Genomic DNA, 56,286 nt, shown 5'->3' with positions numbered 1-56,286 from the left:
CGCCGCCGCGTTCTACGAGCTGGACACCGCCCAGCGCGATCTGCGGATCTCCATCGAGACGATCACAGCCGTCGACGCCACCCCCGCCGCCCGGCGCTCGGTCGCCGACTTCGAGGCGATCGGCGGCCGGATCGACGAGGCCAGCCGCCAGTACATCGACGCCGTCGACGCGCACGACCTCGACCGCGACGACCTGGAGGCGGCCGCCGCCGGCCGCGCCCGCACCGACTTCACCCGGGCCAAGGACGAACTCGACCGTGTCAAGCGGGAGCTGGACCGGTTCACGGACGGCCTCGGGCCGCTGCTGGGCAAGGCCGAGACCCAGCTGGCCCGGCTCGCGCCCGCCGTGGAGCGGGCCCGGCAGGGGCTGCTGGGCGCGTCGAACGCCCTGGACGGCGCCCGGGAGGCCGGACTGCGGGCGGACGACCTGGCCGCCCGGCTCGCCGCCCTCGGCCCGGAGCTGACCCGGCTGAACCAGGGGGCCGGACAGCACGGCGTCCCGCAGACGCTGGAGCGGGCCGAGCGGGTGTCCCGGGAGGCCGAGGCGATCCGCGCGGAGGCCGGGCGACTGCCGGAGAAGGCAGCCGAGATCGACCACCGGCTGGTGTCGCTGCGCACCCGGGCCCAGGCGCTCACCACCCGGGCCGGGCAGGTCGACCCGGTGCTCAGCGAGCTGCGGCGGCGGTTCTCGGCCGCGTGCTGGCAGGACCTCCAGCAGGTGCCGGAGCAGGCCGGGGAGAACGTACGGCAAGCCGAGCTGAAGCTGGCCCAGGCGCAGACCGCGCGGGACGCGCAGCGCTGGCCGGACGCCACCGCGCTGCTGTCGACGGCGCGGGCGCTGCTCAACACCACCGACGAGGCGGTGTCGGCCGCCGGTGACCGGCTGACCCGGCTGAACGCCGTGCAGAAGGACCCGCGGCAGGAGATCGACCGGACCCGGTTCGCGATCCGGGACGCGCAGCGGCTGGCCATGGCGGGGCGTTCGACGCCGGACCCGCGGCAGGCACGGCCGCTGGACGAGTCGGTGGCCCGACTGGAGCGCGCGATCGGCACGCTGGAGAGCCGCCACCCCGACTACTGGCACTTCCTGACGGAGACGGAAGCGGTACGGCGGACGGTGGCAGGGGTGGTCTCGCAGATCCGCGAGGAGCGCGGCGCGGGGAACTGAACACCCCGGACCGCCCGTGCGACAGGGTCCACGCGACCCTGCCGCAGGGCGGTCCGTACCGATCAGGTGCGGTAGGCGTAGTACGCCGCGTTCGGGTACGACGCGACGAGGCTCGCCACCGAGCGACGGTAGGTGTTGTTGGAGTGGTACGTCACGTACGGCACGCCCTGCGGGCTCTTGTACGTGACGATCATCGTGTGGTCCTTGGACCCGTCCTTGTCGAAGTCCATCTGGAGGACGTCGCCGACCTCCAGCTGGTAGACGTTGGCGAGGCTCGTGGTCCGCTTGGAGTTCTGCGCGAACCAGGACCACTCGTTGACGCCGACGAACGAGTCCGACTGGATGTCCGCGGTGCCGAACCACTTGGTGTAGTCGTACACGTAGCCGGGGACGTGCTTCCAGCCGCCGGCCTTCAGGGACTGGCTGACGAAGTTGGTGCAGTCGCCGCCGGCACCGTGCCCGTTGTAGTCCGGGTAGGCGGTGTTGTACTTGTTCCAGTACTTCTCCGCGTACGTGGCCATGGCCTTGTAGTCCAGGGCCCCGCCGGTGAGGGTCTTGGGCTTCGCAGCGGCGGGGTACGTGGTCGCCGCACGGGGGGCCGACGGCATGGTGTCGTCGGCCTTGGCGGCCTTGACGGAGGGCTTGGCCACCGTGTTGACCGCGAGGCCCGCGTCGGTGTCCTTGATGTCGGTCAGCCGCCAGGTGCCCTGCTGGTCGGCGGTGAACGTCAGCTCGTGGTGGGCCTGGAAACCGGTGGTCCTCGGCTCGTCGCCGCGGACCTTGGCGTAGGTCAGGGTCGTCGTCTCGGTGACCGCGACCTTGGCCTTGCGGCCCTTCACGTTCGTGGCGTCCAGCGTGACCGTGGTACCGGCCTCGCTGTACTTCTCGCCGGCCTTCGCGAGCCGGCCCTTGCGCTGGTCCAGCGTGGACAGCGCGGTGTCCTCACTGCGGGACACGCCCGAGGACACCTGGACGTCCCCGGAGAAGCCCTGCGTCAGCGGCTTCGCGCGGTTGCTCTGACCGCCGGTGACCAGGGCGTCGGTGCGGTCGGTGAAGACCGCGTCCGCCAGCCGCTGGAAGGTGGCCTTCGTCTTGGCGTCCACCGTGGGGTCGTCGACGACGGCGGCGCCCGCGCTCCAGTTGGGCAGCAGTGCCACACCGGCGACGACCGATGCGGCGGCCGCCCCGAGTATGGTCGCGCGGCGGCGCGTACGGCTCAATTTCCTTGACTTCACTGATGTTTCCCCTCTACCCCGGCACTGGGGACGCCGGGAACGGAATCTTCGCACGCCGTGTGTGTGTCGTGTGAAGGGGGATGCGGTAGAGGTTTGGTTACTTCACCGGTCGCCCGGTCACTTCACCACCGTCGACCAGTCCGGTGACTGGGCAGGGTCCAGACTGCGCAGCCGCTCCAGGGTCTCGGGCTTCTGCACGTCCATCCAGGCGGCCAACTCCTTGAAGGACACGCACTTGACGCCCTTCTTGGTGCACACGTTCTTGATGACCTGGTCGATGGACTTCATGTAGATGCCCCCGTTCCAGTCCTCGAAGTGGTTGCCGATGAACAGCGGTGCCCGGCTGCCGTAGTACACGCGGTTGAAGCCGGCCATGTAGGAGCCGACGGTCTCCTCCTCCCACTCGGGGAACTTGGCCGCGTCGCCCTGGGTCTCGCCCTCGGACTGGTTGTAGAGGAAGTTGAAGTCCATGGACAGGCCCTGGTACTTGCCGCCCTCGTACGGGAGCATCTGGAGCGGGAAGTCCCAGATGCCCTTCTTCTTCGTGGGCCATATCTGGAAGTCGCCGGCGGAGCTGGCGTCGTACTTCCAGCCGTAGCCCTTGATGGCCTTCAGCAGGTTCGCCTGGCCCTCCAGGCAGGGGGCGCGGCCGCCGGTGACCTCCTTCTTGAAGTCGAAGGGCAGCGGCGCGATGTCGGTGTAGCCGGTGTTGGTCTTCCAGTTCTCCACGAAGTCGAAGAACTGGTCGATCTCGCTCTTCCACTCGTCGACGCTCCACTCGCCGCCGCCCTTGGCCTCGCAGAAGTGGCCGTTGAAGTGGGTGCCGATCTCGTTCCCGTCCTCCCAGGCCTTGCCGAGCTGTTCCAGCGTGGTGCGGATGTGCTCGTCGGTGGGGAAACTGATCGCGGCCGAACCCCGGGGGTGCTGCGGGGGGTTGTAGAGGTCCTTCTTGCTCTTGGGCAGCAGGTAGATGCCCGTGAGGAAGAAGGTCATGTGGGCGTCGTACTCCTTGGCCAGCTCCCGGTAGTGCGAGAAGAGCTCGTCGTCGCCCTGGAGGGCGCCGTCCCAGGAGAACACGACGAACTGGGGCGGCTTCTCACCCGGTTTGAGCGGGACCGCCTTCAACTCGCCGCTCTGCGGGCCGGTGTAGGAGGTGGAGCCGTCCCCGAGCACCTTGGTCCTGCCGTCCCACGGGGACTCGCTCGACTTGGGCGTGGCCCCCTTGCCCCCGGAGGACGCCGTCGGGGCGGTGCTGTCCGAGCGGGTCAGGACCAGGTAGCCCGCGACCAGGGACGCCGCGACCAGGAGGACCGCCAGGGTCAGGAACCCCGGACGTGGGGTGCGGCGCGGTGCGCGGCCTGCGCGCCGGCGGCCGGACGGTGACTTCATGTGCGGCTCATTCTCCGTGGGGTGGGGTGCGGGTGCCCGGTGCGGGGGTCAGCCGAGTGGGCTCATGGCGCCCGACCAGATGTCGTACGGGACGCTGTCGTCGGCCGTGCCCGCGATTCCCTTCAGGGGCAGTGGTTGGAGACTCTTGGCCAGATCTATGCGGTAGACCACGACCGCGGTCGACACGGACCTGGCCGTGCCGACGAACCAGAGGGCGGTGTCGTCCTGGGTGGTGCCGATCTTTCCGGCCACCTGGTCGGAGGCGGTGGCCGCGGGTGTGCCGGCCGTGGTGCCCGCCGCCGTCGGATGGGCCGTGCGGAAGGCGTCCGCCAGTGCGGAGTGGACCTCCTCGGCCACCTTCGCCGTCACCGCGCGCCGGGACGCGGGCTTCTTCAGCGGGACCTTGGAGCCGTTGCGGGTGATCCGGCTCACCGAGTACGGCTCGACGTGTCTGCCCTCGGCGGCGAAGGTGCCGTACGCGCTCGCCATGCGGATCGCGCTGGGCGTGGAGTTGCCCAGGGACAGCGCGGGCACCTGTGCGCCGAAGCTGGAGGACAGCAGTCCGGCCGCCTCGGCGGTGCCGCGCACGGTGTCGAGGCCGGTGTCCATGCCGAGTTGCATGAACGGGGTGTTGACGGAGTTGGCGAGCGCCTGGTGCAGGCTGATCTGCCCGTAGGACTTCTGGCCGTCGTTGTGGGCGGCGACCTTCTTGCCGCTGCGGTCCCAGTAGGGCCCCTCCGGCGTGGAGACGGGCACGCCGTCGTCGCCGTCGTAGAGCGACTCCCCGGTCACCGTGCTCACGGCGCCGTCACGGGTCTTGCGGACGCCGTGTTCGAGACCGGCGGCGTAGACGAAGGGCGTGAAGGCCGAACCGGCCGGGACCGTGGTGGCGTTGGACTCGTTGTAGCCCTGCGTACGGTGGTCGGGGCCGCCGTAGACGGCGAGGATCCGGCCGTCGGAGGCGATCGAGGACGCGCCGTAGTGTGCGGTCCTCGCGGCGCCGGGGTCGTCCTCCTTGGCCTCCTTGCGGGCCTTGACGACGGCGTCCGTGAGCGAGGTCTCCCGCTTGCGGTCGAAGGTGGTGTAGATCTGGTAGCCGCCGAGGTCGAAGTCCTTGTCCGAGATGCCGGCGGCCTTCTTGGCGTACTGCTGGGCCAGCTCCACCAGGTAGTCGCTCTGCTTGCCGGTGTCGAAGGACGGGGACCGCTTCAGCGGCTCGGGGAACTTCTTGTACGAGGCCCGCTCGGTGGGCGACAGCTTGCCGATGTCCACCATGCGGTCGAGGATCCAGTTCCAGCGCTCCACGGCGCGCGCGTGGTTGGCCTGGCTGAGCGTCGGGTCGTACAGGCCCGCGCCCTTGAGCAGGGAGGCCAGGAAGGCGGCTTCGCTGACGTCGAGATCGCCGACCTCCTTGCCGTAGTAGGCCTGGGCGGCGCGCTGGATGCCGTAGGTGCCGCGGCCGAACCAGCTGGTGTTGAGGTAGCCCTCGAGGATCTTGTCCTTGCTCATCCGGTTGTCGAGCTTGAGGGAGATCATCGCTTCGGTGAACTTGCGGCTGACCGTCTGGTTCTGGTTCAGGTAGACGTTCTTGACGTACTGCTGCGTGATGGTGGAGCCGCCCTGGGTGTCTCCGGAGCCGACCGTGCGCCACAGGGCGCGGCCGAGGCCGGAGACGGATATGCCCGGGTCGGAGTAGAAGCTGGCGTTCTCCGCCGCCACCACGGCCCAGCGCACGTCCTGGGGTATGTCCTTCAGGGGCATGTCCTGCCGCTGCACCCAGCCGGTCCGGGCCATGGGCGTCCCGTCGGACCAGAAGAAGACGTTGTCCTGCTGGGTGGCGTAGCTGTTCAGGTTCTGCGGGATGTCGGTGGCGGCGTAGGCGACGACGAGGAAGGCGCCGGACAGTCCCACGGCGGACAGCACCGCGCCCGCCGACTGCCGCCAGGTGGGTATCCAGCGGCGCCAGTCGGTGCGGCCGGGGCGCGGGTACTGCGGCCTGAGCTTGCGGGCGTAGGGCGCCAGCCGGTGGACGTACGGGGCCAGGCGGTCGGCGTAGGGCGCCAGTCGGCGGGTGACGGGGGCCAGGAACCGGGCCAGTGCGGCCAGAACGGGCGCCGCCGCGGCGACGAGGGGGCCGAGACGGCCGGGACGGGTGGCGGACGCGGCGGCCGGCTGGTCCTCGTCGGCGACGGACCGGTCGGGCAGCTCGGACAGCTGGACGACCCGCAGTTCCATGGTGGCGTCCGCCGGTGGCGGCGGCTCGAACCTGAGCTGCATGGTCTCGTCCGACGGCGGCTCGAACCGGAGCTGCATGGTCTCGTCCGACGGTGGCGGCTCCTGGGCCGGAGCCTCCTCCTCCGCGCGGTGACGGGAACGTTTCGGCACGGCACGGCGACCGTGACGCCGACCGTCCCCCTGGGCCTCGGCGCCCTGCCCCTCCTCGGTCACGACTGCGTCTCCCTCCGCACTCCATGGTGCTCGCGCGGGCCGACACAGCTGCCGCGTACGCGGCTGAGATCCCCCTGTGTCGCTGTTGCCGGACCAGGGCCGGGGCCCCGCGGCTCATCGCGGCTCTGCCAAATTACCAGCGATCTTTGCAATTTCTCCGCACAAGAAACCGACAGAAGCGATCGCATAGCAAAATTTAGAGCTCACGTTATCGGTCGCGGCCGTTAGCCTGAGCACATGCCTCGCTACGAATACCGCTGCCGGACCTGCGGCGACACGTTCGAACTCAGTCGTCCGATGGCCGAGTCCTCCGCGCCGGCAAGCTGCCCGGCCGGACACGACGACACAGTGAAGTTGCTCTCAACGGTCGCGGTGGGCGGCTCGGCCACCGCGTCCGCCCCCGCGCCCGGGACGGGCGGCGGGGGCGGCGGCGGGTGCTGCGGCGGCGGCTGCTGCGGCTGACGGCCGCGGGAGGGCCCTCGGGGTGCCGCGCGGCTGCCGGCCGCCGGAGGGCCCTCGCGGGCAGGCACCTAGGGGTGCTGCTGGGGGCGTGACACGCGCAGGAACTCGCGCAGGATGCGCTCGCCCGCCAGCACGCCCCGTTCGGGCAGCGCGGTGATGCCGGGTGCCGTCCAGTCGGCGTCGGCCAGCTCACCGTGCCCCGGCCGCCAGCCCTGGTCCGCGGCCAGCAGCAGGTCCGCGTCCAGCAGCGAGTCGCCGGCCGCGAGGGTCAGGTCGGCGCCGGTGCGGCGGGCGACCTCCCGCACGGCCGCGCCCTTGGTGAGCGGCTTCGGCACGGCGTAGATCTTGCGGCCCTGGAGCGACACCGTCCAGCCGAGGTTCTCCGCCCAGGCCGCGAGCTCCTTCACCCACTCCTCGGGCAGGAGCTCACGTTCCACGACCAGATAGACGAACAGGTCCTCGGCGATGCGCTGCTTGCGCAGCCAGGCCGGGTCCGCCGTGCGGGTCAGATGCTCCTCCACCTCGGCCAGCGGCGCGCACTCGTCGGCCAGCCGCGCGGTCACCCGCGCGTGCCAGTCCTCGTCGGTCACGCCGTCCACCAGCAGATGGCCGCCGTTGGCGCAGATCGCGTAAGTGGGCGCCGGGCCCGGCAGGTTGATGCGCAGGTACTGCTTGCGGGTGCGGGTCGTGGTCGGCACGAAGACCGCCGCGTCGCCGAGTTCCGTGAGCAGCCCGGCCGCCGTCTCCGTCAGGTACGACAGCGGCCTGCTCTCGTGCACCTCCACGCACAGCAGCCGCGGGGCCCGCGCGTCGGGCATAGTCAGCGCCAGGGCCCCCGCGGAGTAGATGAGCGTACGGTCGAGGTCGCTCGCCACCAGCACCGGCATCAGACCGTCACCGCCTTGCCGTCGGCGCCGGTCGCCCCGCGCGTGAACTTCGGGTGGATCAGGCCCACGCAGGTGTAGGGCAGTTCACCGACCTCCTCGACGGGCACCCCGCGCTGCTCGGCCAGCAGGCGGACGTGGTCGAGGTCGGCACCCGCGCCGGCCCGGGCGAGGATCTTCCACGGCACCCGGCGCAGCAGCACCCGAGTGGTCTCGCCGACACCGGGCTTGACCAGGTTCACGTCGTGGATGCCGTACTCCTCGCTGATCCGCTCGACGGCCGCCCAGCCCTCCCAGGTCGGGGTGCGGTCGGCGGCCAGCAGTTCCTTGACGGCCGCGTCCACCGTGTCCACGACCTCGCCGAAGCGCGCGGCGATCGCGTCGAGGAAGTCCACCGACACGTCCGTACCGGCGAGTTCGCGGTAGAACTTCGCGCCGTGGAAGTCGTGCGGGCCCACCAGGTCCGCGCGCAGCACGGTCCGCGAGATGAGCCCCGACACGGTCGAGTTGAGGCACGCGGAGGGGATGAGGAAGTCCTCCCGGGTGCCGTACGTCCGCACGCACGAGCCCGGGTCGGCCAGGACCGCGATCTCCGGGTCGAAGCCCGAGACGCCCTCGGCCTCCTCGAACTCCCGCAGGGCGTCGGCGAGTTCCCGGGTGATGGCGCCCTTGCCGGTCCAGCCGTCGACGAAGACCACGTCGGACGGGTCGTGGTGGGCGGCCAGCCAGCGCAGCGCGTTGACGTCGATGCCCCGGCCGCGCACGATCGACACGGCGTAGTGCGGCAGGTCGAGGCCGTGCCGGTACTGGGCCCAGCGGCGCATCAGCACGCCGACCGGTGTGCCCGCGCGGGCGAGCGAGACCAGCACCGGGCGCGGCGAGCGCTCCGCGATCACGGTCTCGGTGACCACGCCGACGGCGTGGGCGATGCGGTCGGCCGAGATGCCGAGGGCCGTGTGGAACAGCTCCTGGTACTGCTCGCTCGGCTGGTACTCCACCGGCAGCGACTCGGCGTAGTGCGCGCCGCCGCTCTGGATGGCCTCCTCGCGCTCCTCGGTCGGCGCCTCCAGCGTCACGTCCGAGAGGTCCTGGAGCAGCCAGCCGACCTCCTCCGGCGCGTACGAGGAGAAGGCGGGGCCGCGGAGGGGCTCGGGCAGCATGGCGGGTCTCTCTTCCGGCAAGGCGGCTGCGTACAGCGGTTCGGGGACGTACGAGGGCACGACCGCGAGCAGGACGTGCGGGGCGTGCTCGGCGAGCCGGGCCAGGAGGCCGTCGGGGGCGTGCAGCGCGGCCGTGTCGGCGACCGAGTCCACGACCGCCACGACCGCGTCGAAACCGGCTCCGGCGACGTTGTAGGCGTAGCGCTCGCCGGGGCCGTCGGCCGGGTCGTCGTGGGCGGGGAAGACCAGCCGGCTGCGTATCGCGTAGCCGGGGTCGTCGACGGCGAGGACCGGCGAGCGGGTGGTGGTGGAGTAGCGCACCTCGGCGGCCACGACCTGTTCGAGCTCGCGGGCCAGCCGCAGCGGTGCGTACATCAGCTCCTCGAAGCCGAGGACGAGGACGCGCCGGGCGTCGTCGGGTATCGCCTCGGCGAGCCGGGCCGCCATGGCGGGCAGCGCGGACTCCAGGCGCATGCGGTGCCGGGCCGTGAAGCCGTGCCGGCCGCCGTCGGGCAGACCGCGCGGCCAGCACAGCTCGACGCGTTCGACACGGCCCTGCGGGCGCTGGGCGGGGAGGGCGGCGGACTCGTACCGCGCGACCAGTTCCTGGCCCTTCTCCAGCACGCCCTCCGGCAGCCGGACGGTCCCGGAGGCGGCCGCCACCAGGTCCACCCGGGCGCCGAGCTCCCGCGCGAGTTCCGCCAGGCGGCCCGCGTCGGCCGCCGAGCGCATGTCGACGAGCGCGACGACGACGTACCGCTCGCGCGGATAACGCTCGTGCAGGTCCCTGATGGTGTTGAGGATCGTGTTGCCGGTGGAGAACTCGTCGTCGACGAGCACCAGCGGGCCGCCGCCGACCAGCAGGGCCGGGTCCTCGGGCAGCAGCAGGTGGGAGGTGGCGTGCGAGTGGGACTCCTCGAAGCCGCCCGCGGTGGCTACGCCGGCGACCGGGCGGCGGGTGGAGTGCAGACAGGGAGCGGCGCCCAGTCCGTCGGCGACGGAGTGGCCGAGGCCGGTGGCGGTCTCCGCGTAGCCGAGGACGATCGCCTCGGCCGCCTCCTCGGCGCCGAGCAGGTCGCGTACCCGGCGGCCGAGGGCGTAGCCGTAGCCGTAGACCACGGACGGCGACTGCGGCACGTGCTTGCCCAGCACGTTCGACACGAGCAGATGGGCCCGCTTGGGGTTGCGGCGCAGCGCCAGCCCCACCAGGTCGGTCAGTTTGCCGTCGCCCACGAGTTCGATCCCGAGCCGCTGCGCGACCCAGGCACCGGACCAGACCCCGTCGTTCACTGCCTTGTTCATACGTCCCTTGTGTGTAGCCGGATCTAGCCGGTTCCCTCGGGAGCGGCCGGTTCGGCCGGCTCCCCTGAGCGCGGCCGCTGCGGCCGGTACGGCGGTTCAGCCCGGGATGCCGGCGGCCAGCAGGTCGACGAAGCTGACGTCCTCGTGCGCGACGCCGAAGACCTGCGCGCGCAGCATGGTCCGCTCGGCCCAGGCGCGGTGCGGCTTCACCTCGTTCATCTTGTTCGTGTACGCCGACCTCAGAACTCCCCCGCCGCCGCGCTCGGGCCGCAGGATGTCCGCCGCGTCGCTGAACTCCTCGTGGCTGACGACGGACAGCGCGTGCACGGCCGGCACGTGGGAGGGGTGGATGCAGGTCTTGCCGAGCAGGCCGTTGGCATGGTCCAGGGAGATCTCCCGCAGCAGTCCGTCCATGGCGTGCTCTATCAGTATCTCGCGCAGCTCGACGACCTGTCCTTCCATGAAGGGGCTGTGCCGCAGCATCGGCTTGAACATGCGCTCGGGGACACGGAAGTACTCCCACACCGGGCCGGTCACCGTGAAGCCGGTGCCGTCGGCGCGGCCCAGCATGTTCACCACGTCGGAGATCACGGAGGCGACGATCTGGACGTCGTACGCCGTCATGTCGGGGGCCCGGCGCAGGCCGTAGGAGGAGCAGAAGTCGGTCACGCCGAGACGCAGCGCGAGCACCCGGTCGCGGTACTTGTCGACCGCGCGGGCGATGCCTTCCAGGGTCTCGACCCGCGACTCGCGGTACAGCAGCTCGGGCGACTCCAGCACCGGCATCGCGAACAGGCGCCGGCCGCTCGCCGTCTCCGCGGTGGAGAGGGCCTCCAGGAACGGCATGCCGCGTTCCTCGGTGAACTTCGGCATGACGAAGCCGGACAGCCGCCGGACGGTGGGGCCGAGCCGGCGGACCAGGTCGGGGATCTGCTCGGGGGTGCGGACCCGGATGAACAGCAGCGGGAGACCGGTGCCGGCGCGGGCGTCCAGGTCGGCGAACTGGCGGACCAGGTTCTCCTCGCCGTGCTCGACGTCCGCGTCGTCGATCGAGTCCTCCAGGCACAGCACCATCGAGACCACGCCGCGACCGGCCTGCTTGACGATGTCGTCGGCGAGCTGGGGCCGGGTGGCCGGGCTGTAGAGGGTGGCGCCGAGCGCCGCGGAGAGCAGCCGGGCCGGGGAGTCCGCGGTGAACTCGCACGGCTCCTGGTGGAAGAGGCGCTGCCGTACCTCAGGGGCGATGTGCCCGAAATGACGCATTGAGCTCCCCCGTGGTGACGGAACGTGGCGAATAAGCCGGTGGCGTGTGTCTATGGGTGGCCGGTAATAGTACGTAAGGATCCATGTCAGAGGTTCCCGCCGGGCATGAAGTTCAGGTAACGCAGGCAAACACAGTGGGTCACCGTGTCCGGGTTCGCCCCCGCATTGTCGTGATCAGGACCGAGAGGGCAGGATGACCGTATGACGCACGCGATGCTGAAGGGGTCGAACGTCCCGGTCGAGGCCACGACGGTGCGCGCCGTGCTGCGCTGGACGACCGGGCAGGGGGTCCCGGACGTCGACGCCTCCGCGCTGCTCCTCGGCCTCGACGGCCGGGTGCGCTCCGACGAGGACTTCGTTTTCTACAACCAGCCCCGGCACCCCTCCGGGAAGGTCTGGCGGCTCGGCAAGAAGCGGGTCGCCGAGGGCCTCACCGATACGATCCAGACAGATCTCGTCGGTGTCGAGCCCGGGGTCGGCCAGATTCTGCTGGTCGCTTCGGCGGACGGCGTCACGTTCGATCGCGTACGGTCGCTGCGCATCCTGCTGTACGACGCCTCGGTCACCGAGAGCGAACCGCTGGCGTACTTCGACATCAAGCCGGAGACGGGCGAGGAGACCGCGCTGATCTGCGGCGAGCTCTACCGGCGCGGGGACGGCTGGAAGTTCCGGGCGCTCGGCGAGGGCTACTCGAACGGGCTGAAGGGTCTCGCGACCGACTTCGGCATCTCGGTGGACGAGGCGGAGGCGGCGCAGGAGGCGCAGGCCGCCCAGCCCCCGCCGCCCACCACGGCCCAGCCGCTGCCCCCCGAGCGGCAGCCGAACGCCGTGCCCGCCCAGCCCGCGTACGGCTATCCGCAGCCGCCGGTGGCGACCCAGCCCGCCTACGGGTACCCGCAGCCGGCCGGCCAGCCCGCGTACGGCTATCCGCAGCCGGTGCCCGCGGCCCCGGCCTCGGAGTTCCGGCTGCCGCCGCAGGGCCCGCAGTTCGTCGGCCGCTGACCACCGCCCCGGAGCCGACGGGTCGGGGGCGTCAGCCCTCGACCTTCGTCTTGTAGCCCCGGCCCCACTGCAGCCCCCACCCGTACAGCCGGTCGAGTTCCGCTTGGAAGCCGTACACGAACTTCACCTCACGGCGGACGATGAGCTCGTCCTTGACGTTCTCTATCATCACGACCGCGCAGGAACGGGCCTGGGGATGGCGTTCGTCCAGGCCTATCTCGATGCGCGGGCCGTTGCTCGGGTACAGGGTGACGATGGCATGGGTGCGGTCGAAGGCGGGCGTCTGGTCGTAGATGTACACGAACACCAGGAGGCGTTTGATGTCGTCCCGGTGGTCGAGGTTGACGTAGACCGTCTCGCCGGACGCCGAGCCGAAGCGGTCGTCACCGCTGAGTTTCACGTACGGCGGCGCGTTGACGTCGCCGAGATAGCCGCCGAGCGGCTGGACGACGCCCTTGGTGCCGTCCTTGAGCTCGTAGAGGCAGCCCAGGTCGAGGTCGACGTTGACCATGCTCTGGCTGTGGCCGATGACCTCCGGGGGCCTGAGCGCCTTGAAGGGGTGCCGCAGCAGGCTCTCGCGCTGGGTGCCGCCGATGTCGGAGGTCCGCATCCGCCAGGTCAGGTTGATGCGCAGGTTGCCGGTGGCCGCGCCCTGTTTGGTGAGGGAGACCTGGTGGTGCCGTTTGGTCAGCTCGATGGCGTTGCTCGCCGCGCTGCCCGAGTCGAAGTCGAGCTCCCGCCCGCGCCACAGCCCGTCGAAGAGCCCCATACCCGCCCCACCCCCACCTTCACGCGCACTGGACAGACCGGCGGGACGGCCGGAGGACTCGTCCTCGTCGGCCGCCCCGCACAGAGCGTTCCTCGCTCAGCTGGTGATCACACCCCGGACGAGACTTCAGCCTTCTCGTCCGAGCCCGCTTTTCCCTCGGCCGCCGCCAGTGCCCGGTTGCGGCGCACGGAGGACCAGAAGGACCAGCCGATCAGGACGACGCCGACGAGACCGGTGATGACCTCGTTGATCTGGTACTGGATGGTGATCATGAGGATCACGGCGAGCGCGCCGATCGCGTAGTGGGCGCCGTGCTCCAGGTAGACGTAGTCGTCGAGGGTGCCCTGGCGGACCAGGTAGACCGTGAGCGACCGGACGTACATCGCGCCGATACCGAGGCCGAGAGCCATCAGGACGATGTCGTTGGTGATGGCGAAGGCGCCGATCACGCCGTCGAAGGAGAAGGACGCGTCCAGGACCTCGAGGTAGAGGAACATGAAGAACGCGGCCTGGCCCGCGAGGACGATGGGCGGCTTCTTCTTGCCGGTCCGCTCGGCTTCCTCCTCCGCCTCGTGCTCACGCTCCTCCTCCTCTTCGAGTTTGTCCTCGAAGTAGCCGGAGAGTCCGCCGACGACCATGTAGGTGATCAGGCCGGCGATACCGGCGATCAGTACCGTCTGGGCCTTGTCGACATGCGCGCCGCCGTGCTGGTGGGCGTGGGTCGCGAAGGTGAAGGCGGTGACCAGCAGGACGACCAGCGCGATGCAGACCGACAGCATGTCGACCTTGCCGAGCTTGGCCAGCGGCCGCTCGATCCAGCGCAGCCACTGGATGTCACGGTCCTCGAAGATGAAGTCGAGGAAGATCATGAGAAGGAACATCCCGCCGAAGGCGGCGATCGCCGGGTGGGCGTCGGTGACCAGTTCCTGGTAGCGGTCCTTGTTGTTGAGCGCGAGGTCGACGGCGTCGATGGGGCCGATCTTGGCGCTGATCGCGACGATGACGACGGGGAAGACCAGTCGCATGCCGAAGACGGCGATGAGCACACCGACCGTGAGGAAGATCTTCTGCCAGAAGGCACTCATCTTCTTCAGGATCCCGGCGTTGACCACCGCGTTGTCGAACGACAGCGAGATCTCGAGAACGGAGAGGATCGCGACGATGCCGAAGGCCTCCCACCCCCCGTAGAAGACCGCTGCGACCAAGCCGAGCGCGGTGACCGCGAACGACCAGCCGAAGGTTTTCAGAAGCACTGGCTACCCAATCCTGTGTGTACGGGGCTCCCCCGCGCCGCACTCGGCTTTACGAAGTATTGACCCCGAAGTCTAGAGGCACGGCGCTCCGGGCGACATGGGCGGGCCCACGTGCCCGGAGAGCCGCAGGTCCAGAGCCTCATTCCCTGGTCACGGCCCGCACGGGGTACTACGAGACGTTGACGCCGAAGTCCATGGCGATGCCCCGCAGACCCGACGCGTACCCCTGGCCCACGGCTCGGAACTTCCACTCGCCCTGGTACCGGTACAGCTCGCCGAAGATCATCGCGGTCTCCGTGGACGCGTCCTCACTGAGGTCGTAGCGGGCGAGTTCCTGACCGTCCGCCTGGTTGACGACGCGGATGAAGGCGTTGCTGACCTGGCCGAAGGTCTGGCCGCGATCGTCGGCCAGGTGGATGGAGACGGGAAAGACGATCTTGTCGCAGTGGGCCGGCACCTTGGAGAGATCCACGAGGATCGACTCGTCGTCGCCGTCGCCCTCACCCGTCAGGTTGTCGCCGGTGTGCTCCACCGAGCCGTCCGGGCTCTTGAGCTGGTTGTAGAACACGAACCACTCGTCGCCCAGTACCCGTCCGTCCCGGCACAGGAGCGCGCTGGCGTCGAGGTCGAAGGGGGCTCCGGTGGTGGAGCGTGCGTCCCAGCCGAGCCCGACCATCACCTGCGTGAGGTTCGGCGCGGCCTTGGACAGGGAGACGTTGCCTCCCTTGGCGAGCGTGACGCCCATGATGCTGGTCCTCCCCTAGGTCGTGCTTCTTCGGTTGTCCTGCACGTCCGGCGCCGCCCGTAAACGGTGCGGCGCCGGTTCGAGACGTCACTCCTCGAAACTCCTCGGAGCTCCCCCGTACCCCGGAGCCCCTCGGACCACGCTCACGGCTCAGACGTTGACGCCGAAGTCCTGCGCGATGCCGCGCAGGCCCGAGGCGTAGCCCTGGCCGATGGCGCGGAACTTCCACTCCGCGCCGTTGCGGTACAGCTCGCCGAAGACCATGGCGGTCTCCGTCGAGGCGTCCTCGGACAGGTCGTACCGGGCGATCTCGGCGCCGCCGGCCTGGTTCACCACGCGGATGAACGCGTTGCGCACCTGCCCGAAGGACTGCTGGCGGTTCTCCGCGTCGTAGATCGAGACCGGGAAGACGATCTTGTCGACGTCGGCCGGGACGCCGGCGAGGTTGACCTTGACCTGCTCGTCGTCGCCCTCGCCCTCACCGGTGAGGTTGTCGCCGGTGTGCTCGACCGAACCGTCCGGGCTCTTCAGATTGTTGAAGAAGACGAAGTTCGCGTCGTTGCCCACCTTGCCCGAGGTGTTCAGCAGCAGCGCGCTTGCGTCCAGGTCGAAGTCGGTGCCGGTGGTGGAGCGAGCGTCCCACCCCAGACCGACGATGACCGCGGTGAGGCCCGGGGCCTCCTTGGTCAGCGAAACGTTGCCGCCCTTGCTGAGGCTGACTCCCACGAGTCCTCCATTGGTGTCCGGGGGCGGGGAGCCCCATCGTGCTCTGGCATCGGATCAACGAGTCGATCCTAGTAACGGGTTCCCGCGCACCGCAGGCCCTGGAACCGAACAATCACAGGGTGTCGAGCGCCTTGACGTACTCGTTCAGGTCGCGCGCGTCCGGCAGGCCGTTGACGACGGTCCAGCGGACGACGCCCGTCTTGTCGATGACGAAGGTGCCGCGCACCGCGCAGCCCTTGTCCTCGGCGAAGACCCCGTAGGCGCGCGAGACCTCGCCGTGCGGCCAGAAGTCGGAGAGCAGCGGGTACTCCAGGCCCTCCTGCTCGGCGAAGACGCGCAGGGTGTGGATGGAGTCGTTGGAGACCGCGAGCAGCTCGGTGCCGCGGTCCGAGAACTGCGGCAGGTTGTCACGCAGCTCGCACAGCTCACCGGTGCAGACACCGGTGAAGGCGAAGGGGTAGAAGAGCAGGACCACGTTCTTCTCGCCGCGGAAGTCGGAGAGCCGCACGGTCGCGCCGTGGTTGTCCTTGAGCTCGAAGTCGGGGGCCTGGTCGCCGACCTGGATCGCCATCGTCGTGCTTCCCTTCCGGTGGGCTGCTCGGGTGAGAGCGCCGCGAACACCGGCGGCGCGAGGACCACCCTACGCAGTACGCACGACGGAGATACGGACGGGCTGACCTTGACCGTCAGCCCGTCCGGGGGGTGGGACCGTGGGCTTACTTCTTGTTGGTCTTGGCCGCCTTCGGGGTCAGCAGCCGGCTGCCGATCCAGTCCTTGCCCACGCTGACGCTCTTGGAGGCCGACAGCCCCGCCGTCGTCGCGGCTTCCGAGATGTCGCTCGGCTCCACGTAGCCATCACGTCCGGTCTTCGGCGTGAGAAGCAGGATCGCACCGCCCTCTTCGATGTACGTGGTGGCATCCACCAGGACATCGGTCAGGTCGCCGTCCTCGTCGCGGAACCACAGCACCACGGCATCGGCTACGTCGTCGTAGTCCTCGTCCACCAGGTCGCTGCCGACTACTTCTTCAATGGCCTCGCGGAGTTCCTGGTCTACGTCGTCGTCGTAGCCGATCTCCTGGACCACCTGCTCGGGCTGGAACCCCAGCCTGACGGCAGGGTTCGTCCGCTCCTCCGCGTGGTCCGCGGTCGCGCTCACGGGTTGCCTCCTGATCATGTCTTGGTGAATATCTCAGCCACGCGCGTGCGCGAAGCATTGGCCGTAGTCCACACGGGCGGGACGGATCGCGCAAGTACCCGGCGGTTCAGACCGCCGAAACGGTGACGATCCGGGCCGTGTCGCCCCAACTCCAGGCACGCCGTCGCGGCCGGGAGTGACCCACACCACACCCTTGTGCCCCCTTTGCCCGTTTGGGAATCCGGAAGAGCTGACGCAGATCCGGGTTACCTCTGAGTAGAGATGACGATTGCCGCCCCGAGGTACACGATGGGGAACGGTGCAGGACTACCGAGAACCCGGGAAAGAACAGCAAAAACAGCCCTCTGACAAGTAAGGAACAGCGTGGCTTCCGGATCCGATCGAAACCCGATCATCATTGGCGGCCTTCCGAGTCAGGTTCCTGACTTCGATCCCGAAGAAACCCAGGAGTGGCTCGACTCCCTGGACGCGGCCATCGACGAGCGCGGCCGGGAGCGTGCCCGGTACCTCATGCTCCGGCTGATCGAGCGGGCCCGCGAGAAGCGCGTGGCCGTGCCGGAGATGCGCAGCACGGACTACGTCAACACCATCCCGACCAGGGCCGAGCCCTTCTTCCCGGGCAACGAGGAGATCGAGCGCCGGATCCTCAACGCGACCCGCTGGAACGCGGCCGTGATGGTCTCCCGCGCCCAGCGGCCCGGCATCGGCGTCGGCGGCCACATCGCCACCTTCGCCTCCTCCGCCTCGCTGTACGACGTGGGCTTCAACCACTTCTTCCGCGGCAAGGACGAGGGCGACGGCGGCGACCAGGTCTTCTTCCAGGGTCACGCCTCCCCGGGCATCTACGCGCGCGCCTACCTGCTGGACCGCCTCAGCGACCAGCACCTGGACGGATTCCGCCAGGAGAAGTCCAAGACCCCGTACGGACTGTCCTCGTATCCGCACCCGCGGCTGATGCCCGGGTTCTGGGAGTTCCCGACCGTGTCGATGGGCCTCGGCCCGATCGGCGCGATCTACCAGGCCCGGATGAACCGCTACATGCACGCGCGCGGCATCGCCGACACCTCCCGGTCGCACGTGTGGGCGTTCCTCGGCGACGGCGAGATGGACGAGCCGGAGTCGCTGGGCCAGCTGAGCATCGCCGCGCGCGAGGGCTTGGACAACCTGACCTTCGTCGTCAACTGCAACCTCCAGCGGCTCGACGGGCCGGTGCGCGGCAACGGCAAGATCATCCAGGAGCTGGAGTCGGTCTTCCGGGGCGCCGGCTGGAACGTGATCAAGCTGATCTGGGACCGGACGTGGGACCCGCTGCTCGCCCAGGACCGCGACGGCATCCTCGTCAACAAGATGAACACGACCCCGGACGGCCAGTTCCAGACGTACGCCACCGAGTCCGGCGGGTACATCCGCGACCACTTCTTCGGCGACGACCACCGGCTGCGCTCGATGGTCCAGAACATGACCGACGACCAGATCCTGCACCTGGGCCGCGGCGGCCACGACCACCGCAAGATCTACGCCGCCTTCAAGGCCGCCGTCGAGCACAGCGGCCAGCCCACGGTCATCCTGGCCAAGACCATCAAGGGCTGGACGCTGGGCCCGAACTTCGAGGGCCGCAACGCCACGCACCAGATGAAGAAACTGACGGTCGCCGACCTCAAGGGCTTCCGGGACCGGCTGCACCTGCCGATCTCCGACCAGGAGCTGGAGTCCGGCGCGCCGCCGTACTACCACCCGGGCCGCGACTCCGAGGAACTCCAGTACATGCACGACCGGCGCAAGGGGCTCGGCGGGTACGTCCCGACGCGCGTCGTGCGCTCCCAGCCGCTGGCCCTGCCGGACGACAAGACGTACGCGACCGTGAAGAAGGGCTCCGGGCAGCAGTCGATCGCCACGACCATGGCGTTCGTCCGGTTGCTGAAGGACCTCATGCGGGACAAGGAGATCGGCAGGCGGTTCGTGCTGATCGCGCCGGACGAGTACCGCACGTTCGGCATGGACTCGTTCTTCCCGAGCGCGAAGATCTACAACCCGCTGGGGCAGCAGTACGAGTCCGTGGACCGCGACCTGCTGCTGGCCTACAAGGAGTCGCCCACCGGGCAGATGCTGCACGACGGCATCTCCGAGGCGGGCTGCACGGCCTCGCTGATCGCGGCCGGCTCGGCCTACGCCACGCACGGCGAGCCGCTCATCCCGGTCTACGTCTTCTACTCGATGTTCGGTTTCCAGCGCACCGGTGACCAGTTCTGGCAGATGGCCGACCAGCTCGCGCGCGGTTTCGTCCTGGGTGCGACCGCCGGACGGACGACCCTGACCGGCGAGGGCCTTCAGCACGCGGACGGCCACTCCCAGCTGCTCGCCTCGACGAACCCCGGCTGTGTCGCCTACGACCCGGCGTACGGGTACGAGATCGCGCACATCGTGCAGGACGGCCTGCGCCGGATGTACGGCCCGGACAGCGAGGACGTCTTCTACTACCTCACCGTCTACAACGAGCCGATCCAGCACCCGGCCGAACCCGCGGACGTCGACGTGGAGGGCATCCTCAAGGGCCTCCACCGCATCGCCGCCGGCTCGGCGGGCACGGTCCCGGCGCAGATCATCGCGTCGGGCGTGGCCGTGCCGTGGGCCGTCGAGGCGCAGCGGATCCTGGCCGAGGAGTGGAACGTACGCGCCGACGTGTGGTCGGCGACCTCCTGGAACGAGCTGCGGCGCGAGGCGGTGGACGTCGAGCGGCACAACCTGCTGCACCCGGAGGAGGAGCAGCGGGTGCCGTACGTGACGCAGCGGCTGAGCGGGGCCGAGGGTCCGGTCGTGGCGGTCTCCGACTGGATGCGTTCGGTTCCGGACCAGATCGCCCGGTGGGTGCCGGGGACGTACCAGTCGCTGGGCGCCGACGGGTTCGGGTTCGCCGACACGCGCGGCGCGGCACGCCGGTTCTTCCACATCGACGCGCAGTCGATCGTGGTCGCGGTGCTGACCGAGCTGGCGCGCGAGGGCAAGGTCGACCGGTCGGTGCTGAAGCAGGCCATCGACCGGTACCAGCTGCTCGACGTCGCGGCGGCGCATCCGGGCGCGGCCGGCGGCGACGCGTGACACCACGCGCCTGACCAGGTGGAGGGCGGCGGGACCTGTCGGTCCCGCCGCCCTCCACGCGTTCCCTACGATGCGGTCATGCAGGAACAATCGGCGCAAGCCCGCTGGGAACAGCTCACCCAGCGGCCACTGCTGGCGCTCGCCGTGGTGTTCACCGTCGCCTATGCCGTGCCGATCGTGGACAGTTCGGCCGGGCACTCGCTGACGGCCGCGTGCACGGTGACCGAATGGGTGGTGTGGGGGTCGTTCGCCGCCGACTACCTGGTGCGGTTCGCGATGGCCCCGCGTCGCCGGGAGTTCGTCCGCTCGCACTGGCTGGACCTGTTCGCGGTGGTGCTGCCGATCCTCCAGCCGCTACGGCTGTTGCGTCTGGTGGCGACACTGATGCTGGTGGGGCGGCGGGCACGGATGGCCTCGCAGATCCGGCTGACGACGTATGTCGGCGGGGCGGTCGTCGGGCTGCTGATGTTCGGGTCGCTGGCCGTGCTGTCGGTGGAGCGGGACTCACCGAACGGGAACATCCGCACGCTGGGTGACGCCGTGTGGTGGTCCTTCACGACGATGACGACCGTCGGGTACGGGGACCACGCGCCGACCACCGGCATGGGACGGGTGCTGGCCGTGGGGCTGATGCTGTCGGGCATCGCCCTGCTGGGTGTCGTGACCGCGAACATCGCCGCGTGGTTCATCGCGCGGTTCGAGAAGGACGACGTGGAGGAGCGCCGGCAGACGGAGGCGATCGAGCGGCTGACGGAGGAGGTCAGGGCTCTGCGCGAGGAGGTCGCGACGCTGTCGCGTACGGGGGCCGCGCGTCAGCCCCTGGTGGGGGAACAGCCGCACTGACCCGCCGGCCCGGCGCCGCACCGGGGGCGGGCGGGCGCGCTCACCCCGCGCTCGCGGGATGCCGTCGCGCCCGCCCGTGCCGCCCGGCGGCACGCCTGCCCGCGTCCGTGCCCCTACGGCTGCACGGCTGCACGAGCGGCATGAACTGCATGAGCTACGCCAGCCACAGGATCGCCAGGAGCGTGTCTATCGCGCCCAGTACGACGGCGATCAGGGCCGGGACCGAGCGGGTGCCCGCCCAGGTGCGGCCCATGGCGAGCCAGCCGCAGACGATCGCCGCGGGGCCGAGGACGATCCCCAGCACGAAGAATCCGGCGACCGCGCAGATGACTCCGATGATTCCGAGCGTCGCGCGATCCGGCCCGGTCCGTGACCTCATCCGGCCACGTGAGCGGGGGTACCCGCGTGTTCCCTGTCCGAAGCCCGCCATCATCAACTCCCAGAACCCCGGGAAGAGTTGGATGTGCATCGGGGTTCATAGGTGCGGGTACCCCCGATATGGGCCTCAAGTCATCGGGTCCCTCGGGCCCCCGCCCGTCGGACGCTCCGGCCCGCTCATCGGGCCCTGGGGACCCGGCTCTTCGGCCCACGGGCCTGGGCGCGCTGCCCCCCTCCGGTAGCGCGCCGCGGCCCGGGCCGCCCTCCCCGCCGTACGGAACGTGCCGGTGGAACATTCCGTACCGGAGGGCTTGACCCACTGTGACCTGCGGCGCGTACCGGAGAACAGGAATCTTTAGCTCTGTCACCCTGATAGGGGAATTTTCTGTGAAACCCCGTCAGAATGACGTCAGATGTGGGCCGCTCCCGCGCCCGCCTCCGCGTTCTCGCCCCGCTTGGTGAGGAAGGCGACGAAGACCGCCACCACCGCCACGACGGCGGCGACGAGCGACGCCAGGCTCATGCCGGAGATGAAGGTGTCGTGCGCGACATCCGTGATCTTCGCGACGATCGCCTCCGGAGTGCCCTTGGCCACCGGTGCCACGCCCACCTGGACCGCCTCGGAGGCCTGGTCGAGCTGGGCGGGGGTGAGCGGCGGCAGGCCCGCGGCCTTCCAGTTGCCGGGGAGGTCACTGTCCACCTTGGACGCCATCACCGCGCCGAGCACGGCGGTGCCGAGGCTGCCGCCGATCTGCATCGCCGCCTGCTGGAGACCGCCGGCCACACCGGAGAGCTCCATCGGGGCGTTGCCGACGATGACCTCCGTGGCACCGACCATGACCGGCGCGAGGCCGAGGCCCAGCAGGGCGAACCAGAGCGACATGATGCCGCTGCCGGTGTCCGTCTCCAGCGTGGACATGCCGTACATGGCGATCGCGACGGACGCCATGCCGCCGGCCAGCGGGATGCGCGGGCCGAGCTTGGTGATCAGCAGGCCGGCCAGCGGCGAACCGACGATCATCATGCCGGTGAGCGGCAGCAGGTGCAGACCGGCGTCGATCGGGCTCATGCCGTGGACGTTCTGGAGGTAGAACGTCACGAAGAACAGGCCGCCCATGAAGGCGATGGCCATCAGGACCATCAGGATCACGCCCGCCGACAGCGCCACCGAGCGGAACAGCCCCAGCGGGATGAGCGGCTCCTTGACCCTCGTCTCCCAGTAGGCGAACGCCGCGAAGAGGGCGAGGGACCCGACCACGAAGGCCCAGGTCTGCCCGGCGCCCCAGCCCCACGCCGGAGCCTTGATCAGCGCCCAGACCAGGCAGAACATCGCACCGGAGAGCAGCGCGATGCCCAGGACGTCGAAGGAGCGCGGGGCGTTCTCGGCCCGGTGGTCGAGCAGGATCAGGCCGCCCAGCACCAGGGCCAGGACGCCGACCGGCACGTTGATGAAGAACACCGACTGCCAGTTCACGTGCTCGACGAGCACACCGCCGAGGATCGGGCCGCCCGCGGTGGAGGCACCGATGACCATGCCCCAGATGCCGATGGCCATGTTGAGCTTCTCGGCCGGGAACGTGGCCCGCAGCAGGCCGAGCGCGGCCGGCATCAGCAGCGCGCCGAACAGCCCCTGGAAGACGCGGAAGGTGACGACGAACGCGATGCTGTCGGACAGGCCGATCGCGCCCGAGGCGGCGGCGAAGCCGACCACGCCGATGAGGAAGGTCTGGCGGTGGCCGAAGCGGTCACCGAGCTTGCCCGCGGTGATCAGGGAGACCGCGAGGGCGAGGAAGTAGCCGTTGGTGATCCACTGGACCTGGGCGAAGGTGGCGCCGAGGTCCTTCTGGATCGCCGGGTTGGCGATGGCCACGATGGTGCCGTCGAGGGCCACCATCATGACGCCGACGGCGACGGTTATGAGCGTGAACCACGGGTGCCCGCGCAGTCCGGAGGCCGCCGGAGCCGGTCCGGGCGGGGTGGCGGCGGGCGCCTTGTCCCCCGGCCCCGTCGTGTCGATGGTGGTCTGACTAGTCATGCGGCCAAAGTTAGTGACAGCCGCTGACAATTGACAAACGAGTTCACAAGTCGGTAACTGTCACGCCTCGTACCGAACAGATGGGAGAGACCCGATGGACACGGCGTCACAGCCGGGACTGCGCGAGCGCAAGAAGCGGCGTACCCGGGACGCGCTGCTGCTGGCGGCTCTCGAACTGTTCACCACGCGCGGGTACGAGCGGACCACCGTCGACGACATCACCGAGGCCGTCGAGGTCTCGCAGCGCACCTTCTTCCGCTACTTCGCCGGCAAGGAGGAGGCCGCGTTCGCCGTCCAGGAGATGGCGGAGGCGCACTTCGTCGCGTCGGTGGGCGCGCGGCCGCCGCACGAGGCCCCGATGGAGGCCATGCGCAAGGCCGTGCTGGACGGCTGGGACCGGCTCAGCGAGGCGATCGCGGCCGTCGTCCCGGTCGAGCTGTACGTACGGATGTACCGGACGATCGAGTCGACGCCCGCGCTGCTCGCCGCCCATCTGCGCCGCTCGGCGGAGACGGAGGAGAAGATCGCGCGCGTGCTCGCCGAGCGCGAGGGCCTCGACCTGGAGACCGATCCGCGCCCGCGCCTCGCGGTGGCCGTGTTCGGCGCGGTGATCCGGGTGACGGAACGGCAGTGGAGCACGGGCGAGGACTTCAGCCCGGCGGCCATCCGGGAGCTGACCGCCCGCTACCTCGATCAGGTGGGGCCCGCGCTCACCGGCCACTGGCGCACCCCCTGACGTCATCGTCTGAGGTCAACGTCACGCGGGCCGAAACGTGATCCCGATCACTCGGTTACCGCGAGACCCTCCCGTTCTCCTAGTGTGTCCTCCCAGTGACTTCCTTCGACTCCTCCCCGCAGCTCAACGTCTGGCGCGCACTGCTCGCACTGGCCGTCGTGTTCGTGATGCTGGCGACCACCGGCTGGACGGCACTGCGTCAGCACGAGGAGACGTCGGCGCTCCAGGTCTCACTGACGGCTTGGGAGCGCGGCAGCGTCGCCGGCCACCGGCTCCCGGACCCGCACGCGGCCCCGGCCCGCCTCTCCCGGTTCTTCGCCTCGCTCACCGCGCAGGAGCGCAACCGGCTCGCGACCCGCTACCCGCTCGCGGTCGGCAACATGAACGGCGCCCCGGTCAAGCTCCGCTACCGCGCCAACCGCGTCGCGCTCGGCCAGGCCCGCGCGGTCGAGAGCGAACGCATGCACGACAAGCGGCTGAGCCCGGCGGGGCAGCAGGAAGCCGGGCGCCGCATGCACCGCTTCGATTCGATGATGAGCGGTGGCCGGCAGATCCTCGCCTTCGACCCGGCGGGCTCCGGCCGGGTCGCCGAGGTGCTCGGCGACCTCACCGAGGCCGACCGGGTCTCGGTCGTCGTCCCCGGCGTCGACACCGACCTGCTCACCTTCCAGCGCACGAACCGCAAGTACACGGCGCCCGTCGGCATGGCCAAGGCCCTCTACGCCGCCGAGCGCGCGGCCGAGCCCTCGACCCGTACGGCCGTGATCGCCTGGGCCGACTACACGGCCCCCGCCGGACTCGGCATCGACTCGGCCACCGCGATGCGCGCCGAGGACGGCGCCGTCCGGCTCAACGCGCTGCTGCGCGCGCTGCCCGGCGGCGCGCCGGTCTCCGTGTTCTGCCACAGCTACGGCTCGGTGCTCTGCGGGATCGCCGCGCACGGCATGCCGCGCCGGGTGGTCGACATAGCCGTGGCCGCCAGCCCCGGCATGCGCGTGACGAACGCCGCCCACCTGGACACCTCCGCCCGGGTGTGGGCGATGCGCGACCCCGACGACTGGGTGCAGGACGTGCCGTACCTGGAGGTCGGGGGGTTCGGGCACGGCGCCGACCCGGTGTCCGCCGCGTTCGGCGCGCGGGTGCTGTCGGCGCGGGACGCGAAGGGCCACAGCGGCTATTTCGAGCCGGGCACGGACAGCCTGCGCAACCTGGCCGACATCGGCGCGGGCGCGTACCAGGCGGTCGAGTGCGCACACGAAGATGACGGGTGCCGGGCGGGTCTGCCCGGCGAGGCGGCGGCGGAACGCGCGTAGAAGCGCAGGAACTGCGGTCCGCCCGGGGAGGCGACGGAGGAGCGCGTGCCGCATACGATGAGCCGCATGGGTGATGTACTGGCCGGATTTCATGCCGCCTGGGAGTTCGAGTCCGACTCCGTGCTCATCCGCTACGAACGGGGCATTCGCACACCCAAGCTCTTTCAGGCGCTGGGTGAGAGGCGCGTCCCGCTCGCGGCGATCGAGGCGGTGACACTCACTCCCGGCAAGCGCGGCACGGTCGTTCTGCGCGCCGAGCCCAGGCCGGGCGCCGACCCGCTGATGGAGGCGGCCGCCGGTCAGCTCAAGGAGGGGGCCGACCCCTACCGCCTCGTCCTGCCGGCCGAGCGCGAGACGCTCGCCGAGTACTACGCAGACGAACTGCGCGCCCTGCTCACCGAGTCCGGCCCGGCCGAACGCCATCTGGTGCCCGCGCCCGAGGCGCCCCGGCAGTTCAAGGCGTACGACGCGAAGGCGTCCTTCGACGGCCGGACGGTGTCCTTCCGCTGGTTCTGGACGGGCGCGTCGTCGACGAAGTGGAAGGCCGGCGACCAGAGCTTCCCGGTCACCGCGCTCGCCGGGGTCGAGTGGCGCTCCCCCGAGGTCTTCGAGGGACATCTACGGCTGCTGCGGCGGGACGCGGCCCAGCCGCAGTCGGCGCCGGCCGACCAGGATCCGGCGGCGGTGGTGTTCGGGCTGGGCTACGGGCCGGTGCACGAGTCGCTGCCGTTCGCCGCGGCCGTGCTGGCCGCGGTGCGGGCCGGCGGGCCCGCGGGAGTGGTGCCCGTACCGGCCCCGCGCCGCGATCCCGCCGACATCGCCGAGCGGATCCGGCACCTCGGAGAGCTGCACCGGGCGGGACTGGTGACGGACGAGGAGTTCTCGGTGAAGAAGGCCGAACTCCTGGCGGAGTTGTAGCGGCCCGCCCGCCTCAGCCCGCCCGCCTCAGGCCGCCACCTCAGCCCGTGCCTCAGGCCCGTGCCTTCAGCCCGCGCGTTCCGCCTCGTAGACGCGCCCGGCGTCCGAATAGAAGGTGATCTTCCGGTCGAGCACGGCGAGGGTGTCGTGGAGCTCCGCGATCCTGGCCTGGACGTCCCGGCGGGTCGCCTCCAGCAGGTCACGCCGCTCTTCGTAGGTGTTCTCGCCCTCGCGCACCAGCTCCGCGTACCGGACCATGTCGGCGACCGGCATGCCGGTCAGCCGCAGCTTGCCGACCAGGTCGAGCCAGTCCAGGTCGCGGTTGCTGTAACGGCGCTGGCCGGTGTGCGAACGGTCGATGTGGGACATCAGGCCGATCCGCTCGTACCAGCGCAGGGTGTGCGCGGTGAGGCCGGTGATCGCGACGACCTCGCTGATCGTGTAGCTGTCCTGGCCGTCGGGGCGCGGATGCCGGCGGGGCGGTGCCGAGCAGATGTCTGCGGGGGTGGGGGCTTGCTCGGTGGCCGCGGGCGTGGTCTGCATCACCGTCATGCCCTCCACGCTATGGCCTTGGAGTGCACTCCAAGCAAGCGGAACCGGTGAGAAATCGGCAGGACGTGGCGTGATCGGGACGGTTAACGTGCGGCCCATGAGTCTCGTACGCCGTGCGGCACCCGAGGACGCGCCGGAAGTGCTGCGCCTTCGCCAGGTGATGATCGATTCGATGACGCCCTCGGACGGTCCGACCGAGTGGCACACGCGGTCCCTGCCGACGCTGCTGGCCAGGCTGTCCGAGCCCGACGGGGACTTCGCCGCGTTCGTCGTGGACCATCCGGAGCGGCCGGGGGCGCTGGCGGCGCTGGTGGTCGGGACGATCGAGTACCGGATCGGCCGGCCGGGCAACCCCGAGGGGATCGTCGGCTTCGTCTTCAGTGTGGCCACCGACCCGGACGCGCGTCGCCGCGGATACGCGCGGGCCTGCATGGACGGGCTGCTGGACTGGTTCCGCTCGCGCGGCGCGGCCCAGGTCCACCTCACCGCGTCGGCGCAGGCCGAGCCGCTGTACGCCGCCCTCGGCTTCCAGCCCAAGCCGGACCCCTTGATGGAGCTGAGACTGTGAGCCGCTTAGGCTCGGCGTCATGTCCTTGAAGAGCTTGGCGTTGATCGAGAACTGGTCGGTCCCCACCGCCGCGGCGGGTGTCGTACGGGCCGACGGCACGGTCCTGGGGACCCATGGACCGGCCGGACGGCGCTTCCCGCTGGCCTCGGTCACCAAGCCGCTCGCCGCGTACGCCGCGCTCGTCGCGTACGAGGAAGGGGCGGTCGAGTTCGACGAGCCGGCCGGTCCGCCCGGTGCGACGGTCCGCCATCTGCTCGCCCACACCTCGGGGCTGGCCTTCGACGAGCACCGGGTGATGTCGCCGCCCGGGCAGCGGCGGCTGTACTCCAACGCGGGCTTCGAACAGCTCGGGGACCACCTCGCCAGGACGACCGGCATCCCCTTCGCCGACTATCTGCGGCAGGCGGTGCTCGAGCCGCTCGGCATGACCGACACGAGCCTCGACGGCTCCCCGGCGAAGGACGGGATCTCCACGGTCACGGACCTGCTGCGGTTCGCCGCGGAGCTGCAGGCGCCGCGGCTGCTCGATCCGCGCACGGTCGCCGAGGCGATGACCGTGCAGTACCCGGGTACGAAGGGCGTCCTGCCGGGCTACGGGCACCAGAACCCGAACGACTGGGGCCTGGGCTTCGAGATCCGGGACGGGAAGTCCCCGCACTGGACGGGGGCTTCGTCCTCGCCGCGGACGTTCGGGCACTTCGGTCAGTCGGGGACCTTCCTGTGGATCGACCCGGTGGCGGGGGCGGGGTGCGTCGCCCTGGCCGACCGCCCCTTCGGCCCGTGGGCCGCCGAGGCCTGGCCGCCCTTCACCGACGCGGTGCTGGCGGAACTCGCCGGCTGAGACCCCGGGCCGCACCCGGCGCGCAGGCCGCGCCGGGCCGCCCGGGCCGCCGCCGCCGAGCCGATCAGCGCGGGTCCGTCCTCCGGTGTGCGGCGGACGGCACGGTCACGATGAACTCGGGCACCGTCAGCGGAAGGCCTCGGCGTTGCGCTCCGCCCAGGCGGCGAAGGTGCCCGGGGCCCGGCCCAGGACGCGGGCGGCATCGGGGCCGGGCCGCCGCTCGGCGTCGGTCGGCTCGCCCAGGATGGCCAGAGTGCCCTCGACCACCGGCAGCGGCATGAACCGTGCCATCAGCTCGTGCGCCTGCGCCCGGGTCTGTTCGGTGAAGCGCACCGGTTCGCCCAGCGCGGCCGCGATCGCCGCCGCCCGCTCGCGCGGGGTGGTCGGCGCGGGGCCGGTCAGGGTGTAGGTGGCTCCGAGGTGGGTGTCCTGGCGCAGCGCGGCGGCGGCGACCGCGGCCACGTCGTCGGGGTCGACGAAGGGCAGGCCGACGTCACCGAACGGCGCCGCGGCCTCGCGCCGGGCGCGGATCGACTCGGCCCAGGCGAAGGCGTTGGTGGCCATCCCGCCCGATCTCAGGACCGTCCACTCGAGCCCGGACCCCCGCACGGCCCGCTCGAACCGGGCCGGGTGCCCGTACGCCTGCGGGCGGGTCCCCACCCCCTGGGAGGACAGCAGCACCACCCTGCGGATCCCAGCGGTCTTCGCCGCGTCCAGGACTCCGTCCGGGTCCTCGCCCGCCACCAGCAGGAACAGTGCCTCGGCGCCCTCGAACGCGGTCCGCAGCCCGGCCGGCTCGGCCAGGTCGGCGGCCACCGCCCGCACTCCGGGCGGCACGTCGGCGGCCGTGATGTGCCGGGCCACCGCCGTCACCGGCACACCGGCCTCGGTGAGCAGCCCCACCAGCGCCCGCCCTACGTTCCCGCTCGCACCCGTCACCACGAACATGTCGGTCTCCCCCACTCGTCCATCAGCACGTGCCCATTTCTTAGTCAGTCGGCTGACTAAGTCCGTCGAGTACGACGCTAGCACGGGACCATGGCCATCTGTCTATAGTCAGTCGGGTGACTGACTCAACGGATTCCCCGCGCCCCCGGACGCGAGCGGGCGGCAAGCGGCGGCAGCTGACGGCCGCCGCGGCCCGGGTCCTGCACGAGCAGGGCGTGGAACGGACGACCATCGCCGACATCGCCCGCGCCGCCGAGGTACCGACGGGCAACGTGTACTACTACTTCAAGACCAAGGACGAGCTGATCGAGGCCGCCCTCTCGGAGCACGCGAGCCATCTCAAGACCCTCACCGACCGGCTCGACCAGCTCCCCGACCCGCGCGAACGCCTCAAGGAGCTCATCGGCGCCTGGGTCGACGGCCGTGAGGTCGCGGCCCGTTACGGCTGCCCCACGGGCACCCTCGCCACCGAGCTCGACAAGCGGGCCGAGGGCGGCCTCGACGTCAGCGCGGGGCTGGTCATACGCAAGCTGCTGACCTGGGTCGAGGAGCAGTACCGCCGGCTCGGCGTGCCCGACCCCGAGGGCCACGCCCTGGCGCTCGTCGGCGCCTACCAGGGGATGTCCCTGCTCTCCAACGCCCTGCGCGACCCGGAGATCATGACCCGCGAGGGCGCCCGCCTCACCCGCGAACTCGACAGCCTGGTGTGAGCGGAGCGGAAGGCGGCGGAGGCCGCGTCGGACCGCCACCGTCTCCCGTCTCTCGGAAGGCAGCGGGTCCGCGTCAGACCGCCGTCATCTCCCAGAACAGCAGCTCCGCGCCCGTCGTCCCCACCGCCTCCAGATCCTTCGCGTCCGTGATCCGCGCCGCGTCGCCCACCGCCAACTCCACGCCGTCCAGACACACTTCGCCGCGCACGACATGGACGTACACATAGGACGCGTCCGGTACGGCCGTCCGCTCCCCGGCGCCCAGGCGCCGTACGTGCAGCATCGCGCCCGCCCGCGGGACGGCGTAGGGGGTGGAGTCGGCGATGCCCCGGACGATCTCGTAGGAGGGCTCGCCGCCGGGGTCGCGCGGGGCCAGCCACATCTGGACGAAGGTCAGGGGTGTCCCGGCGTCGTTGCGCTCCACGTGCCGGACGCCGGCCGCCGCGCTCAGCCGCTGCACGTCCCCGGGGCGGACCACCGTCTCGTGGCCCGCGGAGTCGCGGTGGGTCAGCTCGCCCTCGGCCACCCACGTCACGATCTCCGTGTGGCTGTGCGGATGTTCGTCGAAGCCGGCGCCCGGGACGAGACGCTCCTCGTTGCAGGCGATCACCGCGCCGAACCGGAGGTTGTCGGGGTCGTAGTGCGGGCCGAAGGAGAAGGCGTGCCGGGAGTCGATCCCGGCCTCCGGGTCCCCTCCGCGATAGCGCTCACCGGCGCGCCGTACGTCCATCACGCCCACCACCGTAGACCCGCGCGGGACCCGCCGAGGACGGACCGTCGACCCGGCGACGCACGCGCGCGTCCCGATAAGGCAGTCTTGTCCCGTGCCCGAACCCGAAGCCAGCAAGCCCAGAATCGCAGCGCGCGACCTCCACCAGCACGCCGCGACCCTGAAGCGGCTGGAGAAGTCCGCCGGGACTCTCGCCGTCCATGCCATCGCGCGGATGGACGAGACGCTGCCCTGGTACCGGGCGATGCCCCCGGAGAACCGTTCCTGGATCGGACTCGTCGCGCAGGCGGGTATCGCCGCCTTCACCGAGTGGTTCCGGCACCCCGACGCCCCGCAGGCCATCTCCACCGATGTGTTCGGCACCGCGCCGCGCGAGCTGACCAGGGCCATCACCCTGCGGCAGACCGTCGAGATGGTGCGCACCACCATCGAGGTCATGGAGAGCGCGATCGACGAGGTCGCCGCCCCGGGCGACGAGAGCGTGCTGCGCGAGGCCCTGCTCGTCTACGCCCGCGAGATCGCCTTCGCCACCGCCCAGGTCTACGCGCAGGCCGCCGAGGCACGCGGTGCCTGGGACGCGCGGCTGGAGTCGCTCGTCGTCAACGCCGTACTCAGCGGGGAGGCCGACGAGGGCGCGGTGAGCCGGGCCGCGGCGCTCGGGTGGAGCGCGCCCGACCATGTGTGCGTCGTGTTGGGGACGGCACCCGACGGTGACTCGGAACTGACCGTGGAGGCCATCCGGCGGGCCGCCCGGCACGCCAAGCTCCAGGTGCTCACGGGGGTGCTGGGCAGCCGGCTCGTGGTGATCGCGGGCGGCAGCGACAACCCCCTGGCGGTGGCCAGGTCGCTGATCGGGCCGTTCGCGCAGGGGCCGGTCGTGGCCGGTCCCGTCGTACCGGATCTGCTGGCCGGGACCCGGTCCGCGCAGGCCGCCGCGGCGGGACTGAAGGCGTGTTCCGCCTGGCAGGACGCCCCGCGCCCGGTACTGGCGGACGATCTGCTGCCGGAGCGCGCGATCGCCGGTGATCCTGGTGCGCGCGAGCAGTTGGTGGAGGAGATCTACAGACCGCTGGAGGAGGCCGGCTCCGCGCTGCTGGAGACGCTCAGCGTCTATCTGGAACAGGCGAGCAGTCTGGAAGGCGCCGCCCGGATGCTGTTCGTTCACCCCAATACCGTGCGCTACCGGCTTCGACGTGTGACAGACGTCACCGGCTGGTCGCCCTCCGATGTACGATCCGCCTTCACATTGCGGATCGCGCTCATCCTGGGGCGTCTGGCCGATGGAGATCTCCAGACCTAGCTTTTTGTCGGGGGCCCACAAAACCCCCCTCTGTTCTTCGTCCCTGTCCCCACGGGCGGCCGTGGCCGTCCCCAAGAGAGAGTGTGAGAGTGCTCGTACTCGTCGCTCCCGGCCAGGGCGCTCAGACGCCCGGCTTCCTGACTCCCTGGCTCGAACTGCCCGGTGCCGCCGACCGCCTCGCCGCGTGGTCGGACGCCATCGGGCTCGATCTCGTCCACCACGGCACGCAGGCCGACGCGGACGCGATCCGGGACACGGCTGTCGCGCAGCCGCTCCTCGTCGCGGCCGGACTGCTGTCCGCCTCGGCACTCGGTGACATCGCCGATCTCGCGCCCGGCGCGGTCGCGGGCCACAGCGTCGGCGAGATCACCGCCGCCGCCTTCGCGGGCGTCCTCGACGACTCCGCCGCGCTGTCCCTCGTGCGCAAGCGCGGTCTGGCCATGGCCGAGGCCGCCGCGATCACCGAGACCGGGATGTCGGCGCTGCTCGGCGGCGACCCCGAGGTGACCCTGCCGCACCTGGAGAAGCTGGGCCTGACCCCGGCCAACGTCAACGGCGCGGGCCAGATCGTGGCCGCGGGCACGCTGGAGCAGCTCGCCGAGCTGGAGGCGGACAAGCCCGAGGGTGTGCGCCGGGTCGTCGCGCTGAAGGTGGCCGGCGCCTTCCACACGCACCACATGGGCCCGGCGGTCCAGAAGCTGGCCGCGGCCGCCGAGCAGCTCGTGCCGGCCGACCCCGCGGTCACCTACGTCTCCAACAAGGACGGGCGGACCGTCGCCACCGGTGACGAGGTCGTCGCCCGGCTGGTCGGCCAGGTCGCCAACCCGGTCCGCTGGGACCTGTGCATGGAGACCTTCAAGGAGCTCGGCGTGACGGCGCTGATCGAGGTGTGCCCCGGTGGCACGCTGACCGGTCTCGCCAAGCGTGCGCTGCCCGGCGTCAGGACGCTGGCCCTGAAGACCCCCGACGACCTCGACGCGGCTCGCGAGCTCATCGCCGAGCACGCGCGTGCCTGACGCCATAAGGAGCCGACCGATCATGCCGAAGATCAAGCCCAGCAAGGGCGCCCCGTACGCGCGCATCCTCGGCGTGGGCGGTTACCGGCCCACCCGGGTCGTGCCGAACGAGGTGATCCTCGAGACGATCGACTCGTCCGACGAGTGGATCCGCTCGCGCTCGGGCATCGAGACGCGGCACTGGGCGAACGACGAGGAGAGCGTCGCCGCGATGTCCCTGGAGGCGTCCGGCAAGGCGATCGCCGACGCCGGGATCACCGCCTCGCAGATCGGCGCCGTGGTCGTCTCCACCGTGTCGCACTTCAAGCAGACCCCGGCCGTCGCCACCGAGATCGCGTACAAGCTCGGCACCGACAAGGCCGCCGCCTTCGACATCTCGGCCGGCTGCGCGGGCTTCGGTTACGGCCTGACCCTCGCCAAGGGCATGATCGTCGAGGGTTCCGCGGAGTACGTCCTCGTCATCGGCGTCGAGCGGCTGTCCGACCTGACCGACCTGGAGGACCGGGCCACGGCCTTCCTGTTCGGCGACGGCGCGGGCGCGGTCGTCGTGGGCCCCTCCCAGGAGCCGGCCATCGGCCCGACGGTCTGGGGCTCGGAGGGCGACAAGTCGGAGACCATCAAGCAGACCGTGCCGTGGACGGACTACCGCGACGGTGAGGTCGAGAAGTTCCCCGCGATCACCCAGGAAGGCCAGGCGGTGTTCCGCTGGGCCGTGTTCGAGATGGCCAAGGTGGCCCAGCAGGCGCTGGAAGCGGCCGGCATCACCTCGGACGAACTGGACGTCTTCATCCCGCACCAGGCGAACGAGCGGATCATCGACTCGATGGTGAAGACACTCAAGCTGCCGGAGACGGTCACCGTCGCCCGTGACGTGCGCACCACCGGCAACACCTCGGCCGCCTCGATCCCGCTCGCGATGGAGCGGCTTCTGGCGACCGGCGAGGCGAAGAGCGGCGACACCGCGCTCGTCATCGGCTTCGGGGCGGGTCTCGTGTACGCCGCGACGGTCGTTACCCTCCCCTAGGCACTCCGTGCCGGATCATGCGTCCGGTACGGGAAACGCAACACCCGCCGCGCACGCGGTGGGCGCCCCACCCTCTGGAACACTACGAAGGAGCGCCGACATGGCCGCCACTCAGGAAGAGATCGTCGCCGGTCTCGCGGAGATCGTGAACGAGATCGCCGGGATCCCGGTTGAGGACGTCCAGCTGGACAAGTCCTTCACCGACGACCTGGACGTCGACTCGCTGTCCATGGTCGAGGTCGTCGTCGCCGCCGAAGAGCGCTTCGACGTCAAGATCCCGGACGAGGACGTCAAGAACCTCAAGACCGTCGGCGACGCGACCGACTACATCCTCAAGCACCAGGCCTGAGCCATCCGCTAGGCCAGGACGCTGCAAGCCCCGCCACCCGGCGGTGGCGCCGTTCCCCGCGTCAGCGGGGAAGGTCCTCCTCGTATCCGTTGGAGAAAGAATTCCCGTGAGCCCGACCAATCGCACCGTGGTCGTCACCGGTATCGGCGCAACTACACCGCTGGGTGGCGACGCAGCCTCTACCTGGGAAGGCCTGATCGCCGGTCGTTCCGGTGTCAAGCCCCTGGAGCAGGAGTGGGCGGCCGACCAGGCCGTCCGTATCGCGGCCCCGGTCGCCGTGGAGCCGAGCGAGGTCATCCCGCGGCCGCAGGCCCGCCGTCTCGACCGTTCCGCCCAGTTCGCCCTGATCGCGGCCCAGGAGGCCTGGGCCGACGCCGGCTTCACCGCGCGTGCGGGTGAGGACGGCTCGGTCGACCCCGACCGGCTCGGCACCGTCATCGCCTCCGGCATCGGCGGTGTGACGACCCTGCTGGACCAGTACGACGTGCTCAAGGAGAAGGGCGTCCGCCGCGTCTCCCCGCACACCGTCCCCATGCTGATGCCGAACGGCCCGTCCGCCAACGTGGGTCTGCTCGTGGGCGCCCGCGCGGGTGTGCACACGCCGGTCTCCGCCTGCGCGTCGGGTGCCGAGGCCATCGGCTACGCCATCGAGATGATCCGTACCGGGCGTGCCGACGTCGTCGTCGCCGGTGGCACGGAGGCGGCGATCCACCCGCTGCCCATCGCCGCGTTCGGCAACATGATGGCGATGTCCAAGAACAACGACGACCCGCAGGGTGCCTCGCGTCCCTACGACGTCGCCCGCGACGGCTTCGTCCTCGGTGAGGGCGCCGGCGTGATCGTCCTGGAGTCCGCCGAGCACGCCGCCAAGCGCGGCGCCCGCGTCTACGCGGAGGCGGTCGGCCAGGGCATCTCCGCCGACGGCCACGACATCGTGCAGCCGGAGCCGGAGGGCCGCGGCATCTCGCACGCGCTCCAGCACCTGCTGGACAGCACCGACCTGGACCCGGCGGAGATCGTGCACGTCAACGCGCACGCCACCTCCACCCCGGCCGGTGACATCGCCGAACTGAAGGCGCTGCGCAAGGTCTTCGGCGACGACGCCGACCACATGGCGGTCTCCGCGACCAAGTCGATGACCGGCCACCTGCTCGGTGGCGCGGGCGGTGTCGAGTCGGTCGCGACCGTCCTCGCCCTGTACCACCGGATCGCCCCGCCGACCATCAACGTGGAGAACCTCGACCCGGAGGCGGAGGCCAACGCCGACGTCGTCCGCGGCGAGGCGCGCAAGCTGCCCGTCGACGGCCGGATCGCGGCGCTGAACGACTCGTTCGGCTTCGGCGGCCACAACGTGGTGCTGGCCTTCCGCACGGTCTGAGCGCCCCTTCCGCGCCGGACATCCCGGCGGCCCGTCTCCTCGCTCCGGCGCTGGGAGGCGGGCCGCGGTGCGTTCCGGGCCCGCTGACGACACCGGGCCCGGATCTCCCGGCGCCGCGCCGGAAGCCCGTCAGGGGCGGGTTCCCGCGATCGGGCAGAAGGTCGCCGTGCGGCGCGCGGTGGGTGAGCCCTGGCGGTGTCGGCGGGACGGCACGTGAGCCGGGGCGGTGTCGGCGGGACGGCACGTGAGCCGGGGCGGTGTGGACGGCGCGATGTGTGAACCGACGCGGTGTGGGCCGCGCGATGCGTGACCCGGGGCGATGAGGAGCCGAGCCACAGACGTGCCGCGCGGTGCGTGAGCCGCACGACAGGCGGCCCGCATGACAGGTGTGGCGCACGACAGGCGTGGCGCACCGCAGGCGGTCCGCGTGGTCGGTGGGACGCCGGGCGGGGTCAGACCACCTGGTGCAGCCAGCGCACCGGGGCGCCCTCGCCCGCGTAGCGGAACGGCTCCAGTTCGTCGTCCCAGGGCTTGCCCAGCAGCTTGGCGAGTTCGGCCTCCAGGTCGGTCTCGCCGCGCTGCGAGCGCTGGAGGGCGGCGCGCAGCCGGTCCTCGGGGATGAGGATGTCGCCGTGCATGCCGGTGACGGCGTGGTAGATGCCGAGGTCGGGGGTGCAGCTGTAGCGCTCGCCCTCGGCGGTGGGGCAGGGCTCGGCGGTGACCTCGAAGCGCAGCAGGTGCCAGCCGCGCAGCGCGGAGGCGAGCTTGGAGGCGGTGCCGACCTCGCCCCGCCAGGAGAACTCCGAGCGCCAGGTACCGGGCGCGGCGGGCTGCCGGATCCAGTCGAGGTTCACGCGCGTGCCGAGCACCCCGGCGACGGCCCACTCGACATGCGGGCACAGCGCGCGCGGCGCGGAGTGCACGTACAGAACTCCACGTGTCGTCACCGGGACCTCCGGGCAGAGCGGGACATCTTGCTACTGGGGCCATGCACAGTGACGCGTGGCCACCTTGATGGCGAGGCTACCGTGCGGCGGCGCAAGGAGTGTGACGTACCGTCGGTCCCAGTGCCCGGAAACGCCCGCCATTCACCCAGGGGGACGCTTGTACGGGGTGTGCCGTTGCACCGGGGCGGGGCGGGAACCCTCAGACGTTGTCATGGAGGGGGAAGGCCTGCCGGACGACCGAGGGGATCAGCAGGGGATGCGGAAGCGAAGCCGCCGTGCGCGAGCCGTCGTCGCCGTCGTGGCGGCGGCCGTTCTGGGGGCCGCCGGGTGTGACGTGATCGGCGACTCACCGGGCCCGGGGGGCCCGCAGTCCGGGGCGAAGCCGTCGCCCACTCCGCTCTGGGACCGCAGCCCGGACTCGGTCGCGGCGGTCGGCGACTCGATCACCCGCGGTTTCGACGCCTGCGCGATCCTGTCGGACTGCCCGGAGGTGTCCTGGGCGACGGGCAGCTCGGCGGAGGTCAACAGTCTCGCGGTGCGGCTGCTGGGCCGGACGGACGCGGCCGAGCACAGCTGGAACTACGCGGTGACGGGCGCCCGGATGGCCGACCTGCCCGCGCAGGTCGGACGGGCGGCGGCGCGGCGGCCGCAGCTGGTGACGGTGATGGTGGGGGCCAACGACGCCTGCCGGTCCTCGACCGCGGACATGACGCCCGTCGCCGGCTTCCGGGCGGACTTCGAGAAGTCGCTGCGCACCCTGCGCGCGGAACTGCCGAAGACGCAGGTGTACGTGTCGAGCGTGCCGAACCTGAAGCGGCTGTGGTCGCAGGGGCGCGGCAACCCGCTGGGCAAGCAGGTGTGGAAACTGGGGATCTGCCCGTCGATGCTGGGGGACGCGGACGCCCTGGACACGGCGGCCACGACGCGGCGCGACACGGTGCAGGACCGGGTGGAGGCGTACAACCAGGTGCTGAAGGAGGTGTGCGCGAAGGACCGGCGGTGCCGCTTCGACGGGGACGCGGTGTTCGACTACCGCTTCGGCACGGATCAGTTGAGCCACTGGGACTGGTTCCATCCGAGTACGGACGGTCAGGCGCGGCTCGCGGAGATCGCCTACCGCGCCGTCACCGCGCGGGAGCCGTGACCTAGGGTTTCCCCCATGAGTGAACTTTTCGGCACACTTCCCGACGGCACCGCGGTTCACCGGTGGACCCTGGAGCGGGCCGGCGTGCGGGTCCGGATCCTGTCGTACGGCGGGATCGTGCAGTCGCTGGAGGTTCCCGACCGCGACGGCCGGTCCGGGAACGTGGTGCTGGGGTTCGCCGGCCTGGACGGCTACCTGACCCACACGGGACCGTACTTCGGCGCGCTGATCGGCCGGTACGCCAACCGGATCGCGGGCGGCCGTTTCCCGCTCGGGGAGCTCACCTACGCGTTGGTCCCCAACACCCCGCCGAACTCGCTGCACGGCGGTGAGCGCGGTTTCGACAAGCGGGTGTGGGACGTGACGCCGGTCGAGCACGGGCTGCGCCTGCACCGGGTCAGCCCGCACGGCGAGGAGGGTTTCCCCGGCCGGCTGGAGGTCTCGGCGACGTACACGCTGGACGCGGCCGGGGCGCTGCGGATCGCGTACGAGGCGACGACGGACGCGCCGACGGTCGTCAACCTCACCAACCACAGCTATTTCGACCTGGGCGGGGCCGGCGGCGCCGGCGGCCACGAGCTGCGGCTGGCCGCCTCGCGCTACACGCCGGTCGACGCGGACCTGATCCCGACCGGCGCGCTGGAGGACGTGACGGGCACCCGCTTCGACTTCCGGGCCGCCCGCAAGGTGGGCTCCGGCTACGACCACAACTTCGTGCTCGACAAGGGCGTCACGCGGGCTCCCGAGGAGGTCGCCGAGCTGCACGACCCGGCGTCCGGGCGGGTGCTGACGGTGGCGACGACCGAGCCGGGCATCCAGGTGTACACGGCGGAGCACCTCGACGAGCCGTTCGCGCCCGGCGACGGGATCGCGCTGGAGACGCAGCACTTCCCGGACTCGCCGAACCGTCCGCACTTCCCGACCACGCAGTTGCGGCCGGGCGCGGTGTTCCGGTCGGCGACGGTGTACGCGTTCTCCACCCGCTGACCGGTCCGGCGCGCGGGGCCGGGAGAGAGCTGAGCCCCGGTCCGGAGGTCAGGTCACCGGACCGGGGCTGCTCTGGGGGCGCGCAGGCCCTGGTCAGACGTTAATCGTCGTGGTGAGTCCGCGGTCGGCGATCGAGCGGCCGAGGCGAAGTTCGTACGAACCCTTCACAAAGGTCCACGCGGCCGCCTTCTCGTCCCACATCTCGAAGGCGCGGCGTGGCAGCTCGACCGTGACCTCGACGGTCTCGCCCGGTGCGGCCTCGACGCCGGCGAAACCGGCCAGCCAGCGGGCGGGCCGGGCCGCGTCGGGCTCGCCCGGCGCCAGGTACAGCTGCACGACCTCGCGTCCGTGGCGCTCGCCGGAGTTGCGGACGCGGGCCGTCGCGGTGGTGCCGTCGACCTCGATCGACTCGTACGTCCATTCGGTGTAGCCGAGGCCGTGGCCGAAGGGGTACGACGGGGTGCGGCCGGCCCTGTCCCAGGCGCGGTAGCCGATGAACACGCCCTCGGTGTAGGGCAGCTCGCCGTCCGCCGGGGCGACCTGGGTGACCGGCGCGTCGGCGAGCGAGCCCCAGGTCGTGGGCAGCCGGCCGCCGGGCTCGTGCGCGCCGGTGAGCACGTCGGCGAGGGCGGCGCCGCCCTCCTGGCCCGGGAACCAGCTGAGCAGGACCGCGGCGACGTCGTCGCGCCAGGGCAGCTCGACCGGGGAGCCGGAGTTGACGACCACGACGGTGTGGGGGTTGGCGGCGGCGACCGCGCGCACCAGGTCGTCCTGGTGGCCGGGCAGGCGCAGGTCCTTGCGGTCGAAGCCCTCGGACTCGACGCGCTCGGTGGTGGCGACCACGACGACGGCGGTGTCGGCGGCCCGCGCGGCCTCGACGGCCTCGGCGATCAGTTCGTCGGCGGGGCGCTGGGGTGCCTGGTGGGCGAGGGCGAAGGCGACGGCTTTGAGCGGGATGCCCTCGGGGAGCGCGAAGACGTAGGTGAGGGAGATCTCGACGGGTTCCCCCGCGGTCAGTTCGACCTCGGCGTGGGCGGTCGGGGAGCCGAAGACGGCCTCGAAGTGGTCGCCGTCCTCGGCGGGGGGCTGGATGTCGTCGAAGTACGTGGTGGCGCCGACGGTGAGCGTGTAGGCGCCGGTGCCCTTGATGCCGAAGACGTGCGGGCCGCTGTCGCGCGGGGTGAAGGTGCCGGTCAGCTCGATGCTGTGGAGCGTGTCGTGGGTGACGCCCTCGGGGAGGTCCGACCCCATCCACTGGATCTGGCCGCTCGGCGCGGAGCGGGTGCCGAGGACGGCGCCGCCGGCGTCGCGGCAGATCGCGCGCAGTACGAAGCCCTTGTCGGCGATGGCGAGTTCGGTGGCCGGGTCGGCGCCGACGGCGTAGCTGAGGCTGCCGTCGGGGAGGGCGGCGGTGAGGCCGTCGAGGGGCGAGACGATCCGGGCCGGGAAGACGGTGGCGGACCCGCCGCCGAGGACGCGGGCGTCGCGGGCGGCGGCGCCGATCAGCGCGACCGTGCCGCCCGGCTTCAGGGGCAGCGCGTCGTTCTCGTTGCGTACGAGGACGAAGGCGCGGCGGGCGATCTCGCGGGCGAGGGCCTCGCCGTCGACCGGCGGCGGCAGTTCGGTGACGGCGGGTTCGGCGCCCGCCAGGGCCCCGACGCGGGCGGCGAGCCGCAGCACGTTCCGTACCGCCGCGTCGACCGCGCTCTCGTCGACCGTGCCGTCGCGCACGGCCCGGGCGAGGGCGTCGCCGTACACCGTCTGCGGGCCGGGCATGGCGACGTCGAGGCCGCCGGCGATAGCCGCGACGGTGTCGCGGGCGGCCGTCCAGTCGGAGACGTTGAAGCCGTCGAAGCCCCATTCGCCGCGCAGGACCTCGCCCACGAGGTGGTGGTGCTCGGTCATCGTCGTGCCGTTGACCGTGTTGTAGGCGGTCATGATGCCCCAGGGGTGGGCGTTCTCGACGATGGCCTCGAAGGGGGCCAGGTAGAGCTCGCGCAGGGCGCGTTCGCCGACCAGGTTGTTCACGGTGAAGCGGTCGGTCTCGGCATCGTTGGCGACGAAGTGCTTGACGGTGGTGCCGACTCCGCCGGACTGGACGCCGTCCACATAACCCGTGCCGATCCGCCCGGTCAGGTACGGGTCCTCGCTGTAGGCCTCGAAGTGGCGGCCGCCGAGCGGGGAGCGGTGCAGGTTGACCGTGGGGGCGAGCAGGACGTGGACCCCCTTGCGGCGGGCCTCCTGGGCGAGGAGCACGCCGGCGCGGCGGGCGAGTTCCGGGTCCCAGGTGGCGGCGAGGGCGGTCGGGGACGGCAGGGCGACGGACGGGTCGTCGGCGGTCCAGCGCACGCCCCGGACGCCGATCGGGCCGTCGGACATCACCAGGGACTTCAGGCCGATCTCCGGCAGGGCGGGCAGGGACCACATGTCCTGGCCGGCCAGCAGTCGGGCCTTGGCGTCGGGAGCGAGCTTGCCGAGGGCGGCCTCGACGACCGCCTCACGGGCCGCGTCGGCCGGGGTGGGGTGGGCGCCGGTTCCGGGTCCCGGGGTTCCCGCCATGGCAGTGCCTCCTCATCGAGTCCGTACAGGGTGTCCCCCATCGTGCACCGGCTACCTGTAATGCGGTAGGTTTCGTGATATCGCTGTTACATTCGCCGGAGTCGCATGGCTTACGGTGACGTCATGAACGCCAGGATCAGGAGCGAGGAGCGGCGCGCCGAGATCGTCCGGGCGGCCCTGGAGGTGATCGCCGAGCGCGGCTACCGGGGCGCGAGCCTGGCCGCGGTGGCGGAGCGGGTGGGCCTGACCCAGCAGGGCCTGCTGCACCACTTCCCGACGAAGGAGGCACTGCTGGTCGCCGTGCTCAAGGAGCGGGACCAGTGGGACGCCGTGCCCGACAGCCGGTGGCGCATCGACCTGCTCGCCTCGCTGGTCGAGTACAACGCGATGCGGCCCGCCATCATCCAGACCTTCTCCGCGCTGCTGGGCGAGAGCGTCACCGAGGGGCATCCGGCGCGCGAGTACTTCACCGAGCGCTACCAGCGGGTGCGCGCGAGCATGGCGGCGGTGCTGCGCACCGAGTACGGCGACCGGCTGCCGAACGGCCTCACCCCGGAGCGGACCGCTCCGCTGCTGGTCGCGGTGATGGACGGCCTCCAGTACCAGTGGCTGCTGGACCCGGAGGCGGTGGACATGCCCGGCGCGTTCCGGGACTTCCTGGCGCTGCTCGGCGAGAACTGACCGCTCCCCCGCCCGCCCGGGCCGCGCACCATGGCGTGCGCCACCGTGGTCACGCGATACTTCCGTCGTCCCGCCCTGCACGCTCCCCACAGCGACGGAAGGACCTGAACTCCCTTGGCCTCTCTACGTGTACGGATCGGCCTGCTCGGGCTGACCCTGCTCGCCGGACTCTCCGTCCCGCTCCCCGCGGCCGCCGTCGGCGCGGCGCCCGCACCGACCGTCGAGGAGCAGCGGCTCGCCGGGGCCGTCCCCCAGGAGATCCTCCGCCGGTCCGGATTCGACGCCGTGGCACCCGGGTTCACCCGGCGGCTGGCGGCCGCGCACTCCTACGCGCAGGCCCGCCGGATCGTGTCGGCGCAGGGTTCGGCGCTGTGGCGGCGCGCCGTGGACCGGGTACAGGGGCGGGGCCCCGCGGGCGGTGACCTGAGCCGGGACGACGACCGGCCGCTGTACTGGGCGCGGCTGGGCATGACCCGGGAAGTACGGCTGTGGAAACCGGAGTTCGGTGTGAGCGTCCGGCAACGCGCGGCGCTGCTGGACGCGTTGGAGCGGACCTCGCGCGGCCAGACCGACATCCGCTTTCCCGGGCACCCGCACGCGGGCCGGGAGGGGGTCCGGCGGATCCTCGTCACCGGCTTCGACCCGTTCACGCTGGACCGGGACATCCGGATCTCCAACCCGTCGGGGGCCGGCGCGCTCGCCCTCGACGGCACGGTGATCGAGACGGCCCGGGGCCTTGCCCGCGTCGAGGCCGCCGTGTTCCCGGTGCGCTGGCAGGACTTCGCCGACCGCACGGTGGAGCGGGCGCTGCGGCCGTACCTGCCGCGGGTCGACCTGTTCACGACCGTGAGCCAGGGCCGGGTGGGGCGCTTCGACGTGGAACGGACCAACGGGGCCTGGCGGGGCGGCTTCCCGGACAACGAGAACGTCTCGCGCACCGAGACCGTCCCCGTCACCGACCCGGCCTCGCAGCCGCAGTGGACGACCACGACCCTGCCGTACGCGGCGATCGTCGCGGCGGACACCGGGCGCTTCCCGGTGTACGACCACACGAGCGTGACCGAGATCCCGGCGGGCGGCACCGCCCCCGTGGTACGGCCGGACGGGCCGAGCCCCGGGTCGACGGCCCGCGCCGGGGGCGGCGGCGACTACCTCTCCAACGAGATCGCCTACCGCGTGACGCTGCTGCGGGACCGGCTGGGTCTGCACGACGCGCTGCCGGGCGGGCATGTGCACACGCCGGTGCTCCAGTTCGGGACGGGGAACACGGATCCGGCGACCGGGACGGTCACGGACGCCGAGTTCGTGCGCAACCGGCTGGACATCGTGGCGCAGGTGCGCGCGATCCTCGCGGTGGCGGCCGACGCCACCCCGGTCACCCGGTGACGCTCTCCTCGTCCGCCTCTTCTTCACGGGCCTTACCGTCGGCGATCTCCTCGCCCCGCAGGTCGCGGGCGAGGAGGGTCGCGCCCGCGACCGCGCCCGGCATCAGGAACACCGCGACGAACGGGACCAGGAAGGCCAGGCCCAGCGGGGTGCCGAAACCCCAGACCAGGTTCTTGCGGGAGCGGAGCAGGGCGAGGCGCGCACGCAGGTCGACACCGCGGCGCTGAAGGGCGACGGCGACGAGTTCCTCGGTGAGGAAGAAGCCGGTGACGAAGAAGCCGATCACCGGGACGACCGTCTGGCCGACGACGGGCAGGAAGCCGAGGGCGAAGAGCAGGATGCCCCAGCCCAGGGCGCGGACGACGATGCGCAGGCTGTCGCGCCCCGAGATCCACAGCTCGTGCCAGAGCGGCCGGCCCGACTCGGGCGCGGTGCCGTCGGGCGAGACGTCCCGGTCGACCTTCTCGGAGAGGTTCTCGTAGAAGGGCTGGCCGACCAGGAGCGTGACCGCGGTGAAGGTGATGACCGCCAGGAGGAGGCCCAGGGCGAACAGCACGGCCGTGAGGAAGCCGCGGAACAGGCCCTGCCAGGGGCTCGACCAGTCGTCCGCGAACGGGGTCGACCAGGAGACGAAGTCCTCGCCCCACAGTGCCAGGCACACCAGCGCCGCCGCGTACAGGACGAGGGTGACCAGGCCGGGCAGCAGGCCGAAGCCGTACTGCTTCCCGTGCCGCGCCACCCAGCGCTGGCCCTTCAGGAGATAGCTGAAACCGACCCCGAGATCACGCATGGCCGAACTCTATCGGGTGAATTCCCGCCACCTTCCGCCACGCCCGCTCTCTGCGTGCCCCGGTTCTCCCCGGACCCGGCACCGGGTCCCCTCGGCTCCGGCTCCGCGCGCCTCTCACACCGGGGTGACCGCCACGACGACCCCCGGCTCCGCCGCCGGCGACACCGCGGCCGGCACCCGGAGCGGTGCCCGGACGGGTTCGCTCACCGGGTGGACGGCCGGCGGCGCCCCGCTCGTGCCGAGCCGCCGGGTGAGGGTGTCGACGATCCGGTGGAAGGCCTCCGCCTGGGGGACGCACCGGCCCGCGAGCTCGGCCGTGGTCCGGCGCAGCACCCGTAGCGGCTCGCCGCCCGAACCGTCGCCGGGATCCGACGTGTTCGGCGCGATCTGGGTGATGTTCCCTGCCGTGTCGAGAAGTTGCCGGTGGGCTCGGTCGTGCCGCGCGCCATCCGCAGCATCTCGTCCCCGGCTGGGGAGCGAAGGCATCGTCGCCATGGGCTGTCCTCGCCTCATGCTCACCCGATGTGTTCCGCATGCCCCCTTCGGGCGCCGGACGTACGCCATCCGGGGCATCGGTGACACCAACCCCTCCCTGGTGCTGTTGAGTCGAACGGGTACACCTCGCCGTACCGATCTCAGGAAGCCCGGAGGAGGTACGCGTGCGCACCACGAGAACCGCCCCTGCGAGAACCGTTCCGATCGCCGCCCTCGCCCTCGCCTCGGCGAGCTCACTCCTGCTCACCCCTCACCCCGCGACCGGCGCCGAGCCCGACCCCGTCACCCGGGAGGGCGCCGGACCGGACCGGAGCGGCGGCGCCCGGTTCCCGGCGAGCGCCGCCCGGCGGGCCCTCACCGCTCCCGTCACCGACCTGTCCGCCGCCGACGACTCCCGCGGCTACCCCCGGCAGCAGGTCCTCTCCCCCGACCCGGCGAACCCGGCCGACAAGTCGCTGCGGCTCGGTCTCACGCCGTACCACGCCATCGCCCCGAAGCTGAACGCCCTCCAGGCCCTCGGCGACCGGGTGAGCGTCGAGGTCACCGGGCGCTCGGCGGGCGGCCACCGGCTCTACCTGGTGACCGTCACCGGCCCGGAGAGCGTCCGCCGGACCGGGACCCAGAAGCGGATGCGCGAGCTGATCGAGAACGCGCCCGGCAGCGCCGCCGGATCGGCCGAGATCAGGTCGGACTACAAGACCCCCGTCTTCGTCGACAACAACATCCACGGCGACGAGTGGGAGGGGACCGACGCCTCCCTGAAGCTCATCGAACGGCTGGCCACCGCCGACGACGCCGGGACCGCGGACCTCCTCGCCCACACCCGCCTCTACTTCAACATCACCGCGAACCCGGACGGCCGTATCGCCGGCACCCGGGGGAACGCCAACGGTTTCGACCTCAACCGCGACTTCGTCACCGCCTCGCAGCCCGAGGTGCGGGCGATGCGGCAGATCGCGATCGACAAGCAGCCGGCCGTCATGCTCGACCTGCACGGCTACGTCAACGGCACCCTCATCGAGCCGACGACCCCGCCGCACGGCGAGAACTACGAGTACGACCTGTTCCTGAAGAACACCTACGCCAACGCCCTCGGCATGGAAGCGGCCGTCGACGGGCTCCGCTACACCCCGGCGAAGGACGGCGTACAGCGTGCCCGGATCCCGTTCCGCGACCAGCGGGAGGGCTGGGACGACTGGCCCCCGGTCTTCACCCCGCAGTACGCGGCCTTCCACGGCGCGGTCGCCGCGCACACCGTCGAGATCCCCATGACGGTCGACGGCTCGGCCTACACCAGCCTGCCGGAGAGCGAGCTGCGGCGCCGGTCCGCCATCAACGTCGAGGTCGCGGGCGCGGCGATCCGCGCGACGCTGGACTTCGTGCGGGCGCACCGCGCCTCCCTCGTCGCCGACCAGATCGAGGTGTTCCGGCGGGGCGCGACCGGCGCCGCGCAGGTCGCGGTGTCGGCGGCGACCGTGCCGGGAGTACCCGGCATCGGGCCCGAGGACGTCTCCACGACCGTCTTCCCGCGCGCCTACGTCATCCCGGCGGGCGGCGGGGCGCAGCGCTCGGCCACGGCCGCCGCCCGTCTCGTCGACCACCTGATCGCCAACGACGTCCGGGTCACCCGCGCCACCGACGCCTTCCGGCTCGGCGGCCGGACGTACGCGGCGGGTTCGTACGTCGTCGACATGCGCCAGCCCAAGCGGGGCCTGGCGAACGTGCTGCTGGCCGACGGGCGGGACATCAGCGGCCGGGTGTCGGTGATGTACGACATCTCGGGCTGGAGCCTGGGCCGGCTGTGGGGCGCCACGGTCCTCCCGGTGCCGGCCGACGCCGCGGGCGGCATGCCGGGCCGTCCGGTCGCGGCCGCCGCGCCTGTCGGGTTCGTCGCCCCGCGTGGCGCCCTGCGGCTGCGCCTGGACGACCCGGGCGGGATCGCCGCGCTCAACTCGCTCCTGCGGCAGGGGGTCGCCGTACGGCGGGCCGCGGACGGCAGCGCGATCGTGCCGGGGTCGGCCCGCGCCCTCGCCGCGCAGGCGGCACGGACGTACGACGTCGCCTTCGACGCGACGACCCTGACCGGCACGGCCCCGCTGCACCGCGTCCGGGTCGCCGCGGCCGTCACCGCCGGCGAGCTCCTCGCCCTGCGCGAGATGGACTTCGAGGTCGTACCCGTCTCGGCGGACGTCCTCGACGCGGGCTTCGACTGGTCGGCGGCGGACGTGCTGTTCGTGTCGACGGGGCTGGACCACGGCGAGCTCACCCCGGCCGCCCGCACCGCCCTGGACGCCTTCCTGGCCGGGCACGGACTCGTCGGACGCGGGGCGGCGGGGGCGGCGCTCGCTGTCGGCGCCGGGCTGCTCGCGGCCCGGCCCGTCGAGGGCGACGGGGACGCCAACGGCGTGGTGCGGGTGGTGAACTCGGGCCCGCTCACCGCGAGCGCGCCCGACCACGCCTTCGTCTACGCGCCCGTGTGGTTCACCGGCCTCGGGCCCGGCGTACGGGTGGAGCAGTCGTACGCCCCCGGCGACCCGCTCGTCTCCGGCCACTGGCGGCCGTCGGCGGACGGGTCGGGCGGGCCCGCCGCGGCGGCCGGCCAGGCCTCGGTCGTGAGCGGCCCGCACGCTGTCCTGTTCGGTACCGAGCCGCTCTTCCGAGACCACCCGAAAGGGGAGTTCCCCCAGCTCGGACGGGCATTGATCACCATGGCGCACGCGCACGCAGCGGCTGAAGTTGAGGAGAGCGGATGACGCAGGAGATCCACGGCACCGTCGCGGACGGTTTCGAGGCGGTGCGGGAGGAGTTCACGGCGTTCGTGGCCGAGGAACGAGCTGACTACGAGGGGCAGTTGACCGCGTACGTGCATGGACGGCGGGTCGTCGACCTGTGGGCCGGCGCCGACGCCGACTCCCTCTTCGGCGTGTACTCCTCGACCAAGGGGGCCGCCCATCTCGTCGTGGCGCTCCTCGTGCAGGAGGGCACCCTCGAACTGGACCGGAAAGTCACCTACTACTGGCCGGAGTTCGGTTCCGAGGGCAAGGGATCGCTGACCCTGCGGGACCTGCTCGCGCACCGGGCCGGCCTGGTCGGCACGGACACCGGCTTCAGCCTCGCCGAGCTCGCCGACGACCGGCTGATCGCCGAACGGCTCGCCGATCAGCGGCCGTTCTGGCGGCCGGGCACGGCCTTCGGCTACCACGCGCTGGTCATCGGCGCCCTCTCGGGCGAGGTCGTACGGCGGGCCACCGGCCGTACGCTCCAGGAGGTGTACGAGGAGCGGGTACGCGTCCCGTACGGGCTGGACTTCTTCCTGGGCCTGCCCGCCGCCCACGAGCCGCGCCGGCGCGACACGCAGCCGATGGTCCCGACCGCCGGGCAGCGGGCACTGCTCGACGCGCTGCCCCGGGGGCCGCACACGCTGGCGTCGGTCGCCTTCAACACCCACACGGCGCAGCCGGCCGACCTCGCCCTGCTGCCGAACGAGCTCGTGATCCGCGCCAAGGGCCCGGCCTCGGTCGGCGGGGTCGCCTCGGCGCGCGGGCTGGCCGGGATGTACGCGGCGGCGATCAGCGAGATCGACGGGAAGGCGCCGCTGCTGAAGGAGGACACGGCGGCGGAGTTCGGCCAGATCCACTCCGTGGGGTACGACCTGGTGGCCCGCGCCCACAAGTCGTACGGGCTGGGGTTCCAGGCCACCGCGGACACCTGGCACCCGTTCCTGGGCGCGGGCGCGTTCGGGCACAGCGGGGCGGGCGGCAGCCAGGCCTTCGCGGACCCGCGCAGCGGGCTGGCCTACGGCTACACGCGGCGCCGCAACGCCTTCCCGGGCGGGGCCGCGCCGGAGAACGACCGGCTGGCGGCGGCCGCGCACCGGGCGGCGCTGCGCGCCTGAGCACGGACCCGCGCCGAAGGCCGCACCCCGGTCCGGGGTGCGGCCTTCGGCGCGGGAGGCCCGCCGTCAGGCGAGCGTCACGGTGATGTTCCCGCGGGTCGCCTTCGAGTACGGGCAGACCTCGTGCGCCTTCTCGATCAGCGACCGGGCGGCGGCAGGGTCGGCGTTCGGGATGTCCGCCGAGATCTCGACGATGATGCCGAACCCGTCCGCGTTGCGGCCGATGCCGACCTTCGCGGTGACGGTCGAGCCGGTGACGTCGGCGCCCTCCTTGCGGGCGACGACGCCGAGCGCGCCCTGGAAGCAGGCGCTGTAGCCGGCCGCGAACAGCTGCTCCGGGTTGGTCCCGGAGCCGCTGCCGCCCATCTCCTTCGGCGGGTTGACGACGACGTCGAGCCTGCCGTCGTCGGTGGCCACACGCCCGTCCCGGCCGTTCTCGGCGGTGGCGACGGCGGTGTACAGGACCTCAGCGGGTCGGATGGCAGCGCTGGGCATGGTCTTCCTCCTCGGTCCGCCGCGACTCGCGCCCACGATCCCGGCGGTTTCGGAAAGAAGTTACCGCACAACGGAAAGTCGCGAGAAGGGGCCGCGGGGACGAGAAGGAGGCCGCGGAGACGGGACCGGCGGGAGGAGGCCGCCGGAAGCGACGGCCGGTCGGCGACGGCCGGTCGGCGACCGGCCGGATTCAGAGCTTGACGATCATCTTCCCGGTGTTGTCGCCGCGCAGTACCCCGAGGAACGCCTCGAGGTTGTTCTCGATGCCCTCGACGACCGTCTCGGCGTACTTGAGCTCGCCGGAGCGGACCCAGGCGCCGACCTCCTGGACGAACTCGGGCTGGAGGTCGTAGTGGTCGCCGACCAGGAAGCCCTCGATGCGGCCGCGGGTCTGGATCAGCCGAGCCAGGTTCTTCGGGCCGGGGACCGGCTCGGTGCTGTTGTAGACCGAGATCATGCCGCAGACCGCGATCCGCCCACCGCGGTTGAGGGACCCGACGGCCGCCTCCAGGTGGTCGCCGCCCACGTTGTCGAAGTACACGTCGACGCCGTCCGGGGCGGCCGCCCGCAGCTGCTCGCCGACCGGCCCGTTCTTGTAGTTGAAGGCGGCGTCGAAGCCGTACTCCTCGACCAGGAGCTTGACCTTCTCATCGGATCCGGCGGAGCCGATGACCCGGGAGGCGCCCTTGAGCTTGGCGATCTGGCCCACCTGGCTGCCGACGGCACCGGCGGCGCCCGACACGAAGACGGAGTCGCCCTCCTTGAATCCGGCGACGCGCAGCAGACCAGCGTAGGCGGTGAGCCCGGTCATGCCGAGCGCGCCCAGGTAGGTCGACAGGGGCGCGGCCTGCGGGTCGACCTTCACGGCCTGCTTGGCGTCGACCGTGGCGTACTCACGCCAGCCGCCGAAGTGCAGCACGTGGTCACCGGGGGCGATGCCGTCGGCGGCGGAGGCGACGACCTCGCCGACGGCGCCGCCCTGCATGGCCTTGCCCAGCTCGAAGGGGGCGACGTAGGACTTGGCGGCACTCATCCGGCCGCGCATGTACGGGTCGACGGAGAGGTACTGGTTGCGTACGAGGACCTCACCGGGGCCGGGCTGCCGGATCTCCGCCTCGACCAGGGCGAAGTCCTCGGGCTTCGGCCAGCCGACCGGACGGCTGAGCAGCTGCCATTCACGGCTGGTGGCGGGGAGCGTGGGGGTGTCGGACATGGACCTGGGCCTTCCTCGCATGCTTCAAATACTTCAGTACCTGAAACAACCATGCTCCTGAATATTTCAGGATGTCAAGTAAAGGGGTACCCTGAAGTCATGCCCACCCCACCGCGGACGCGCCGTCCGGACGCCCTGACCATGGAAGTCGTCGAGCTGATCGGCGAGGTCGTGGCGCGGTTCTACGAGGACTACGAGGCGGCCGCCGGGGAGCACTCGCTGACCGGCGCCCAGGCCCGGCTGCTGAGCCTGCTCTCCCTGGAGCCGCTGCCCATGCGCAAGCTGGCCCAGAAGCTGAAGTGCGAGCCGTCGAACGTGACGGGCATCGTGGACCGCCTGGAGTCCCGCGGCCTGGTCGAGCGTCGCCCGGACCCGGCCGACCGGCGCGTGAAACTGGCGGCGGCGACGGCGGAGGGCGAACAGACCGCGCGCAGCCTCCGTGAGTCCCTGCGCTTCGCCCGGGAACCGCTCGCCGGGCTGAGCGAGGAGGAACGGGTGGTCATGCGGGGTCTGCTGCGCCGGATGCTGGGCGCGGACCCGGCGGCCGACCGGCCGTAGCGCACCGGGCGCCGGACCGCTCGGGCGGCCGGTCCCGTGAGGCCCGGCAGGGGCGGCCGGCGCTTCGGGGAAGGTCCCGCGAGGCGCGGCAGGAGCGGCCGGCACGTGGGCGGCGGGCCCCATAGAGCGGCACGGGCGGCCGACGGGAAGCCGGCGCGGTTCCCTCGGATTCCCGGTGCATCCGGCATCCGGCATGCGGCCGGCCGTGGCTCAGCCGGAACTCAGGTGCACCACCACAGGAATCGGTTGCACGTCTCGGAGGGCGTCGGGGTGGGGGTGGGGTCCGCGGACGTGGGGTCCGCCGACGGGGTCGTCGTCGGCCCGGGAGTCGTCGCCGGGGCCTGCGTGGAGGCCGTCGGAGTGGTGGCCGGGGACTGATTGCCCTCGGGGGTCTCCTCGGCGTCCTTCGACGCGTCGTCCGACGGGGACTCGGACACCGACGCGGAGGCCGAGGGGTCCGCGGAGGCCGAGGGCGACGTGGTTCCCGTCGCGTCGTCGAGAGGGGCGGCCGTCTCGGTCGCGTGCGCCTCACCCGAGGCGGAGCCCTCCGCCGACGCGTCGCCGCTCGCCGCCGACTTGTCGGAGGAGAAGCCGGGGGCGTCGACTCCCAGCTCGGCGAGGCTCAGCGCACCGGCCGCCAGGACGAATCCGGCGACGACCAGTACGGTGCGCCGGCGGCGCCGACGGTGAGCGGCCGCCTTGCGGTCACGCCGGCTGGTGACGGGCTCGTCGTCGGGTTCGGCGAAGTCGTCGTCGGTCTCGGGGAGACCGTCGGTCGCGGGGAGACGGTCAGCCTCGGGAAGGCCGTCGGTCTCGGAGTCGTCACCGGGGCGCTCGAAGTCGTCCGCCGCCGGCTCGTCGAGGTGCTCGGCGTCCTCCCGCCCCCGTCTTCGGCCGCCACGCCCCCGTTCCCGGCGTCGCGCGGCGCGGCCTCCGGGTTCGGCGGGCTCGGGATCGCCGCCCCCCTCGCCGCGCGCGTCCGGGTAGGACGACGCACCGGGGTCGGTCTCTTCCGCGTGCTCGCGGAGCTGTTCGGCAGGTGTGCCGCACCCCGGGCACGCGAGGGCGCCGTTGAGGTGCCGTCGGCACGGGTCGCAGTAGTCCATGACGCCGGAAGACTAAGTTCCCTTCGGGTAACGCCACTAGGGGTTGCTGTGAAAATTATGTGGGAGACCATGTTTAACGGCGTGGGAAGTTGCGCGAAGCACCCGAGGTCGCGCGAAGTGCCCGACATCGCCCCGAAACCGGACTGCGAAACTGTCGAAACCGTTATCTGTCCGACCCATTGACACCCCCACCGCCCCGTCCTTACTGTCACGCCAGCATTTCGAACGTGTGCCGAAATATCGAACACGCCGGAACGCCAGCCAACCGGTCCGACGAAGCAGCGAGGGGCAACCGCCGTGCGCATCACCGGAATCAGCACACACGTGGTCGGGACGCCGTGGCGCAACCTGACCTACGTCCAGGTGCACACCGACGAGGGCATCACCGGAGTCGGCGAGACCCGGATGCTGGGCCACACCGACGCGCTGATCGGCTACCTGCGCGAGGCCGAGGCCAACCACATTCTCGGCTCGGACCCGTTCGCTGTCGAGGACCTGATGCGCCGGATGAAGTACGGCGACTACGGGCGCGCGGGCGAGATCGTGATGTCCGGTATCGCCGTCGTCGAGATGGCCTGCTGGGACATCAAGGGCAAGGCGCTGGGCGTGCCGGTCTGGCAGTTGCTCGGCGGCAAGGTGACCGACAAGGTCAAGGCGTACGCCAACGGCTGGTACACGACGGAGCGCACCCCGGAGGCGTACCACAAGGCCGCCCGGACGGTCATGGAGCGCGGGTACCGGGCGCTGAAGATCGACCCCTTCGGCACCGGGCACTTCGAGCTGGACCATCAGCAGAGCCTGTACGCCGTCTCCCTCATCGAGGCGGTGCGGGACGCCATCGGCCCGGACGCCGAGCTGATGCTGGAGATGCACGGCCGCTTCTCCCCCGCCACCGCCATCCGGCTGGCCCGCGAGCTCGCGCCGTTCAAGCCCGCGTGGCTGGAGGAGCCGGTGCCGCCGGAGAACCTCAAGGCGCTGGAGAAGGTCGCGGCCAAGGTCGACATCCCGGTCGCCACCGGTGAGCGCATCCACGACCGGATCGAGTTCCGGGAGCTGTTCGAGAGCCAGGCCGTCGACATCATCCAGCCGGACGTCGGCCACCTGGGCGGCATCTGGGAGACCCGGAAGCTGGCCGCGACCGCCGAGGCCCACTACGTGCTGGTCGCCCCGCACAACGTCGGCGGCCCGGTGCTGACAGCGGCCTCCCTCCAGGTCGGCTTCACCTCGCCGAACTTCAAGATCCTGGAGCACTTCAACGACTTCGCGGACGCGGACATCAAGAAGGTCGTCAAGGGTGCCCCGCAGGTCGTCGACGGGTACTTCCACCTCTCCGACGCGCCGGGGCTCGGCGTCGAGCTCGACGTCGACGCCGCCGCCGAGTTCCCGCAGCAGCAGGCCCGGTTCGACCTGTGGGCCGAGGGCTGGGAGCAGCGCAAGCCGAAGGGCGGCGGGCAGTGAGCGCCGCCGTCGTCGTCGAGGGGCCCGGCGAGCACCGGATCGTCGCGCACGAGCCGCGCCGGCCGGCGGCCGGGGAGGCCCTGGTGCGCGTGCACGCCACGGGGATCTGCGGCAGCGACCGCGAGCTGTACCAGGGCAACCGGCCCGAGGGCTACGTCCGCTACCCGCTCACTCCCGGCCACGAGTGGTCGGGGACGGTGGAGGCGGTCGGCGCCGGGGTGCCCGGGTCGCTGGTCGGCCGGAAGGTGGTGGGCGAGGGCTTTCGCAACTGCCAGGTCTGCGACCGCTGTCACGCGGGCGAGACGACGCTGTGCACCGACGGGTACGAGGAGACCGGCTTCACCCAGCCGGGGGCCATGGCCACCACCCTCACCCTGCCGGCCCGGCTGCTGCACGCCCTGCCGGACGACGCCGACCTGACCGCCGCCGCCCTGCTGGAGCCGGCCGCCTGTGTCGCGGCCGCCGCGCTCAAGGCGAACGCGCGGCCGGGCGAGCGGGTCGCGGTGGTCGGCACCGGGACGCTGGGCATGTTCGCCGTGCAGTTCCTGACGGCGGGGTCCCCGGCCGAGCTGCTCGTCGTCGGCACCCGTGACGACCGGGCGGCGCTCTCCCGGCGGTTCGGGGCCACCGACTTCCGCACGAAGGACCAGGAGCTGCCCGACGACTTCGACGTGGTGATCGAGACGGCCGGTTCGGCGTCCGCCGCGCGCACCGCCGCCGCCCTGCTCCGGCGCGGCGGACGGCTGGTCCTGACGGGGATCCCGGCGCCGGGCGCGGACGGCCTCGACCCGACCGACCTGGTCGTACGGCAGTTGGAGGTGCACACGGTCTTCGGCGCGCCGCCGGACGCCTGGGCGCACACGGTGCGGGTCTTCGCGGCCGGGCTGCTCGATCCGCTGCCGCTGGTCACGCACGAGCTGCCGCTGGCCGAGTTCTCCGCGGCGATCGAACTGGTGGGTTCCGGCGACCCGAAGGTCGGCAAGGTCCTGCTCCGCCCCTAGCCGTAGGCCGGTACGGGGGCGAACTGACCGCTCCCGTACCGGCGTACACCCCGGCCTTTCCGTACCCAGAGCCGCGAACCACGTCCGAAATACCGAACAAGAAGGACAGCTGTGACCGACGCTTCCGCCCCGGCAGCCCGTCGACCCGGCGAGCAGGCGCTCGCCGCGCTCGGCCTGGGCGCGCCCGCCCTCGACCCCGCCGACGCCTCGCCCCACAGTTTTCCGGGCGGGGGCCGCTGGCGCACCGAGATCCCCTCGTGCGAGGGTCCCGAGGCGCTGGCCGTCGTCCTGAAGGAAGCCTCGCGCCTGGACGTGCCGATCCACCGGATCAGCCAGGGCAGCGGTGTGTGGATGCTGACCGACGCCGAGATCACCGAGATGGCCGACGCGACCGCCGAGCGGGACATCGAGCTCTGCCTGTTCACCGGCCCGCGCGGCACCTGGGACATCGGCGGCTCGGTCCGTACCGACTCGCGCGGCGGGGGGACGCGTGCCCGCGGCCACGACGCGGTCGCCGGCTGCGTCGAGGACGCCGTCCGCGCCACCGAACTGGGCGTCAAGTGCCTCCTGGTCGCCGACGAGGGCGTGCTGTGGACGCTGCACCGGGCCCGTCTGGCCGGCATCCTCCCGGCGGACACCACGCTGAAGGTGTCCGCGCTCATCGGCCCGGTCAACCCGGCCGCGTACGCGGTGTTCGAGGGGCTGGGCGCCGACTCGGTCAACGTGCCCAGCGACCTGACGCTCGATCACCTCACCGAGATCCGGCGGACGTCGGCCGCCCCGATGGACATGTACATCGAGGCCCCCGACGACCTCGGCGGCTATGTGCGGATGTACGAGGTCGCCGAGCTGATCCGGCGCGGCGCACCGCTCTACCTGAAGTTCGGTCTGTCCAAGGCGCCCGGCATCTACCCGTGGGGCACCCATCTGCGGGACGTGACCCTGGACACCGCCCGGGAGCGGGTACGGCGCGGCCGGCTCGCCCTGGACCTGCTCGCCCGGCACGGCGCGGACGGCGACATGGCGCCGCTCGGCTCCCGGCTGCCCGGAACGCTCCACCGCTTTCCCGTCGACGCCCTCCAGGCGTGACACCTCCCCGTGTGACCCCTCCCGTGTGACCCCTCTCAACGACGAGAAGAACAAGGACTGATCACCATGCGCAATCGCAGAGCCGCCCTCGCCGCCACGGCCGCAGCCGCCTCCCTCGCCCTCACCCTCTCCGCCTGCGGCCAGAGCAGTGACGGCGGCAGCAAGGAGGACAAGGACAGCGGCAAGGGCGGGACCATCGGCATCGCGATGCCGACCAAGTCGTCCGAGCGCTGGATCGCCGACGGCGACAACGTCGTCAAGGACCTGGAGGCCAAGGGCTACAAGACCAAGCTGGTCTTCGGCGAGGACGACCCCGACCAGCAGGTCTCGCAGATCGAGAACCTGATCACGCAGGGCGTCAAGGCGCTGATCGTGGCGGCCATCGACAACAAGTCGCTGAACAACGTGCTCCAGCAGGCCGCGGACGCGCACATCCCGGTCATCGCCTACGACCGGCTGATCCTCGGCACGAAGAACGTCGACTACTACGCGTCCTTCGACAACACCAAGGTCGGTGAGCTCCAGGCCGGCTACATCGTCGACAAGCTCGGTCTGGCGAGCGGCAAGGGCCCGTTCAACATCGAGCTGTTCGCCGGCTCCAACGACGACAACAACACCAAGTACTTCTTCAACGGCGCGATGAGCGTGCTCCAGCCGTACATCGACAGCAAGAAGCTCGTCGTCCAGTCCGGCCAGACCGGCCTCACCCAGGTCACCACCCTGCGCTGGGACGGCGCCACCGCGCAGAAGCGCATGGACGACATCCTCACCAAGTCGTACAAGA

The 56,286-nt window shown here is 71.5% G+C and carries 51 protein-coding genes (2 of these 51 only partly in view); 27 read left to right on the top strand and 24 right to left on the bottom strand.

All coding sequences use genetic code 11. The features are described from left to right. Positions 1-1,168, top strand: the 3' portion of a protein-coding gene (locus ACWCQK_RS16575; protein WP_451155849.1) for a hypothetical protein. It extends 215 nt beyond the left edge of the window; only the last 1,168 of its 1,383 coding nucleotides appear in the window; its start codon lies beyond the left edge, outside the window; its stop codon occupies positions 1,166-1,168. A gap of 62 nt (positions 1,169-1,230) precedes the next feature. On the opposite strand, the gene ACWCQK_RS16570 is transcribed toward ACWCQK_RS16575, so the two are convergent. The 3 genes from ACWCQK_RS16570 to ACWCQK_RS16560 form a co-directional block, all read right to left on the bottom strand. After that, entirely contained in the window at positions 1,231-2,388 is a 1,158-nt protein-coding gene (locus tag ACWCQK_RS16570; protein ID WP_451155848.1) for an amidase domain-containing protein, read from the bottom strand. A 132-nt stretch (positions 2,389-2,520) separates the two neighbouring features. Next, a complete protein-coding gene (locus tag ACWCQK_RS16565) occupies positions 2,521-3,792 on the bottom strand; it encodes a hypothetical protein (protein ID WP_451155847.1) in 1,272 nt (423 codons plus the stop codon). 48 nt (positions 3,793-3,840) lie between these two features. Continuing rightward, positions 3,841-6,069 carry a transglycosylase domain-containing protein gene (locus ACWCQK_RS16560; protein ID WP_451156032.1) on the bottom strand — a complete coding sequence of 743 codons (2,229 nt, stop codon included), beginning with the start codon at positions 6,067-6,069 and terminating at the stop codon, positions 3,841-3,843. A gap of 408 nt (positions 6,070-6,477) precedes the next feature. Between ACWCQK_RS16560 and ACWCQK_RS16555 the strand changes: the two genes are divergently transcribed. Further along, positions 6,478-6,702, top strand: a complete 225-nt coding sequence (locus tag ACWCQK_RS16555) for an FmdB family zinc ribbon protein (RefSeq protein WP_451155846.1) — start codon at positions 6,478-6,480, stop codon at positions 6,700-6,702. A 68-nt stretch (positions 6,703-6,770) separates the two neighbouring features. Here the strand turns inward: ACWCQK_RS16555 and ACWCQK_RS16550 are convergent, their stop codons facing one another. The 3 genes from ACWCQK_RS16550 to ACWCQK_RS16540 all read right to left on the bottom strand — a co-directional run bounded on the left by ACWCQK_RS16550 (position 6,771) and on the right by ACWCQK_RS16540 (position 11,311). After that, positions 6,771-7,589, bottom strand: a complete 819-nt coding sequence (locus ACWCQK_RS16550; protein WP_451155845.1) for an HAD family hydrolase — start codon at positions 7,587-7,589, stop codon at positions 6,771-6,773. Further along, positions 7,589-10,048 (bottom strand): phosphoribosyltransferase, encoded by a 2,460-nt coding sequence (locus ACWCQK_RS16545; RefSeq protein WP_451155844.1) that lies wholly within the window; start codon positions 10,046-10,048, stop codon positions 7,589-7,591. The genes ACWCQK_RS16550 and ACWCQK_RS16545 overlap by 1 nt, the downstream gene beginning before the upstream one ends. Before the next feature lie 96 nt (positions 10,049-10,144). Further along, a complete protein-coding gene (locus ACWCQK_RS16540; RefSeq protein ID WP_451155843.1) occupies positions 10,145-11,311 on the bottom strand; it encodes an HpcH/HpaI aldolase/citrate lyase family protein in 1,167 nt (388 codons plus the stop codon). Between the two features lie 201 nt (positions 11,312-11,512). Here ACWCQK_RS16540 and ACWCQK_RS16535 point away from each other — a divergent pair, with 201 nt between their 5' ends. After that, positions 11,513-12,313, top strand: coding sequence for a TerD family protein (locus ACWCQK_RS16535; RefSeq protein WP_451155842.1), 801 nt, complete (start codon positions 11,513-11,515; stop codon positions 12,311-12,313). A 31-nt stretch (positions 12,314-12,344) separates the two neighbouring features. On the opposite strand, the gene ACWCQK_RS16530 is transcribed toward ACWCQK_RS16535, so the two are convergent. The 6 genes from ACWCQK_RS16530 to ACWCQK_RS16505 all read right to left on the bottom strand — a co-directional run bounded on the left by ACWCQK_RS16530 (position 12,345) and on the right by ACWCQK_RS16505 (position 16,963). Beyond that, positions 12,345-13,082: a TerD family protein gene (locus ACWCQK_RS16530; RefSeq protein WP_451155841.1), complete on the bottom strand. Its 738-nt coding sequence runs from the start codon at positions 13,080-13,082 to the stop codon at positions 12,345-12,347. Between the two features lie 107 nt (positions 13,083-13,189). Beyond that, positions 13,190-14,335, bottom strand: coding sequence for a DUF475 domain-containing protein (locus tag ACWCQK_RS16525; RefSeq protein ID WP_451155840.1), 1,146 nt, complete (start codon positions 14,333-14,335; stop codon positions 13,190-13,192). Positions 14,336-14,504: 169 nt separating this feature from the next. Beyond that, on the bottom strand, positions 14,505-15,080 hold the full coding sequence (locus ACWCQK_RS16520) for a TerD family protein (protein WP_451155839.1): 576 nt from the start codon (positions 15,078-15,080) through the stop codon (positions 14,505-14,507). A gap of 150 nt (positions 15,081-15,230) precedes the next feature. Further along, positions 15,231-15,806, bottom strand: coding sequence for a TerD family protein (locus ACWCQK_RS16515; protein ID WP_451155838.1), 576 nt, complete (start codon positions 15,804-15,806; stop codon positions 15,231-15,233). Positions 15,807-15,918: 112 nt separating this feature from the next. Continuing rightward, complete coding sequence (locus ACWCQK_RS16510) at positions 15,919-16,377, bottom strand: peroxiredoxin (RefSeq protein ID WP_451155837.1); 459 nt, start codon at positions 16,375-16,377, stop codon at positions 15,919-15,921. Between the two features lie 145 nt (positions 16,378-16,522). After that, positions 16,523-16,963, bottom strand: coding sequence for a DUF3052 domain-containing protein (locus ACWCQK_RS16505; RefSeq protein ID WP_451155836.1), 441 nt, complete (start codon positions 16,961-16,963; stop codon positions 16,523-16,525). 363 nt (positions 16,964-17,326) lie between these two features. Here ACWCQK_RS16505 and aceE point away from each other — a divergent pair, with 363 nt between their 5' ends. Together aceE and ACWCQK_RS16495 are read left to right on the top strand one after the other, a co-directional pair. After that, complete coding sequence (aceE, locus tag ACWCQK_RS16500; RefSeq protein WP_451155835.1) at positions 17,327-20,059, top strand: pyruvate dehydrogenase (acetyl-transferring), homodimeric type; 2,733 nt, start codon at positions 17,327-17,329, stop codon at positions 20,057-20,059. 78 nt (positions 20,060-20,137) lie between these two features. Then, the gene (locus ACWCQK_RS16495; protein WP_451155834.1) at positions 20,138-20,902 is read left to right on the top strand and encodes a potassium channel family protein; all 765 of its coding nucleotides are present in this window, start codon (positions 20,138-20,140) and stop codon (positions 20,900-20,902) included. A 154-nt stretch (positions 20,903-21,056) separates the two neighbouring features. Here ACWCQK_RS16495 and ACWCQK_RS16490 read toward each other — a convergent pair whose 3' ends face one another. Beyond that, positions 21,057-21,335, bottom strand: a complete 279-nt coding sequence (locus tag ACWCQK_RS16490) for a small hydrophobic protein (protein ID WP_451156031.1) — start codon at positions 21,333-21,335, stop codon at positions 21,057-21,059. 354 nt (positions 21,336-21,689) lie between these two features. After that, positions 21,690-23,315, bottom strand: coding sequence for an MFS transporter (locus ACWCQK_RS16485; RefSeq protein WP_451155833.1), 1,626 nt, complete (start codon positions 23,313-23,315; stop codon positions 21,690-21,692). Positions 23,316-23,409: 94 nt separating this feature from the next. Between ACWCQK_RS16485 and ACWCQK_RS16480 the strand changes: the two genes are divergently transcribed. From ACWCQK_RS16480 to ACWCQK_RS16470, 3 genes are all read left to right on the top strand, one after another. After that, positions 23,410-24,051: a TetR family transcriptional regulator gene (locus tag ACWCQK_RS16480; RefSeq protein WP_451155832.1), complete on the top strand. Its 642-nt coding sequence runs from the start codon at positions 23,410-23,412 to the stop codon at positions 24,049-24,051. 95 nt (positions 24,052-24,146) lie between these two features. Further along, complete coding sequence (locus ACWCQK_RS16475; RefSeq protein ID WP_451155831.1) at positions 24,147-25,364, top strand: alpha/beta hydrolase; 1,218 nt, start codon at positions 24,147-24,149, stop codon at positions 25,362-25,364. A 57-nt stretch (positions 25,365-25,421) separates the two neighbouring features. Then, positions 25,422-26,282, top strand: coding sequence for a DUF4429 domain-containing protein (locus ACWCQK_RS16470; protein ID WP_451156030.1), 861 nt, complete (start codon positions 25,422-25,424; stop codon positions 26,280-26,282). Positions 26,283-26,348: 66 nt separating this feature from the next. On the opposite strand, the gene ACWCQK_RS16465 is transcribed toward ACWCQK_RS16470, so the two are convergent. Then, positions 26,349-26,834 (bottom strand): MerR family transcriptional regulator, encoded by a 486-nt coding sequence (locus ACWCQK_RS16465; protein ID WP_451155830.1) that lies wholly within the window; start codon positions 26,832-26,834, stop codon positions 26,349-26,351. 97 nt (positions 26,835-26,931) lie between these two features. On the opposite strand from ACWCQK_RS16465, the gene ACWCQK_RS16460 reads away from it, so the two are divergent. Together ACWCQK_RS16460 and ACWCQK_RS16455 are read left to right on the top strand one after the other, a co-directional pair. Beyond that, positions 26,932-27,402, top strand: coding sequence for a GNAT family N-acetyltransferase (locus ACWCQK_RS16460; protein WP_451155829.1), 471 nt, complete (start codon positions 26,932-26,934; stop codon positions 27,400-27,402). A gap of 19 nt (positions 27,403-27,421) precedes the next feature. Next, a complete protein-coding gene (locus ACWCQK_RS16455; RefSeq protein WP_451155828.1) occupies positions 27,422-28,243 on the top strand; it encodes a serine hydrolase domain-containing protein in 822 nt (273 codons plus the stop codon). A gap of 126 nt (positions 28,244-28,369) precedes the next feature. Here ACWCQK_RS16455 and ACWCQK_RS16450 read toward each other — a convergent pair whose 3' ends face one another. After that, positions 28,370-29,191, bottom strand: a complete 822-nt coding sequence (locus ACWCQK_RS16450; protein ID WP_451155827.1) for an SDR family oxidoreductase — start codon at positions 29,189-29,191, stop codon at positions 28,370-28,372. Positions 29,192-29,307: 116 nt separating this feature from the next. Here ACWCQK_RS16450 and ACWCQK_RS16445 point away from each other — a divergent pair, with 116 nt between their 5' ends. Further along, a complete protein-coding gene (locus ACWCQK_RS16445; protein ID WP_451155826.1) occupies positions 29,308-29,901 on the top strand; it encodes a TetR/AcrR family transcriptional regulator in 594 nt (197 codons plus the stop codon). Positions 29,902-29,974: 73 nt separating this feature from the next. Here ACWCQK_RS16445 and ACWCQK_RS16440 read toward each other — a convergent pair whose 3' ends face one another. After that, positions 29,975-30,631 (bottom strand): pirin family protein, encoded by a 657-nt coding sequence (locus ACWCQK_RS16440; RefSeq protein WP_451156029.1) that lies wholly within the window; start codon positions 30,629-30,631, stop codon positions 29,975-29,977. 94 nt (positions 30,632-30,725) lie between these two features. On the opposite strand from ACWCQK_RS16440, the gene ACWCQK_RS16435 reads away from it, so the two are divergent. The 5 genes from ACWCQK_RS16435 to ACWCQK_RS16415 all read left to right on the top strand — a co-directional run bounded on the left by ACWCQK_RS16435 (position 30,726) and on the right by ACWCQK_RS16415 (position 35,698). Further along, positions 30,726-31,931: a PucR family transcriptional regulator gene (locus tag ACWCQK_RS16435; protein ID WP_451155825.1), complete on the top strand. Its 1,206-nt coding sequence runs from the start codon at positions 30,726-30,728 to the stop codon at positions 31,929-31,931. An 89-nt stretch (positions 31,932-32,020) separates the two neighbouring features. Beyond that, positions 32,021-32,947 (top strand): ACP S-malonyltransferase, encoded by a 927-nt coding sequence (locus tag ACWCQK_RS16430; protein ID WP_451155824.1) that lies wholly within the window; start codon positions 32,021-32,023, stop codon positions 32,945-32,947. Positions 32,948-32,969: 22 nt separating this feature from the next. Continuing rightward, positions 32,970-33,971 (top strand): beta-ketoacyl-ACP synthase 3, encoded by a 1,002-nt coding sequence (locus tag ACWCQK_RS16425; RefSeq protein ID WP_451155823.1) that lies wholly within the window; start codon positions 32,970-32,972, stop codon positions 33,969-33,971. Between the two features lie 100 nt (positions 33,972-34,071). Then, the gene (locus ACWCQK_RS16420; RefSeq protein ID WP_030341284.1) at positions 34,072-34,320 is read left to right on the top strand and encodes an acyl carrier protein; all 249 of its coding nucleotides are present in this window, start codon (positions 34,072-34,074) and stop codon (positions 34,318-34,320) included. Between the two features lie 106 nt (positions 34,321-34,426). Continuing rightward, a complete protein-coding gene (locus tag ACWCQK_RS16415) occupies positions 34,427-35,698 on the top strand; it encodes a beta-ketoacyl-[acyl-carrier-protein] synthase family protein (RefSeq protein WP_451155822.1) in 1,272 nt (423 codons plus the stop codon). Positions 35,699-36,150: 452 nt separating this feature from the next. Here the strand turns inward: ACWCQK_RS16415 and ACWCQK_RS16410 are convergent, their stop codons facing one another. Further along, a complete protein-coding gene (locus ACWCQK_RS16410) occupies positions 36,151-36,645 on the bottom strand; it encodes a DUF3145 domain-containing protein (protein WP_451155821.1) in 495 nt (164 codons plus the stop codon). Positions 36,646-36,901: 256 nt separating this feature from the next. Here ACWCQK_RS16410 and ACWCQK_RS16405 point away from each other — a divergent pair, with 256 nt between their 5' ends. Next, on the top strand, positions 36,902-37,789 hold the full coding sequence (locus tag ACWCQK_RS16405; RefSeq protein ID WP_451155820.1) for an SGNH/GDSL hydrolase family protein: 888 nt from the start codon (positions 36,902-36,904) through the stop codon (positions 37,787-37,789). 15 nt (positions 37,790-37,804) lie between these two features. After that, on the top strand, positions 37,805-38,776 hold the full coding sequence (locus ACWCQK_RS16400) for an aldose epimerase family protein (protein WP_451155819.1): 972 nt from the start codon (positions 37,805-37,807) through the stop codon (positions 38,774-38,776). A gap of 93 nt (positions 38,777-38,869) precedes the next feature. Here the strand turns inward: ACWCQK_RS16400 and ACWCQK_RS16395 are convergent, their stop codons facing one another. Continuing rightward, on the bottom strand, positions 38,870-41,335 hold the full coding sequence (locus tag ACWCQK_RS16395) for a beta-glucosidase (RefSeq protein ID WP_451155818.1): 2,466 nt from the start codon (positions 41,333-41,335) through the stop codon (positions 38,870-38,872). 105 nt (positions 41,336-41,440) lie between these two features. Between ACWCQK_RS16395 and ACWCQK_RS16390 the strand changes: the two genes are divergently transcribed. Together ACWCQK_RS16390 and ACWCQK_RS16385 are read left to right on the top strand one after the other, a co-directional pair. Then, a complete protein-coding gene (locus tag ACWCQK_RS16390; protein ID WP_451155817.1) occupies positions 41,441-42,016 on the top strand; it encodes a TetR/AcrR family transcriptional regulator in 576 nt (191 codons plus the stop codon). A 114-nt stretch (positions 42,017-42,130) separates the two neighbouring features. Then, positions 42,131-43,402 (top strand): pyroglutamyl peptidase, encoded by a 1,272-nt coding sequence (locus ACWCQK_RS16385; RefSeq protein ID WP_451155816.1) that lies wholly within the window; start codon positions 42,131-42,133, stop codon positions 43,400-43,402. On the opposite strand, the gene ACWCQK_RS16380 is transcribed toward ACWCQK_RS16385, so the two are convergent. Both ACWCQK_RS16380 and ACWCQK_RS16375 read right to left on the bottom strand, forming a co-directional pair. Then, on the bottom strand, positions 43,392-44,192 hold the full coding sequence (locus ACWCQK_RS16380) for an EI24 domain-containing protein (protein ID WP_451155815.1): 801 nt from the start codon (positions 44,190-44,192) through the stop codon (positions 43,392-43,394). The genes ACWCQK_RS16385 and ACWCQK_RS16380 overlap by 11 nt on opposite strands. 114 nt (positions 44,193-44,306) lie before the next feature. Further along, the gene (locus ACWCQK_RS16375) at positions 44,307-44,687 is read right to left on the bottom strand and encodes a hypothetical protein (RefSeq protein WP_451155814.1); all 381 of its coding nucleotides are present in this window, start codon (positions 44,685-44,687) and stop codon (positions 44,307-44,309) included. 164 nt (positions 44,688-44,851) lie between these two features. Here ACWCQK_RS16375 and ACWCQK_RS16370 point away from each other — a divergent pair, with 164 nt between their 5' ends. Together ACWCQK_RS16370 and ACWCQK_RS16365 are read left to right on the top strand one after the other, a co-directional pair. After that, a complete protein-coding gene (locus ACWCQK_RS16370) occupies positions 44,852-47,440 on the top strand; it encodes a M14 family zinc carboxypeptidase (RefSeq protein ID WP_451155813.1) in 2,589 nt (862 codons plus the stop codon). After that, the gene (locus tag ACWCQK_RS16365; protein WP_451155812.1) at positions 47,437-48,582 is read left to right on the top strand and encodes a serine hydrolase domain-containing protein; all 1,146 of its coding nucleotides are present in this window, start codon (positions 47,437-47,439) and stop codon (positions 48,580-48,582) included. Before ACWCQK_RS16370 ends, ACWCQK_RS16365 begins: the two co-directional genes overlap by 4 nt. A 66-nt stretch (positions 48,583-48,648) precedes the next feature. Here the strand turns inward: ACWCQK_RS16365 and ACWCQK_RS16360 are convergent, their stop codons facing one another. Then, entirely contained in the window at positions 48,649-49,077 is a 429-nt protein-coding gene (locus ACWCQK_RS16360; protein ID WP_451155811.1) for an organic hydroperoxide resistance protein, read from the bottom strand. Between the two features lie 190 nt (positions 49,078-49,267). Beyond that, the gene (locus ACWCQK_RS16355) at positions 49,268-50,290 is read right to left on the bottom strand and encodes an NADP-dependent oxidoreductase (protein WP_451155810.1); all 1,023 of its coding nucleotides are present in this window, start codon (positions 50,288-50,290) and stop codon (positions 49,268-49,270) included. 99 nt (positions 50,291-50,389) lie between these two features. Between ACWCQK_RS16355 and ACWCQK_RS16350 the strand changes: the two genes are divergently transcribed. Then, positions 50,390-50,848: a MarR family winged helix-turn-helix transcriptional regulator gene (locus tag ACWCQK_RS16350; RefSeq protein ID WP_451155809.1), complete on the top strand. Its 459-nt coding sequence runs from the start codon at positions 50,390-50,392 to the stop codon at positions 50,846-50,848. 221 nt (positions 50,849-51,069) lie between these two features. On the opposite strand, the gene ACWCQK_RS16345 is transcribed toward ACWCQK_RS16350, so the two are convergent. Then, positions 51,070-51,954: an SCO2400 family protein gene (locus ACWCQK_RS16345; protein WP_451155808.1), complete on the bottom strand. Its 885-nt coding sequence runs from the start codon at positions 51,952-51,954 to the stop codon at positions 51,070-51,072. A 297-nt stretch (positions 51,955-52,251) separates the two neighbouring features. Here ACWCQK_RS16345 and ACWCQK_RS16340 point away from each other — a divergent pair, with 297 nt between their 5' ends. From ACWCQK_RS16340 to chvE, 4 genes are all read left to right on the top strand, one after another. After that, on the top strand, positions 52,252-53,412 hold the full coding sequence (locus tag ACWCQK_RS16340; protein WP_451155807.1) for a mandelate racemase/muconate lactonizing enzyme family protein: 1,161 nt from the start codon (positions 52,252-52,254) through the stop codon (positions 53,410-53,412). Beyond that, positions 53,409-54,413 (top strand): zinc-dependent alcohol dehydrogenase, encoded by a 1,005-nt coding sequence (locus tag ACWCQK_RS16335; RefSeq protein WP_451155806.1) that lies wholly within the window; start codon positions 53,409-53,411, stop codon positions 54,411-54,413. The genes ACWCQK_RS16340 and ACWCQK_RS16335 overlap by 4 nt, the downstream gene beginning before the upstream one ends. 111 nt (positions 54,414-54,524) lie before the next feature. Continuing rightward, a complete protein-coding gene (locus tag ACWCQK_RS16330) occupies positions 54,525-55,502 on the top strand; it encodes a hypothetical protein (protein ID WP_451155805.1) in 978 nt (325 codons plus the stop codon). Between the two features lie 66 nt (positions 55,503-55,568). Then, positions 55,569-56,286 carry the 5' portion of a multiple monosaccharide ABC transporter substrate-binding protein gene (chvE, locus tag ACWCQK_RS16325; protein WP_451155804.1) on the top strand. The gene runs 389 nt beyond the window's last position, so 718 of the gene's 1,107 nt are visible here — the first part of the coding sequence; it begins with the start codon at positions 55,569-55,571; the stop codon falls past the right edge of the window.

The organism is Streptomyces sp. NPDC002306, assembly GCF_053593435.1.
This window is presented reverse-complemented; position numbering and strand designations above follow the sequence as displayed.

What these genes read in the sequence shown, in the direction of transcription:
- ACWCQK_RS16425 (WP_451155823.1), top strand. Translation starts at nt 32,970, where the DNA reads ATGCCGAAGATCAAGCCCAGCAAGGGCGCCCCGTACGCGCGCATCCTC.
- ACWCQK_RS16365 (WP_451155812.1), top strand. Translation starts at nt 47,437, where the DNA reads ATGACGCAGGAGATCCACGGCACCGTCGCGGACGGTTTCGAGGCGGTG.
- ACWCQK_RS16460 (WP_451155829.1), top strand. Translation starts at nt 26,932, where the DNA reads ATGAGTCTCGTACGCCGTGCGGCACCCGAGGACGCGCCGGAAGTGCTG.
- ACWCQK_RS16450 (WP_451155827.1), bottom strand. Translation starts at nt 29,191, where the DNA reads ATGTTCGTGGTGACGGGTGCGAGCGGGAACGTAGGGCGGGCGCTGGTG.
- ACWCQK_RS16440 (WP_451156029.1), bottom strand. Translation starts at nt 30,631, where the DNA reads ATGGACGTACGGCGCGCCGGTGAGCGCTATCGCGGAGGGGACCCGGAG.
- ACWCQK_RS16550 (WP_451155845.1), bottom strand. Translation starts at nt 7,589, where the DNA reads ATGCCGGTGCTGGTGGCGAGCGACCTCGACCGTACGCTCATCTACTCC.
- ACWCQK_RS16510 (WP_451155837.1), bottom strand. Translation starts at nt 16,377, where the DNA reads ATGGCGATCCAGGTCGGCGACCAGGCCCCCGACTTCGAGCTCAAGGAC.
- ACWCQK_RS16520 (WP_451155839.1), bottom strand. Translation starts at nt 15,080, where the DNA reads ATGGGCGTCACGCTCGCCAAGGGAGGCAACGTCTCCCTGTCCAAGGCC.
- ACWCQK_RS16545 (WP_451155844.1), bottom strand. Translation starts at nt 10,048, where the DNA reads ATGAACAAGGCAGTGAACGACGGGGTCTGGTCCGGTGCCTGGGTCGCG.
- ACWCQK_RS16540 (WP_451155843.1), bottom strand. Translation starts at nt 11,311, where the DNA reads ATGCGTCATTTCGGGCACATCGCCCCTGAGGTACGGCAGCGCCTCTTC.
- ACWCQK_RS16495 (WP_451155834.1), top strand. Translation starts at nt 20,138, where the DNA reads ATGCAGGAACAATCGGCGCAAGCCCGCTGGGAACAGCTCACCCAGCGG.
- ACWCQK_RS16555 (WP_451155846.1), top strand. Translation starts at nt 6,478, where the DNA reads ATGCCTCGCTACGAATACCGCTGCCGGACCTGCGGCGACACGTTCGAA.
- ACWCQK_RS16530 (WP_451155841.1), bottom strand. Translation starts at nt 13,082, where the DNA reads ATGGGGCTCTTCGACGGGCTGTGGCGCGGGCGGGAGCTCGACTTCGAC.
- ACWCQK_RS16485 (WP_451155833.1), bottom strand. Translation starts at nt 23,315, where the DNA reads ATGACTAGTCAGACCACCATCGACACGACGGGGCCGGGGGACAAGGCG.
- ACWCQK_RS16565 (WP_451155847.1), bottom strand. Translation starts at nt 3,792, where the DNA reads ATGAAGTCACCGTCCGGCCGCCGGCGCGCAGGCCGCGCACCGCGCCGC.
- ACWCQK_RS16455 (WP_451155828.1), top strand. Translation starts at nt 27,422, where the DNA reads ATGTCCTTGAAGAGCTTGGCGTTGATCGAGAACTGGTCGGTCCCCACC.
- ACWCQK_RS16560 (WP_451156032.1), bottom strand. Translation starts at nt 6,069, where the DNA reads ATGCAGCTCAGGTTCGAGCCGCCGCCACCGGCGGACGCCACCATGGAA.
- ACWCQK_RS16490 (WP_451156031.1), bottom strand. Translation starts at nt 21,335, where the DNA reads ATGATGGCGGGCTTCGGACAGGGAACACGCGGGTACCCCCGCTCACGT.
- ACWCQK_RS16380 (WP_451155815.1), bottom strand. Translation starts at nt 44,192, where the DNA reads ATGCGTGATCTCGGGGTCGGTTTCAGCTATCTCCTGAAGGGCCAGCGC.
- ACWCQK_RS16405 (WP_451155820.1), top strand. Translation starts at nt 36,902, where the DNA reads ATGCGGAAGCGAAGCCGCCGTGCGCGAGCCGTCGTCGCCGTCGTGGCG.
- ACWCQK_RS16390 (WP_451155817.1), top strand. Translation starts at nt 41,441, where the DNA reads ATGGCTTACGGTGACGTCATGAACGCCAGGATCAGGAGCGAGGAGCGG.
- ACWCQK_RS16395 (WP_451155818.1), bottom strand. Translation starts at nt 41,335, where the DNA reads ATGGCGGGAACCCCGGGACCCGGAACCGGCGCCCACCCCACCCCGGCC.
- ACWCQK_RS16480 (WP_451155832.1), top strand. Translation starts at nt 23,410, where the DNA reads ATGGACACGGCGTCACAGCCGGGACTGCGCGAGCGCAAGAAGCGGCGT.
- ACWCQK_RS16375 (WP_451155814.1), bottom strand. Translation starts at nt 44,687, where the DNA reads ATGGCGACGATGCCTTCGCTCCCCAGCCGGGGACGAGATGCTGCGGAT.
- ACWCQK_RS16345 (WP_451155808.1), bottom strand. Translation starts at nt 51,954, where the DNA reads ATGGACTACTGCGACCCGTGCCGACGGCACCTCAACGGCGCCCTCGCG.
- ACWCQK_RS16535 (WP_451155842.1), top strand. Translation starts at nt 11,513, where the DNA reads ATGACGCACGCGATGCTGAAGGGGTCGAACGTCCCGGTCGAGGCCACG.
- ACWCQK_RS16420 (WP_030341284.1), top strand. Translation starts at nt 34,072, where the DNA reads ATGGCCGCCACTCAGGAAGAGATCGTCGCCGGTCTCGCGGAGATCGTG.
- ACWCQK_RS16355 (WP_451155810.1), bottom strand. Translation starts at nt 50,290, where the DNA reads ATGTCCGACACCCCCACGCTCCCCGCCACCAGCCGTGAATGGCAGCTG.
- ACWCQK_RS16470 (WP_451156030.1), top strand. Translation starts at nt 25,422, where the DNA reads ATGAGCCGCATGGGTGATGTACTGGCCGGATTTCATGCCGCCTGGGAG.
- ACWCQK_RS16350 (WP_451155809.1), top strand. Translation starts at nt 50,390, where the DNA reads ATGCCCACCCCACCGCGGACGCGCCGTCCGGACGCCCTGACCATGGAA.
- ACWCQK_RS16465 (WP_451155830.1), bottom strand. Translation starts at nt 26,834, where the DNA reads ATGACGGTGATGCAGACCACGCCCGCGGCCACCGAGCAAGCCCCCACC.
- ACWCQK_RS16360 (WP_451155811.1), bottom strand. Translation starts at nt 49,077, where the DNA reads ATGCCCAGCGCTGCCATCCGACCCGCTGAGGTCCTGTACACCGCCGTC.
- ACWCQK_RS16400 (WP_451155819.1), top strand. Translation starts at nt 37,805, where the DNA reads ATGAGTGAACTTTTCGGCACACTTCCCGACGGCACCGCGGTTCACCGG.